The 55,439-nt window shown below is 68.2% G+C and carries 51 protein-coding genes and 7 pseudogenes (1 of these 58 only partly in view); 24 read left to right on the top strand and 34 right to left on the bottom strand.

The window, feature by feature from the left end:
* Positions 1-176 precede the first annotated feature (176 nt).
* The 3 genes and pseudogenes from PVT71_RS26975 to PVT71_RS26965 all read right to left on the bottom strand — a co-directional run.
* A complete protein-coding gene (locus PVT71_RS26975; protein WP_353476317.1) occupies positions 177-2,021 on the bottom strand; it encodes a hypothetical protein in 1,845 nt (614 codons plus the stop codon).
* A gap of 644 nt (positions 2,022-2,665) precedes the next feature.
* Positions 2,666-3,697, bottom strand: a pseudogene (locus PVT71_RS26970) (IS110 family transposase).
* Between the two features lie 159 nt (positions 3,698-3,856).
* A pseudogene (locus PVT71_RS26965) lies at positions 3,857-4,108 on the bottom strand (IS5/IS1182 family transposase); the annotation flags it as partial.
* A 5-nt stretch (positions 4,109-4,113) separates the two neighbouring features.
* Here PVT71_RS26965 and PVT71_RS26960 point away from each other — a divergent pair.
* Positions 4,114-4,410: pseudogene (locus PVT71_RS26960) on the top strand (transposase); the annotation flags it as partial.
* Between the two features lie 269 nt (positions 4,411-4,679).
* Here PVT71_RS26960 and PVT71_RS26955 read toward each other — a convergent pair.
* Both PVT71_RS26955 and PVT71_RS26950 read right to left on the bottom strand, forming a co-directional pair.
* Positions 4,680-4,952 carry a hypothetical protein gene (locus tag PVT71_RS26955; RefSeq protein ID WP_353476316.1) on the bottom strand — a complete coding sequence of 91 codons (273 nt, stop codon included), beginning with the start codon at positions 4,950-4,952 and terminating at the stop codon, positions 4,680-4,682.
* Between the two features lie 247 nt (positions 4,953-5,199).
* Entirely contained in the window at positions 5,200-6,231 is a 1,032-nt protein-coding gene (locus PVT71_RS26950) for a LacI family DNA-binding transcriptional regulator (protein ID WP_353476315.1), read from the bottom strand.
* A gap of 152 nt (positions 6,232-6,383) precedes the next feature.
* On the opposite strand from PVT71_RS26950, the gene PVT71_RS26945 reads away from it, so the two are divergent.
* The 10 genes from PVT71_RS26945 to PVT71_RS26900 all read left to right on the top strand — a co-directional run bounded on the left by PVT71_RS26945 (position 6,384) and on the right by PVT71_RS26900 (position 14,908).
* A complete protein-coding gene (locus tag PVT71_RS26945) occupies positions 6,384-7,397 on the top strand; it encodes a TRAP transporter substrate-binding protein (RefSeq protein WP_353476314.1) in 1,014 nt (337 codons plus the stop codon).
* The gene (locus PVT71_RS26940; protein WP_353476313.1) at positions 7,397-7,942 is read left to right on the top strand and encodes a TRAP transporter small permease; all 546 of its coding nucleotides are present in this window, start codon (positions 7,397-7,399) and stop codon (positions 7,940-7,942) included. The genes PVT71_RS26945 and PVT71_RS26940 overlap by 1 nt, the downstream gene beginning before the upstream one ends.
* The gene (locus tag PVT71_RS26935) at positions 7,939-9,216 is read left to right on the top strand and encodes a TRAP transporter large permease (protein ID WP_353476312.1); all 1,278 of its coding nucleotides are present in this window, start codon (positions 7,939-7,941) and stop codon (positions 9,214-9,216) included. The genes PVT71_RS26940 and PVT71_RS26935 overlap by 4 nt, the downstream gene beginning before the upstream one ends.
* A gap of 8 nt (positions 9,217-9,224) precedes the next feature.
* On the top strand, positions 9,225-9,764 hold the full coding sequence (locus tag PVT71_RS26930; protein WP_353476311.1) for a VOC family protein: 540 nt from the start codon (positions 9,225-9,227) through the stop codon (positions 9,762-9,764).
* An 8-nt stretch (positions 9,765-9,772) separates the two neighbouring features.
* On the top strand, positions 9,773-11,038 hold the full coding sequence (locus tag PVT71_RS26925; RefSeq protein WP_353476310.1) for a ribulose-bisphosphate carboxylase large subunit family protein: 1,266 nt from the start codon (positions 9,773-9,775) through the stop codon (positions 11,036-11,038).
* A 1-nt stretch (position 11,039) separates the two neighbouring features.
* The gene (locus PVT71_RS26920) at positions 11,040-12,254 is read left to right on the top strand and encodes a four-carbon acid sugar kinase family protein (protein ID WP_353476309.1); all 1,215 of its coding nucleotides are present in this window, start codon (positions 11,040-11,042) and stop codon (positions 12,252-12,254) included.
* A gap of 105 nt (positions 12,255-12,359) precedes the next feature.
* Positions 12,360-13,073, top strand: coding sequence for an ABC transporter ATP-binding protein (locus tag PVT71_RS26915; protein WP_353476308.1), 714 nt, complete (start codon positions 12,360-12,362; stop codon positions 13,071-13,073).
* On the top strand, positions 13,048-13,665 hold the full coding sequence (locus PVT71_RS26910) for a CbiQ family ECF transporter T component (RefSeq protein ID WP_353476307.1): 618 nt from the start codon (positions 13,048-13,050) through the stop codon (positions 13,663-13,665). The genes PVT71_RS26915 and PVT71_RS26910 overlap by 26 nt, the downstream gene beginning before the upstream one ends.
* A gap of 12 nt (positions 13,666-13,677) precedes the next feature.
* A complete protein-coding gene (locus PVT71_RS26905; protein WP_353476306.1) occupies positions 13,678-14,220 on the top strand; it encodes a biotin transporter BioY in 543 nt (180 codons plus the stop codon).
* Positions 14,221-14,227: 7 nt separating this feature from the next.
* Positions 14,228-14,908, top strand: a complete 681-nt coding sequence (locus tag PVT71_RS26900) for a nitroreductase (RefSeq protein WP_353476305.1) — start codon at positions 14,228-14,230, stop codon at positions 14,906-14,908.
* On the opposite strand, the gene PVT71_RS26895 is transcribed toward PVT71_RS26900, so the two are convergent.
* From PVT71_RS26895 to PVT71_RS26860, 8 genes are all read right to left on the bottom strand, one after another.
* Complete coding sequence (locus PVT71_RS26895; RefSeq protein ID WP_353476304.1) at positions 14,901-16,001, bottom strand: thiolase family protein; 1,101 nt, start codon at positions 15,999-16,001, stop codon at positions 14,901-14,903. The genes PVT71_RS26900 and PVT71_RS26895 overlap by 8 nt on opposite strands.
* Positions 15,998-17,149, bottom strand: a complete 1,152-nt coding sequence (locus PVT71_RS26890) for an AMP-binding protein (protein WP_353476303.1) — start codon at positions 17,147-17,149, stop codon at positions 15,998-16,000. Before PVT71_RS26890 ends, PVT71_RS26895 begins: the two co-directional genes overlap by 4 nt.
* Before the next feature lie 243 nt (positions 17,150-17,392).
* Positions 17,393-18,748: a cytochrome c gene (locus tag PVT71_RS26885; protein WP_353476302.1), complete on the bottom strand. Its 1,356-nt coding sequence runs from the start codon at positions 18,746-18,748 to the stop codon at positions 17,393-17,395.
* Positions 18,749-18,759: 11 nt separating this feature from the next.
* On the bottom strand, positions 18,760-20,529 hold the full coding sequence (locus PVT71_RS26880) for a GMC family oxidoreductase (RefSeq protein ID WP_353476301.1): 1,770 nt from the start codon (positions 20,527-20,529) through the stop codon (positions 18,760-18,762).
* Between the two features lie 2 nt (positions 20,530-20,531).
* On the bottom strand, positions 20,532-21,233 hold the full coding sequence (locus tag PVT71_RS26875; RefSeq protein WP_353476300.1) for a gluconate 2-dehydrogenase subunit 3 family protein: 702 nt from the start codon (positions 21,231-21,233) through the stop codon (positions 20,532-20,534).
* 331 nt (positions 21,234-21,564) lie between these two features.
* Positions 21,565-23,634 carry an ATP-dependent helicase gene (locus tag PVT71_RS26870; RefSeq protein WP_353476299.1) on the bottom strand — a complete coding sequence of 690 codons (2,070 nt, stop codon included), beginning with the start codon at positions 23,632-23,634 and terminating at the stop codon, positions 21,565-21,567.
* A 182-nt stretch (positions 23,635-23,816) separates the two neighbouring features.
* Positions 23,817-24,788: a TRAP transporter substrate-binding protein gene (locus PVT71_RS26865; RefSeq protein ID WP_353476298.1), complete on the bottom strand. Its 972-nt coding sequence runs from the start codon at positions 24,786-24,788 to the stop codon at positions 23,817-23,819.
* A 111-nt stretch (positions 24,789-24,899) separates the two neighbouring features.
* The gene (locus PVT71_RS26860) at positions 24,900-26,084 is read right to left on the bottom strand and encodes a LysR family transcriptional regulator (RefSeq protein WP_353476297.1); all 1,185 of its coding nucleotides are present in this window, start codon (positions 26,082-26,084) and stop codon (positions 24,900-24,902) included.
* 365 nt (positions 26,085-26,449) lie between these two features.
* Between PVT71_RS26860 and PVT71_RS26855 the strand changes: the two genes are divergently transcribed.
* From PVT71_RS26855 to PVT71_RS26830, 6 genes are all read left to right on the top strand, one after another.
* Complete coding sequence (locus PVT71_RS26855) at positions 26,450-27,181, top strand: PIG-L deacetylase family protein (protein WP_353476296.1); 732 nt, start codon at positions 26,450-26,452, stop codon at positions 27,179-27,181.
* Positions 27,182-27,200: 19 nt separating this feature from the next.
* Positions 27,201-28,166 (top strand): VOC family protein, encoded by a 966-nt coding sequence (locus PVT71_RS26850; protein WP_353476295.1) that lies wholly within the window; start codon positions 27,201-27,203, stop codon positions 28,164-28,166.
* Positions 28,167-28,244: 78 nt separating this feature from the next.
* Positions 28,245-28,916 carry a 4-carboxy-4-hydroxy-2-oxoadipate aldolase/oxaloacetate decarboxylase gene (locus PVT71_RS26845; protein ID WP_353476294.1) on the top strand — a complete coding sequence of 224 codons (672 nt, stop codon included), beginning with the start codon at positions 28,245-28,247 and terminating at the stop codon, positions 28,914-28,916.
* A 51-nt stretch (positions 28,917-28,967) separates the two neighbouring features.
* The gene (locus PVT71_RS26840) at positions 28,968-30,029 is read left to right on the top strand and encodes a 4-oxalomesaconate tautomerase (RefSeq protein WP_353476293.1); all 1,062 of its coding nucleotides are present in this window, start codon (positions 28,968-28,970) and stop codon (positions 30,027-30,029) included.
* An 84-nt stretch (positions 30,030-30,113) separates the two neighbouring features.
* Positions 30,114-30,512 (top strand): cupin domain-containing protein, encoded by a 399-nt coding sequence (locus tag PVT71_RS26835; protein WP_353476292.1) that lies wholly within the window; start codon positions 30,114-30,116, stop codon positions 30,510-30,512.
* 63 nt (positions 30,513-30,575) lie between these two features.
* Positions 30,576-31,118 carry a GNAT family N-acetyltransferase gene (locus tag PVT71_RS26830; protein ID WP_353476291.1) on the top strand — a complete coding sequence of 181 codons (543 nt, stop codon included), beginning with the start codon at positions 30,576-30,578 and terminating at the stop codon, positions 31,116-31,118.
* Between the two features lie 51 nt (positions 31,119-31,169).
* On the opposite strand, the gene PVT71_RS26825 is transcribed toward PVT71_RS26830, so the two are convergent.
* Genes PVT71_RS26825 through PVT71_RS26805 form a run of 5 tightly spaced genes read right to left on the bottom strand, consistent with a single transcriptional unit; the run spans position 31,170 to position 35,708 of the window.
* Positions 31,170-31,826 (bottom strand): dienelactone hydrolase family protein, encoded by a 657-nt coding sequence (locus tag PVT71_RS26825; protein ID WP_353476290.1) that lies wholly within the window; start codon positions 31,824-31,826, stop codon positions 31,170-31,172.
* Between the two features lie 57 nt (positions 31,827-31,883).
* Positions 31,884-32,852, bottom strand: coding sequence for a TAXI family TRAP transporter solute-binding subunit (locus tag PVT71_RS26820; protein WP_353476289.1), 969 nt, complete (start codon positions 32,850-32,852; stop codon positions 31,884-31,886).
* Between the two features lie 14 nt (positions 32,853-32,866).
* The gene (locus PVT71_RS26815; protein ID WP_353476288.1) at positions 32,867-33,421 is read right to left on the bottom strand and encodes a TRAP transporter large permease subunit; all 555 of its coding nucleotides are present in this window, start codon (positions 33,419-33,421) and stop codon (positions 32,867-32,869) included.
* Positions 33,304-34,788, bottom strand: a complete 1,485-nt coding sequence (locus PVT71_RS26810) for a TRAP transporter fused permease subunit (protein ID WP_353476287.1) — start codon at positions 34,786-34,788, stop codon at positions 33,304-33,306. The genes PVT71_RS26815 and PVT71_RS26810 overlap by 118 nt, the downstream gene beginning before the upstream one ends.
* A complete protein-coding gene (locus tag PVT71_RS26805; RefSeq protein ID WP_353476286.1) occupies positions 34,788-35,708 on the bottom strand; it encodes an amidohydrolase family protein in 921 nt (306 codons plus the stop codon). The genes PVT71_RS26810 and PVT71_RS26805 overlap by 1 nt, the downstream gene beginning before the upstream one ends.
* Between PVT71_RS26805 and PVT71_RS26800 the strand changes: the two are divergent.
* Positions 35,707-36,603 (top strand): annotated as a pseudogene (locus tag PVT71_RS26800) (LysR family transcriptional regulator); the annotation flags it as partial. The gene PVT71_RS26805 and the pseudogene PVT71_RS26800 sit on opposite strands and share 2 nt — an antisense overlap.
* Before the next feature lie 153 nt (positions 36,604-36,756).
* Here the strand turns inward: PVT71_RS26800 and PVT71_RS26795 are convergent.
* Positions 36,757-37,257, bottom strand: a complete 501-nt coding sequence (locus PVT71_RS26795) for a lactoylglutathione lyase family protein (RefSeq protein ID WP_353476285.1) — start codon at positions 37,255-37,257, stop codon at positions 36,757-36,759.
* A 93-nt stretch (positions 37,258-37,350) separates the two neighbouring features.
* Here PVT71_RS26795 and PVT71_RS26790 point away from each other — a divergent pair.
* Positions 37,351-37,461, top strand: a pseudogene (locus tag PVT71_RS26790) (LysR family transcriptional regulator); the annotation flags it as partial.
* A 209-nt stretch (positions 37,462-37,670) separates the two neighbouring features.
* Here PVT71_RS26790 and PVT71_RS26785 read toward each other — a convergent pair.
* Positions 37,671-37,808: a hypothetical protein gene (locus PVT71_RS26785; protein WP_353476524.1), complete on the bottom strand. Its 138-nt coding sequence runs from the start codon at positions 37,806-37,808 to the stop codon at positions 37,671-37,673.
* Here PVT71_RS26785 and PVT71_RS26780 point away from each other — a divergent pair.
* Positions 37,785-38,240, top strand: coding sequence for a LysR substrate-binding domain-containing protein (locus PVT71_RS26780; protein ID WP_353476521.1), 456 nt, complete (start codon positions 37,785-37,787; stop codon positions 38,238-38,240). The two genes, PVT71_RS26785 and PVT71_RS26780, sit on opposite strands and share 24 nt — an antisense overlap.
* Positions 38,241-38,385: 145 nt before the next feature.
* On the opposite strand, the pseudogene PVT71_RS26775 reads toward PVT71_RS26780, so the two are convergent.
* Positions 38,386-38,742: pseudogene (locus PVT71_RS26775) on the bottom strand (aldolase/citrate lyase family protein); the annotation flags it as partial.
* Here PVT71_RS26775 and PVT71_RS26770 point away from each other — a divergent pair.
* Positions 38,675-38,881 carry a hypothetical protein gene (locus PVT71_RS26770; protein WP_353476523.1) on the top strand — a complete coding sequence of 69 codons (207 nt, stop codon included), beginning with the start codon at positions 38,675-38,677 and terminating at the stop codon, positions 38,879-38,881. The pseudogene PVT71_RS26775 and the gene PVT71_RS26770 overlap by 68 nt on opposite strands.
* A 125-nt stretch (positions 38,882-39,006) precedes the next feature.
* On the opposite strand, the pseudogene PVT71_RS26765 reads toward PVT71_RS26770, so the two are convergent.
* From PVT71_RS26765 to PVT71_RS26725, 9 genes and pseudogenes are all read right to left on the bottom strand, one after another.
* Positions 39,007-39,646: pseudogene (locus PVT71_RS26765) on the bottom strand (fumarylacetoacetate hydrolase family protein).
* A gap of 55 nt (positions 39,647-39,701) precedes the next feature.
* Positions 39,702-40,376 (bottom strand): hypothetical protein, encoded by a 675-nt coding sequence (locus PVT71_RS26760; protein WP_353476515.1) that lies wholly within the window; start codon positions 40,374-40,376, stop codon positions 39,702-39,704.
* A gap of 477 nt (positions 40,377-40,853) precedes the next feature.
* Complete coding sequence (locus PVT71_RS26755) at positions 40,854-41,207, bottom strand: hypothetical protein (RefSeq protein ID WP_353476514.1); 354 nt, start codon at positions 41,205-41,207, stop codon at positions 40,854-40,856.
* Complete coding sequence (locus PVT71_RS26750) at positions 41,204-41,875, bottom strand: hypothetical protein (protein ID WP_353476513.1); 672 nt, start codon at positions 41,873-41,875, stop codon at positions 41,204-41,206. Before PVT71_RS26750 ends, PVT71_RS26755 begins: the two co-directional genes overlap by 4 nt.
* 84 nt (positions 41,876-41,959) lie before the next feature.
* Positions 41,960-44,185 (bottom strand): PAS-domain containing protein, encoded by a 2,226-nt coding sequence (locus tag PVT71_RS26745; protein WP_353476512.1) that lies wholly within the window; start codon positions 44,183-44,185, stop codon positions 41,960-41,962.
* Positions 44,182-45,321, bottom strand: a complete 1,140-nt coding sequence (locus PVT71_RS26740; protein ID WP_353476511.1) for an FIST N-terminal domain-containing protein — start codon at positions 45,319-45,321, stop codon at positions 44,182-44,184. The genes PVT71_RS26745 and PVT71_RS26740 overlap by 4 nt, the downstream gene beginning before the upstream one ends.
* A 23-nt stretch (positions 45,322-45,344) precedes the next feature.
* Positions 45,345-46,070, bottom strand: coding sequence for a response regulator transcription factor (locus PVT71_RS26735; RefSeq protein WP_353476510.1), 726 nt, complete (start codon positions 46,068-46,070; stop codon positions 45,345-45,347).
* 123 nt (positions 46,071-46,193) lie between these two features.
* On the bottom strand, positions 46,194-46,820 hold the full coding sequence (gfa, locus tag PVT71_RS26730) for an S-(hydroxymethyl)glutathione synthase (protein ID WP_353476509.1): 627 nt from the start codon (positions 46,818-46,820) through the stop codon (positions 46,194-46,196).
* Between the two features lie 142 nt (positions 46,821-46,962).
* Positions 46,963-47,604: a hypothetical protein gene (locus PVT71_RS26725; protein ID WP_353476508.1), complete on the bottom strand. Its 642-nt coding sequence runs from the start codon at positions 47,602-47,604 to the stop codon at positions 46,963-46,965.
* Between the two features lie 761 nt (positions 47,605-48,365).
* Between PVT71_RS26725 and repA the strand changes: the two genes are divergently transcribed.
* The 3 genes from repA to PVT71_RS26710 all read left to right on the top strand — a co-directional run bounded on the left by repA (position 48,366) and on the right by PVT71_RS26710 (position 51,895).
* Positions 48,366-49,568, top strand: coding sequence for a plasmid partitioning protein RepA (gene repA, locus PVT71_RS26720; protein WP_353476507.1), 1,203 nt, complete (start codon positions 48,366-48,368; stop codon positions 49,566-49,568).
* On the top strand, positions 49,558-50,520 hold the full coding sequence (gene repB, locus PVT71_RS26715) for a plasmid partitioning protein RepB (RefSeq protein WP_353476506.1): 963 nt from the start codon (positions 49,558-49,560) through the stop codon (positions 50,518-50,520). The genes repA and repB overlap by 11 nt, the downstream gene beginning before the upstream one ends.
* 253 nt (positions 50,521-50,773) lie before the next feature.
* On the top strand, positions 50,774-51,895 hold the full coding sequence (locus tag PVT71_RS26710; protein WP_353476505.1) for a helix-turn-helix domain-containing protein: 1,122 nt from the start codon (positions 50,774-50,776) through the stop codon (positions 51,893-51,895).
* A 534-nt stretch (positions 51,896-52,429) separates the two neighbouring features.
* On the opposite strand, the gene pqqE is transcribed toward PVT71_RS26710, so the two are convergent.
* The 4 genes in view from pqqE to pqqB are tightly spaced (at most 56 nt apart) and all read right to left on the bottom strand, a layout consistent with a single transcriptional unit that may run on beyond the window.
* Entirely contained in the window at positions 52,430-53,539 is a 1,110-nt protein-coding gene (gene pqqE, locus PVT71_RS26705) for a pyrroloquinoline quinone biosynthesis protein PqqE (RefSeq protein ID WP_353476504.1), read from the bottom strand.
* Between the two features lie 56 nt (positions 53,540-53,595).
* Positions 53,596-53,889 carry a pyrroloquinoline quinone biosynthesis peptide chaperone PqqD gene (pqqD, locus tag PVT71_RS26700; RefSeq protein WP_353476503.1) on the bottom strand — a complete coding sequence of 98 codons (294 nt, stop codon included), beginning with the start codon at positions 53,887-53,889 and terminating at the stop codon, positions 53,596-53,598.
* Entirely contained in the window at positions 53,886-54,656 is a 771-nt protein-coding gene (pqqC, locus tag PVT71_RS26695; protein WP_353476502.1) for a pyrroloquinoline-quinone synthase PqqC, read from the bottom strand. The genes pqqD and pqqC overlap by 4 nt, the downstream gene beginning before the upstream one ends.
* Positions 54,653-55,439, bottom strand: the 3' portion of a protein-coding gene (gene pqqB / locus PVT71_RS26690; protein ID WP_353476501.1) for a pyrroloquinoline quinone biosynthesis protein PqqB. The gene runs 113 nt beyond the window's last position; 787 of the gene's 900 nt are visible here — the last part of the coding sequence; its start codon lies off the right edge, out of view; its stop codon occupies positions 54,653-54,655. Before pqqB ends, pqqC begins: the two co-directional genes overlap by 4 nt.

Here is a 55,439-nt window from a genome sequence, read left to right as displayed (position 1 = left end):
CATTCGACCCGGACCGCTCGCGGGCATAGATCACGCTGGCGTAACTCGCCGATGCGGTACGACGGGCAAGAAGGCTCCGCGATCCTTGGCAAAGCTGGAGTGGCAAGATGGGTCTTCGTGCAGTCCATCTTTGGCCTTGACGCCAAACACCGCGAAGAAAAAAACCGCTATGTAACTCAGTTCAACCAATCATCGATGTTAACCGTCTGATCTGAAAACTGGAGAATTTCAATATTCGTGAATTGATCGTATCCGTCAGTTTTCGCCCCGCCAGAATGAATTATCTGATAACCATCACTCAGGTTACTAAGCTCATATTCCGATCGATTTCCGCTGAAGACCAGCGTGTCGATGCCGTTTCCACCATCTATGACGTCTGCTCCCGGGCCGCCGATGATGGTGTCCTGTCCGTCTCCACCGTCCAGATCGTCGTTTCCGTTCCCGCCATCCAGGCGATCATTACCATCCCGCCCTTCCATGTGGTCGTCACCCGCATAGCCGAACAGACGGTCATCTCCCGACCCATAGGCATAGATCCAGTCGTTCTGCATCGAACCCTTGAGAACGCTCTGCCCAGAATACGATGAGAACATGTAGACGCCCGCTTCGGTGACGCCGCGAGCGTCAAAGTTGCGGATGGTCTCTGCATTCCCGATGATCGGGATGATCGTACCTATACTATCGTTGTCTTCGACCGTGATCTCGCCACCAATCTGGGTGATATCGATCCGGGAGTAAGACGACGACCTTGCCGCGGCGCCGGAGATAAACAGGGTGTAGCCCGTTACCGACGCGGCCAAATTTGAAGGAATGGATGAGATTTCAACAGTTTGATCGAGGAACTGCAAGAACTCGATATTGGCAAACGTATCCTGCCCGTCTTTTCCTGTTCCGCCGATGTGGCTGATTTCGTAGCGCCCATCCACTGTTTGAATAGAGTACTCCGATCGATTTCCGCTGAAGACCAGCGTGTCGATGCCGTTTCCACCATCTATGACGTCTGCTCCCGGGCCGCCGATGATGGTGTCCTGTCCGTCTCCACCGTCCAGATCGTCGTTTCCGTTCCCGCCATCCAGGCGGTCATTTCCATCCCGCCCTTCCATGTGGTCGTCACCCGCATAGCCGAACAGACGGTCATCTCCCGACCCATAGGCATAGATCCAGTCGTTCTGCATCGAACCCTTGAGAACGCTCTGCCCAGAATACGATGAGAACATGTAGACGCCCGCTTCGGTGACGCCGCGAGCGTCAAAGTTGCGGATGGTCTCTGCATTCCCGATGATCGGGATGATCGTACCTATACTATCGTTGTCTTCGACCGTGATCTCGCCACCAATCTGGGTGATATCGATCCGGGAGTAAGACGACGACCTTGCCGCGGCGCCGGAGATAAACAGGGTGTAGCCCGTTACCGACGCGGCCAAATTTGAAGGAATGGATGAGATTTCAACAGTTTGATCGAGGAACTGCAAGAACTCGATATTGGCAAACGTATCCTGCCCGTCTTTTCCTGTTCCGCCGATGTGGCTGATTTCGTAGCGCCCATCCACTGTTTGAATAGAGTACTCCGATCGATTTCCGCTGAAGACCAGCGTGTCGATGCCGTTTCCACCATCTATGACGTCTGCTCCCGGGCCGCCGATGATGGTGTCCTGTCCGTCTCCACCGTCCAGATCGTCGTTTCCGTTCCCGCCATCCAGGCGGTCATTTCCATCCCGCCCTTCCATGTGGTCGTCACCCGCATAGCCGAACAGACGGTCATCTCCCGACCCATAGGCATAGATCCAGTCGTTCTGCATCGAACCCTTGAGAACGCTCTGACCAGAATACGATGAGAACATGTAGACGCCCGCTTCGGTGACGCCGCGAGCGTCAAAGTTGCGGATGGTCTCTGAATTCCCGATGATCGGGATGATCGTACCTATACTATCGTTGTCTTCGACCGAGATATCAGCACCAATCTGGGTGATATCGATCCGGGAGTAAGACGACGACCTTGCCGCGGCGCCGGAAACAAACAAGGTGTAGCTACTTACTCGTGCCGATAACATACTCACTCCACTCAACTTTATCGACGATACGTTCCTTGCTGTATCGCATTAATTGTGCAGGAGTTGAAGTGTGCAAGTTCAGAGACAATACAAAGACAACAAAAAATTTCTTGACTTTCTTTTCTGGACGACCCGCGTGTCACTGACTTCTAGTGCCACAAGATGACCCTCTAGGTTTGCGGACTTGTCTAACCAGACCTTTGACGTATCGCGAATCATTCTTCAGCCAGTTGGAGGAAAGCGTTTTCCAAGATTTCTATGATCAGATATTCCCGCGCTCCTAAGGCTCCAGACTTCGGTAACGGGGGCGTCCCAGTCAAGGGTTTTCGCGCACGTCGAATGCCCCGCCCAACCGCGGTTTTGTGCTTAGAGCCGTTGATCGGTTTCCCTGTTCGGCGGCCTTCTTTTGAGATCGACCCGGGTGCATGCTTCGGTCCGTGGTCGGAGCGGTGGCTGCCAACATGATGCTGGTTCAATGCAATTCCGGTGTGCCCATCTCGTTGGCGTGCTCGATATGGTCGGCGTCAGTCCTGAGCACGGCATCACTGGAACCGCGTCCCGTGGTGACCTCGAAGGCTCGCGATCAGGCGGGCAGCAGTCTGTAACCTGTGTCGTCAACCGGCATGAAGCACCGGCTTGTCAAAACGGAAGTCGGTGTCATCTCTCCACATCCGATGAAGGATCACGGCGATACGTCGGGCCAGCGCAACCATTGCGCGCTTGGCGCCGCGGCGGCGCGCGAGCTTCGCCGCCCAAGTTCGCAGCCATGTTGCCCGTCCGCGATGCATCATGACGGTGGCAGCCTGGCACAGCGCGTGGCGCAGGTTGACGTCGCCCGCCTTGGTGATACCGCCTGAGATGTCGCGCTCGCCAGACTGGTTGCGAGACGGCGTCAAACCGACCCACGGCCCAACTTTCTTCGAGGATGTGAAGCGACCGGGATCATCCACTGCAGATCGGTAGGTCAATGCCACGACCGCCCCAATCCCAGGCATCGACATGAGGCGCAGACAGACCGGGTCGTCATGGGCAAGTTGGCGGACATGGCGTTCATGGCTTGCCAGTTCTCGCCGCAGCGCTGCCCGCGCGTGAAGCATAGGTTCGGTTGCCGCCACCAACATTGGATTTCCTACCGCCAGTTCGCGGATCCGCTGTTCGAACCGGCCACGGGATACAGTGCCAACTTTAAGGCCAAAGTTGCGCAATAGCCCGCGAAGGACATTTCAAGCGTGATGAACCCCTTTTTGTACAGCCTTGCGAGCGGTGAGCACAGCGCGAACCTCCTGTGCGGAAACTGATTTACAGTGAACCGGTCGGAACCAGCCGAGGTGCAGAAGGCGGGCGATACCTTCGGCATCTAGGCGGTCCGTCTTGATCGGCATGGCCTTCAAGGCGCCTTTCACCTGCCGGGTTTCCATCAGCACCACAGGTTGTCCAGCCAAGGACAACCCGCGATGCAGCCATTGCGACAGCGGGCCAGCTTCGAGCCCGATGGCCACAACTTCCCCGTCCTGATCGCAGATCCAGCGTAACAGCGCCTCGGGCTCGCTGGCCATCTGCGCCTCCTCCAAGATCTTCCCGTGTTCGCTGATCAAGCAAATCGCGGTCTTCTCAAGCGACACATCCAGTCCAATAAACAGCTTCATCCCGTAGTCCTCCATGTGGATCCGATACGGGAATGGCGCCAGCTTGCCCTCGATCTTGCAACGGTAACGGGCAGGTCGCGACGCAGGCCCCTTTACGGCATCTCATTGGCAGTAGATGACAATAGCCGTGAGAGCTATGACGGACAGTGAGACATTCGGTCATTGGTCGTATCGAGTGGCAACGCGTCGCCAGTCCTTGCATCTGCCAAAAATGATCTCGATCCGGTTGCGCCGATTGTTCATACTTCGACGGCGTCTTGCGCTGTTTCCTCCCGGGGAAGCACTCCCATATCCCTTGTCTTTCAAAGTTTCCCCGGACCAGTCGGCGGCATAGCCGCGCTCCCCGGGCAGGCGATCGACATCCGACAGACTGTCGCAAAGTGCCGGTGCACCGACATAGCCCCTCAACCTCGGCTGCAGACCGCGGGTACGACAGCGCGGACTTCGTCGCCGAGTTGCGCCCGATGGTGGTCACGCCGCATGTCGCGCAGAAATCCCTGTTCACCGCCATCGAAGGCAGAACCACCCGGCGCCCCGGCGACGCCAAGTCACAGCGGCGTCGGAAGAAAATCGAAGCACCTTTCGGCTGGGTCAAGACCATCGGAGGCATGAGGCAGATCCGGTAGCGCGGCATCGAGCGCGTGCGCGCCCGCTTTACCCTCGCGACGGCGGCCTGCAATTTGGCGAGGCTGCCGAAACTGCTCGCCACCTGATGAAACAGCGGCCTTCCCCCGCATAGAGCCGGTCAAACTCGGCATCCAGTCAGTGCAGTGCAGGGCTCACAACGGCCCTTTTCTCCGAAATGGGCCTTGCGCCGGAATGCGGTCTGCTCATCAGCGAACCTGTTCTCCCGCACCTGGACACTTGGCAGCTGCAAGGTTCATGTCCGAAATTTCGCAATCGTTTGGGGTAGGTCTCAATATTGGAATCCCGACGCCCATCAGATTACGGAGTTGGCCAAGGGAAATGGTCCGCCCCGCGCTCAGCCCCGCTCGCTTCGCAGTGCGGACAGTGCCGCGTCGCGCAGGCCCACCGCATCCATGCCCGAGCGCAGCATGTCGACCCGTGCCTGCTGCGGCGCCGGCGTGCGGGTGCCGCCGGGCGTGGCGTGCAGCCCGGTCGAGAAATCCATACCGGAGCCCGGCAGGGTATCTATTTCCAGCCGCGCCTCGAGGAGGCGGATATATCGGATCAACTCCTCCTTGCTGCTTTTCTCCGAAATGACCGGAATATTGTTGATGGTCTGGTGTTGCATGACACGTCCCTACTCGTACACCGGCAGAGATCGACAAAATTTGTCCAAGGTCAATCGGATGGGTCTCAGGAGACGGGCATTCCGCCACGGAAGATATCCTTTTGGGGCGGCTCTTATCCAGAAATGCTCCCCCGTCTCGGTTCTCGAAATCCGCACAAAAATTCACAATTGATGGCAAGGTGCGCAGCAAACAAACAGCGTGCCGAATGCCTTGTAGATTTCGCCCAAACTCCCGGAAACCAATATCTCACGGCAGGTTCTCGCTGAAATAGATATCCAGCTTCAACGGCCGCTGCACCGGCACGGGGTCGGACAGGCAGGCAATGGCGCGCGAGATCAGCATGTCCGGGTCCTGGTCGAAGATCGCGTCCATGGTCCCCTCGAGCACCGCGCGGCGCGTGTCCGGCGTCAGACCGTGGCCGATGAAGATCACCTCCTGCCGGTCCTGCTCGCGCAACGCCCGGGTGATCCCGCCCGAGGAGCCGCCGACGTTGTAGATGCCGACGAGGTCCGGCACCTGCTCGAGCAGCGCCAGCGTGTGTCGGTAGTTCTCGGCGGCGTCGTCGTGGCCCTCGCGCATCCCGACGATGCGCAGCTGCGGGAAAAGCTCCTCCTGGATGCTGAGGAACCCGGCCTCGCGCTCAGAGTGGGCGCGGTAGTGGCGCGAGCCCGCGACCAGCGCCACCGCCCCTTCCCTGCCGCCCGAAAGCCGGCCGATCAGCAGCCCGGCGGTGCGCCCCACGGCGCGGTTGTCGAGCCCCACGTGCGGGATGCCCGGCACGCTGCCGAGGTCCGAGACGATCGACACCAGCCGCGTGCCACCTGCCACCACCTCGGCCGCCGCCTCGCGCACCACCGGGTGCTCGATGGCGAAGAAGGCGATGCCGTCAGCCCAGCCGGCGTTGCGCCGCAGCGCCTCGGCCAGCGCCTGCGCGCTGAAGCTCTCGATGAAGTAGCAGCGCAGCACCGGCCCCGCCTGCCCTGCGCTGTCGAGCCGCGCGCGCAGCCGGTCGCCGAGCAGCCGTAGGTAGGGGTTAGACCCCGCGGGCAGCAGCACGACGATGTTGAGCGGCCGCTCGACCCCCAGCAGCGCCTCCTCGCGCTCGCTGAGGAAGCCAAGCTCGCGCGCCGCCTCCAGCACGCGCTGGCGGGTGCGCTCCTTCACCCCCTTGCGCCGGTTCAGCACCCGGTCGACCGTGGCCAGCGACACCCCGGCCCGTGCCGCCACGTCGGCCTGCTGCGGCCTGTCCACCGCCGGACTTTCCACGTCCTTTCCCATCAGGACACCTCAAAACCCATCATCTTATTTGCTTTGACGAATGCTGATCCGAAACAGTAGCTTTCGTCAATACCCTCGTAAAAGCAGAGATGGCGCGGGAGGCACCGCGCAAGACACCTCAGAACGCATCAAATTTCTAGGGAGGAGACCCGATGCAACGACCCAATGGCCTCACGCGCCGCACCCTGCTGCTCACCGGCGCGGGCGCGCTCGCCGCGCCCTTCATTGCGCGCCCGGCCTTCGCCGCCACCACCCTGCGCTACGGCCACAACAACGAGGTCGCCTCGGTCGCCGGTGCGCAGGCCGACTGGTTCGCCGAGGCACTCGGCCAGACCTCCGGCGGCGAGATCGCCGTGCAGGTCTTCCCGAACAGCCAGCTGGGCAAGCTGCAGGAACTGGCCGAGGCGGTCTCGCTCGGCACCATCGCCTTCTCGCACAACACCGCCGGCGCGCTCGGCTCGCTCTACCAGCCCTTCGCCGCGCTCGACACGCCGTACCTCTACCGCGACGTCGACCACCTGATGAAGGTGACCGACGTGGAAGGCCCGGTGATGCAGGAGCTGAACGAGGGCCTGATCGCCGCCGCCAACGTGCGCGTCATCTACGCGCATTACTTCGGCCGCCGGAACCTGACCTGCAACAAGGCCATCATGTCCCCGGCAGACCTCGCCGGCGTGAAGATCCGCGCCGTGCCCTTCCCGATCTACACCACCGCCGTCGAGGGCATGGGCGCCGTCGCCGTGCCGGTCGACTGGTCCGAGGTGCCGACCGCGCTCGCCACCGGCGTCGTGCAGGGGCAGGAAAACCCGGTCAACGTGGTGCTCAACGTCAAGCTCTACGAGGTGCAGTCGCACCTCATGCTGACGGGGCACATGTCGAACGCCGAGGTCGTCGTGATGAACGAGGACACCTGGCAGGGCATGTCCGGCGCCGAGCAGGACGCGGTTCGCGAGGCCGCGCTGCAGACCCGCGAAAAGGCCACCAAGGCGATCCTCGACAACGAGGAAGCCGAGACCCAGAAGCTGCGCGATCTCGGCATGACCGTGATCGGCGAGGCCGACGGGCTCGACCTCGAGGCCTTCCGCGCCTCGGTCTCCAAGCTGGTCGAAGAACGCTTCGGCGGCGAATACGGCGATCTCTACGCCAAGATCGCGGCGGTCGCCTGATGCCGGGCACGTCCCCGAACGCAACCCCGGGCCGCGCGATCCTCGCGCGGCTCACCGATGCGGGCATCTGGCTCGGCATGGCGCTCTTGGCGCTGATGGCCGTTCTGGTGGTGCTGCAGGTGGCGGCGCGCAACTTCATGGACCTCGGCCTGCCCTGGGCCGACGAGCTGGCGCGCTTTGCCTGCATCGGCCTCGTCTTCGTCACCGTCCCGGCGCTGGCCGGGCGGCAGGTGATGGTCGCGGTGACCATGCTGCCCGACATGGCGCCGCCGAAGCTGCGCGCGCTGATGATCCTGCTCGCCGACCTCGCCACGCTCGCCTTCGCGGCGCTGATGCTCTGGAGCTTCGCCGAGTTCCTGCCGCGCGCCGGCAAGTTCCTGACCCCCGCGCTGCGCGTGCCGAACTGGGTCTACTACAGCCTCGCGCTCACCGGCAGCCTCTTCCTCTGCGCCGTCGCGCTGCACCGTGTCTACGGCGCCCTGCGCCGCCGCGACCCCTCCGCCGCCTTCCACGACTACCGCGACGAGACCGGACAACCCACATGAGCCTGATTCTCCTGAGCCTTTTCGCCGTGCTGCTTGCACTCGGCGCGCCGATCGCCGTGTGCCTTGGCCTCTCCGCCGCCGTGGTCATTGTGCTGGAGGGCCTGCCGGTCTCGGTGCTGGCGCAGCGCAGCCTCAACGCGCTCGACAGCTCTCCGCTGCTGGCCGTGCCGCTCTTCATCTTCGCCGCCGCGCTGCTGAATGCCACGGGCGTCACGACCCACCTCTTCGACCTCGTGCGGATGCTTTTCGGCCGCATCCGCGGCGCCGTGGCGCAGGTGAGCGTCTTTGTCTCGCTGATCTTCTCGGGCGTCTCTGGCGCGGCGCTGGCCGACATCGGCGCGCTCGGCGCGATCCAGATCAACCAGATGACCGCGCAGGGCTACCGCAAGGATTTCGCTGCCGGTCTCACCGTCGCAGCCGCCACCATCGGCCCGATCTTCCCGCCCTCAATCCCGATCATCATCTACGCCTCGGTCGCCAACGTCTCGGCGGTGAAGCTGCTGCTGGCGGGGATCATCCCGGCGCTGCTGCTGACCGCGTTGCTCATGGCGCAGGTGGCGGTCATCGCCCGGGTCAAGGGCCTGCCCCGCGACGAGGTCAGCGCGAAACCGCGCGAGATCGCGCAGAAGGCGGTCATCTCCTTCCCCGCGCTGATGGCCCCGGTGCTGCTGATCGGCGGGCTGATGAGCGGCTATTTCGGCCCCACCGAGGTCGCCGGGGTCACCGTCGCCTACGCGCTCTTCATCGGCTTCGCCATCTACCGCAGCCTCACCGGCCGCGCGGTGATCGGCGCCCTGCGCGAGACCGTCGAGGCCACCGCCAACATCCTCTTCGTCGTCGCCACCGCCGCGCTCTTTGCCTGGGTGCTGACGCTCGACCAGGTGCCGATGAAGGTCTCGGCGCTGCTGCTCGGCGTGTCGGACAACCCGCTGGTGCTGCTGCTGCTCGTGAACATCCTGCTGCTGATCGTCGGCATGGCGCTGGAAAGCATCGCGGCGATCCTGATCATCGCGCCGATCGTGGCGCCCGCGCTCACCGCCGCCGGGGTCGATCCGCTGCAGCTCGGCATCGTCTTCGTGCTGAACCTGATGATCGGCCTGCTGACCCCGCCCGTGGGCATGAGCCTCTACATGATCTCGATCATCGCGCGCATGCCGATCACCCAGGTGATCGTCGGGGTGATGCCCTTCTTCATCCCGCTGCTTCTTTCCCTGCTCGTGGTCTCCGCCGTGCCGGCGCTGTCCACGTGGCTTCCCGAATTCCTGATGAACTGAGGTTCCCCATGAGCACCCTTCTTGGCCCCATCCGCCAGCTCGGCTACGTCGTCGACGACATCGAGGCGGGCATGAAATACTGGTCCGAGACCATGGGCGTCGGCCCCTGGTTCTACAATCCGCAGGTGCCGATCGAGGATTACCAGTACGACGGCCAGAGCTACCAGCCGCACAACTCCGTCGCGCTGGCCAACTCCGGCGCCATGCAGGTCGAGCTGATCCAGACCCGCAACGACGTGCCCTCGATGTACCGCGACTACATGCAGAAGGGCCTGCGCGGGCTGCAGCACGTGGCCTTCTGGACCAAGGATTACGACGCCGATCTGCAGATGATGCTGGACAAGGGCTTCACGCTGAAGATGTCGGGCTGCGTCGGCAAGAACGGCCGCTTCGCCTATTTCGCCGAGGAGCACCACCCGGGCACCTGCATCGAGCTGTCCGAGGTTCTCGGGCCCAAGGGCACCATGTTCGACATGATCCGCGAGGCCTCCGAGGGCTGGGACGGGTCGGACCCCGTGCGCCCCTTCCCGGACCTCTCGAAGCTCTGAGACCGGCCATGGACAGGATCATCGCCGACTACCTGCTGGAGTCCCCCTACCCGCTCGCCGAGGTGGCGGCGATGATGGCGGGCGAGCAGAGCTCGGGCACCTTCGTGCGCGTCGCCGGGGAGACCGACGAGCTGCGCGCCCGCGCCGCCGCCGAGGTGCTCTCGATCGAGGAACTGGAGAGCGTGGAAGCCCCCACGCTCCACTCCGCCTATGTCGCCCGCAAGCTGCCCACGGGCCCCTATCGCCGGGCTCGGGTACGCATCGCCTACCCCGCCGCCAACATCGGGCGGAACCTGCCGACGCTGGCGGCGACGGTCTCGGGCAACCTCTACGACATCGGCGAGATCACCGGGCTGAAGCTGCTGTCGCTGGAGTTCCCGGCTGCGTACCGGGCGCGTTTCCACCTGCCCGCGCAGGGTATCGCGGGCACCCGCGACAGCCTCGGCGTCCACGGCACGCCGGTCTTCGGCACGATCATCAAGCCCAACGTCGGCATGCGCCCCGAGGAGATCGCGGCGCTGGTGGACCAGCTCTGCGCCGCCGGGGTGGACTTTATCAAGGATGACGAGGTCTGCGCCGACCCCGACATCGCCCCGCTCGCGCTGCGCGTGCCCGCCGTCATGGCGGTGATCCGCAAGTGGCAGGACAAGACCGGGCGCAAGGTGATGATGGCCTTCAACATCACCGACGAGACCGACGCCATGCGCCGCCATTCCGACCTCGTCGCCGAGGAAGGCGGCTCCTGCGTCATGGCCAGCCTCAACTGGTGCGGCCTCTCGGGCATGGAGAGCCTGCGCGCCCACACGCCGCTCGCCATCCACGCGCACCGCAACGGCTTCGGCGCGATGAGCCGTCACCCGCTGCTCGGCATGGGCTTCCAGGCCTATCACGCGCTCTACCGGCTTGCCGGGATCGACCACATGCATGTCCATGGCATCGGCGGCAAGTTCGTCGACACCGCCGAGGAGGTGACCGAGGCCGCGCGCGCCTGCCTCGCGCCGCTCTGCGACGGCGGCCCAGACGACCGGGTCATGCCTGCCTTCTCTTCCGGTCAATGGGCCGGGACGCTGCCGCAGACGCTCGAGGCGGCGCAGTCGCCCGACCTCATGTTCATGTGCGGCGGCGGCATCCTCGCCCATCCGCAGGGACCGGCAGCGGGCGTCGCCTCGCTGCGCGAGGCCTACGAGGTGCTGCAGGAGGGCCGTTCGCTTGCCGAGGGCGCGGCCACCCGTCCGGCTCTGGCCGCCGCGCTCGACTTCTTCGGAAAGCGCTGACATGGGGGCGCGGATCGTCTTCGTCGGCGACGATTTCACCGGCGCTTCGGACAGCCTCGCCACCTATGCCAGCGCCGGGCTGCGCGCGCGCATGGTGGTGGGAGGCGGCGCGGAGGGCGGCCTCGACGTGCTCGGCCTGCCCACCGACCTGCGTTCGCTGCCGCCCGGGCGGGCGCGGGCCGACATCGCCGCGCTCTGGCCGCGCATCGCCGCCGAGGCGCCGGAGGTGCTGCACCTCAAGGTCTGCTCGACCTTCGATTCCGCGCCCGATGTGGGCTCGATCGGCGCCGTGGCGCAGGAGCTGATCGCCCGCTTCGCCCCCGACGTGGTGGCGGTGATCGGTGGCCAGCCCAGCCTCGGGCGCCACTGCGTCTTCGGAACGCTCTTCGCCCGCGGCCCCGACGGCGCGACGCACCGCATCGACCGCCACCCGGTGATGAGCCGCCACCCGGTCACCCCGATGCACGAGGCCGACCTGCGCCTGCACCTTGCCGCGCAGGGGCTGACGGGTCTGGCGCTGGTCGGCTTCCCCGACCTCGCCGACCCGCAGGCGGTAGCAGAGACGCTGCGCGCCGGCCCCGCGCTGGTCGACGTCACCCGGCCCGAGGATTTGCCACTGATCGCCGAGGCGCTGCGCCTCGCGGGAGGACGGCAGCTGCTCATCGGCGCAAGCTCGGTGGCCGAGATCCTCGGGCAGGGCGCCGCGCAGGGAGAGCCCGAGCCCGCCTGCCCCGCCCCGGCGTCGGACAACCTGCTGCTCTTTGCCGGCAGCCGCTCCTCCACCACCGCCGCGCAGGTCGCGGCGGCAAATCGCTACACCTCTCTCGCCCTCACCCCCGACGCACTGCGGACGGGAAGCCTGATCGAGCCCGCCGCCGAGCTGCTGCGCTCCGGCACGCCGACGCTGGTGCACCTGCTGCCCGACGCCGACTACGCGCTGGCCCCCGACGCGCTGGCCGACCGCTGCGCGGATTACGTCGCCGCCGTGCTCGACCGGGCCGAGGTCGGCCACCTCGGGCTTGCGGGGGGTGACACGTCGAGCCGGATCTGCGTCCGGCTCGGCTTCGACACGTTGGCCTTCGAGCGCAGGCTCGGCCCCGGCATCTGCATCTGCACCGCCCGCCACCCCGATCCGCGCCGCGACCGGATGCGGGTGATGCTGAAGGGCGGGCAGATGGGCGCGCCGGATCTCTTCGACCGCTTCGCCGAGGTCTAGGACAGAGCACTCGCCCATTGCCCACCGCTGCACGGAAGGGATTGCAACCGGCCCGCGTCGCGTCGTACCCCGGGCCGACGTCGGATCGCAGAGGGAAACGCGCGGGTGCTGCAGCTCAGGAATGTCTCGGTGAAGCTTGGCGGCGCGCTCGCGCTGCGCCGGATCTCGCTGAGCGCAAGCGAGCGGCGCATCGGCGTCGTCGGGCGCAACGGCTCGGGCAAGACGACGCTCGCCCGGGTCATCGCCGGGCTGCAGGTCCCCGACGAGGGCAGCGCCGAGCTTGGCGGCCGCGACATGGCGCGCGACCGCAAGGCGGCGCTGCGCTCGGTCGGCATCCTCTTCCAGAACCCCGACCACCAGATCATCTTCCCCACCGTCGAGGAAGAGATCGCCTTCGGCCTCGTGCAGCTTGGCCGGAGCCGCGCCGAGGCGGCGGCGGAGGTGCAGGACATCCTCGCGCGCTTCGGCAAGACCCATTGGGCCGGGGCCGCGACCCACGGGCTGTCGCAGGGGCAGAAGCAGTTGGTCTGCCTGATGGCAGTGCTGGCGATGCGCCCGGCGCTGGTGGTGCTCGACGAGCCCTATTCAGGGCTCGACATCCCCACCCGCATGCAGCTCATGCGTTACGTCGACGAGGTCGAGGCGCGGATCCTGCACATCACCCACGACCCCGAGAGCGTGCGCCACTACGACCGGGTGATCTGGATCGACGAGGGGAGCCTGCGCGCCGATGGTCCGGCGGGCGAGGTGCTGCACCAGTTCGAGGCGCAGATGCGCCTCTGGGGAGGGCGCGATGATCTCTCTGACCTCGCCGGTTGAGACCTGGGCCCACCGGGTACCGGCGGGCGTCAAGCTCGCGGCGCTGTCGCTGGCCACCGTCGGGCTCTTCACCCTGCAGCAGCCCTGGAGCCTCGCGCTCGCGCTCGCCGCGGTGATCGCGCTGGTGCTGAGCGGCGGGCTGCGCTTCGCGACCGAGGCCGCGCGCAGCCTGCGCATCCTCGTGCCGTTCCTTGCGCTGATCGCGGTCTGGCACGCGGCGACGGGACAGGTGGCCGAGGGCATCGCCGTGGCGCTGCGGCTGATGGCGGCGCTGGGTCTGGCGAATTTCGTCACCATGACCACGCGCCTGACCGACATGGTCGCCGTCGCGAGCTTCCTGTTGGCGCCGCTGCGCCGCTTCGGCCTCTCGACCCGCGCGCTGGAACTCTCGGTCGCGCTGGTGGTGCGCTTCACCCCCTCGATCGCCCGCAAGGGAGGCCTGCTGACCGAGGCCTGGCGCGCCCGCTCTGCCCGCCGCGCCGGCTGGCAGGTCGTGATGCCCCTTGCGGCGCTGGCCATCGATGATGCAGAACATGTCGCCGAGGCGCTGCGCGCCCGGGGCGGTCTCGAGCCGCCCGAAGCTACCCGATAGGAGGACCCGCCAATGGAACGCACTCTCACCCTCGTCGCGCTCTTTGCCGCGCTCATCGCCGGGCTCGGGCTGATCCCGAAGTTCACCCTGGCCTTCGGCGTGCCGATCACCGCGCAGACGCTCGGCGTGATGCTCGCCGGCACGGTCCTCGGCGCCAAGCGCGGCGCGCTGGCCTGCCTGCTCTTCGTCGCGCTGGTCGCGCTCGGCCTGCCGCTGCTGGCCGGGGGCCGCGGCGGTCTCGGCGTCTTTGCCTCGCCCACCGTCGGCTTCCTCGTCGGCTGGCCCTTCGCCGCCTTCGTCACCGGCTTCATCGTCGAGCGCTGGAGGGGCAACCTCGCGCTGGTCGGCTCTGTGGCCTCGGTGATCGGCGGCATCCTCGTGCTCTACGTCTTCGGCGTCATCGGCATGTCGCTCACCCTCGGCAAGTCGATCCCCGAGGCGACGCTGCTGGTCACCGCCTTCATCCCCGGCGACGTGATCAAGGCGGTTCTGGCCGGGCTCATCACCTCGGCCCTCGCCCGCACCCGCCCCGCGAGCGTGCTCTCGCGCGGGTGATCCCGGTATGAGCCTGACGCCGGCGGAAGAGCTGCTGCACGCCCGCCGCTCCGCCCGCGCCTTCCTGCCCGACCCCGTGCCGCGCGCCGATCTCGAGCGGATCCTGCGGGCGGCACGCTCGGCGCCGAGCGGCGCCAACCTGCAGCCCGGCCGCTTCCACGCCCTTGCCGGCGCGCCGCTGGCCGGGCTGAGCGCCGCGCTGGTCGCGGCGGTCGAGGAAGGCCGCCCGCAGGTCGACGAGTATTCCTACTTCCCGAGCCCCATGCCGCCCGAGCTGAAGGCCAAGCAGCGCGCCGCCGGTTACGCGCTTTACGCCGCGCTGGGGATCGAGCGGCGCGACCTCGACGGCAGGCGCGCGCAGTTCACCCGCAACTACGGGTTCTTTGCAGCCCCGGTCGGCATCGTCGTCACCATCCGCCCGGACATGGGCAAGGGCTGCTTCATGGATCTCGGCATGGCGCTGATGGCGCTGATGGTCGCGGCGCAGGGCATGGGCTACGCGACCTGCGGCATCGGCGCTTTGGCGAACCATGCCGACGTCGCCCACGCCCATCTCGGCCTCGGCGCGGACGAGATGGTGGTCTGCGGCATGGCGCTTGGCCGCGCCGATCCCTCGGCGCCCGAGAACGCGGTGGAGACCGCCCGCGACGCCCTCGAGGACTTCGCCACGCTACGCGGCTTCAGCTAGAGAGCAGCACCGCCGTCCCGAGCCCGCCCGCCGCGGCGATGGCGGCGATCCCGACCCCGCCCCGCGCCCGCAGTTCATGCACCAGCCGGACCGCGTTGATCGCGCCCGAGGCTCCGACCGGATGGCCGCGCGCCAGCCCGCCGCCGCCGGGGTTGACGATGGCCGGATCGAGCCCCGCGCCGCGCAGGCAGGCGATGGCCTGCACGGCATAGGCCTCCATGATCTCGGCGACACTCAGATCCGCCGCCGTCAGCCCCTGACGCTCCAGCAGCGTCCGGATCGCCGCGACCGGGGCGAGCCCCGGCATGTCGGGCCGCCCGCCCAGCGTGAGCCCGCCCCGGTAGCGCAGCCCCTCCCGCCCGAGCCGCGCCGCGACCCGCTCCGAGACGAGGATGCAGATCGCCGCCCCGTCCGCGGCGACGGCAGCATTGGCCGCGGTGATCGCCCCCGAGAGCACCGGCGCGCGGGCCGCGAGCGGCGGCGAGAGCACCCGGGTGAAGACGTCGCGCCCGAGCCCCGCCAGCGGCACGATCTCACCCGAGAGATCGGCGGCCAGCGCCTTGGCGTGGCTGTCGATGGCCCAGGCATCCTGCTCGACGCGCGGGATGCCGCCTTCCGCGCCGAGCGCATCGGCGGCCGCGTCCATCTCGGGGTCGAGTTCGGGCCAGGGGGTGAAGGGCGGACGGTCATAGGCGGCGGGCGGCCCGCCCTCCGGGTCGGTGCGCAGGCGCAAGGGGCGGCGCGAGTAGGATTCCACCCCGCCCGCCGCCACGATCTCGGCCTGCCCCGAGGCGATCATCGCCGCGGCGACCACCAGCGCGTCGAGCCCGCCGCAGCACTGCCGGTCGAGGGTGAGCCCGCCCACCCGCTCGGGCAGTCCCGCCGCCAGCGCCACCAGCCGTGCCGGGTTGCCCCCCGCGCCGAGCGCATTGCCGAGCACCAGCTCGTCCACCGCCTCGGGCGCCAGTCCCGCCGCCGCGACGGCGGCGCGCAGCACCGGGGCGCCGAGCGCGGGGAGTTCCAGCCGCGACAACGCGCCGCCGCGCGGTGCGACGGGCGAGCGCAGCGCCGCGAGGAGGCGCACGCCGCTCATTCCCCCGCCTCCAGCCGAGCCGCGATCTGGCGCAGGTCGGGCTTGCCTGAGGCGGTCAGCGGGAAGTCCGCGAGGCCGATCACCCGCCGCGGCGCCGCGAGCGGCCCGAAGGCACCGCGGCAGAGCGCCAACAGGCGCTCGGCAGTGTCGCCATCGCAGGGCCCCGCGATCACCGCCACGAGGTGCACCCCGCGCCGCGGATCCGCGCGCGGCATCACGGCGCAATGGCGCACGCCGGGCTCGGCCAGCAGCAGCGCCTCGATATCCTCGGGAAAGACGTTCCGGTCGGCGATGGTCACCATCCGGCTGCGCCGCCCGGCGACGGCCAGGCAGCCCTCACCATCGAGCCGCCCCATCTCGCCCACGGTGACGAACCCGTCCCGCCAGCGCGTGTCGGCGCTGCTGCCCTCGGCATAACCCTCGAAGAGATAGGGGCTGCGCACCCAGATCTCGCCGACCTCGCCCGCGGGCGCGTCGATGCGGATCTCGACCCCGGGATAGGCGCGGCCCACCGCCCCCTCGGGCGTTCCGGCATCGCCCCAGGCGATGAAGCTGGTCTCGGCGGCGCCGTAGAACTCCCGCAAAGCGGCGTTGGGGCAGAGCTGCGCGATCCGTGCGCGAAGACCCTCGGGCATCCGCCCGCCGCCGCAAAGGATGTGCCGCAGGTCCGGCAGCGCCTGTCCCGCCTCGCAGAGCAGACGCAGCTGGGTCGGCGTGGCGTAGAGCAGCGTGGCCCCCGCGTCGCGCAGCGCCTCGGCCTGCCGCGCCGGGCGCTGCGCGTGGAGGCAAAGGAGATCCGCGCCAAGCCAGGCCGCCTCGGCGATGGCGTAGAGCGCCAGCGAATGTACCGGCGCGCCGAGAACCCCGTAGACATCCGCCGGGGTGACGCCCAGCACCTCGGCATTCACCCGGAAGCTGGCGATCCACGAGCCATGCGTGCGCCGGATCGCCTTTGCCCCGCCGGTGGTGCCGGACGAGCGGCTCTGCAGGATACCCTGCTCCTCCGGCAGCCGCGCGAGCCCCGTCTCCCCGATGGTGAAGCCCGCGCCGTCGCGCAGTGCGGCGCAGAGCGCGTCGAGCACGTCATCCGGGGTTTGCGGTTCCAGCAGGCGGCACGCGGGGTGCCAGTGAAAGAGGCTGTCGCTCACGCCGTGGGTCCTTCGGATTGCGCAGGTCCCCGGCCTTTTCGCCGATGCGGGCGCCGGACGCAAAGCCTGACTGCGCCGCCGCGCAGATGGGCGGCGCCGCGCGGGCCCGGAGGGCGGGACCGCCTCCGGCGGGCGTATTTGGAAAGAGAAGAAGACGGGGGCGCGGCGGCGCGGCTGAGCCCGGTCGGAAATGAAGAAGGGGCCGGAAAGACCGGCCCCTCTTCGTTGCGGTCCTGCCGCGCGTCAGTGGTTGGCGGAGGCGTTGCGCACCGCGGCGACCTCGGCGGCGCTCACCGGGCCGCCATCGTTGCCCCAGGCCTGGCGCAGCCAGGTCGCGAGCTCGGCGACTTCCTCGTCCGACAGGCGGTCCCTGTAGCCCTGCATGCGCAGAGTCATCGGGCGCTTGGCGGTGCTCGGCACCTCGGCGCCGTCCAGGATCACCGAGATCAGCGGGCCCGTTTCCGAGCCGGTCACCAGGTGGTTGCCCTGCAGCTCGGGGAAGATCTCGGGCGCGCCCTTGCCGGTGGCGAAGTGGCAGCCGATGCAGCTGTCGCTGTAGAGCCGCGCGCCAAGCGGCATGTCCGGGCTGGCCTCGGTCAGCAGCGTCGCGGTCGCCTCGCCGGCAGCATCCGCACCCGGCACCTCGATCGCGCCGGTGCCATTGGCAGCGAAGCTCTCGGGCACCTCGACCGTTGCCCCGTCCATGCCCTTGAGGAAGGCGGCCATGGCGAGGTTGTCCTCGTCGGTCAGGTACTGCAGCGAGTGCTCGACCACGAGACCCATCTCGCCATTGGCGGCGGAGTGGATGTTGCGGCCGGTGGCGAGGTAGGCGGCGAGTTCGCCGACCGACCACTGCTGCGGGGCCGAGCCCTCGCCGCGCAGGGCGGGCGCGTTCCAGCCGTCGATGACGCCGCCGGTGAGGAAGGCGTCATCCGCCGCGGTCACCCCGTCCTGCGCCATGAAGGGCGTGCGCGGGCTGTGGCAGGCGGCGCAGTGGCCGGGCCCCTCGACGAGGTACTGGCCGCGGTCCTGCAGCCCGGAGGTGCCGACCGGGTTGAAGCCGGCGTCATGGGTCAGCGCCAGCCAGTTCCACGCCCGGATGCCGAAGCGCAGGTTGAAGGGGAAGCTCAGGCGGGTGTCCTGCACCTCGTTCTTCACCGGCGCCACCTCGGCCATGAGGTAGTCGTAGAGGGCACGGATGTCCTCTTCCTTCATCAGGCGGTAGTTCTCGTAGGGCATGGCCGGGTAGAGATGCGTGCCGCCCTTGGCGATGCCGTCGACCATGGCGGCGCGGAACTCGTCATAACTCCAGTCGCCGATGCCGGTCTCGGGATCGGGAGTGATGTTGGTGGACCAGATGGTACCCATGGGCGAGGCGATGGCACGGCCGCCGGCCAGCGGCTCGCCGCCTTCGGCGGTGTGGCAGGCCACGCAGTCCGAGGCGTGCATGACGTATTCGCCCTGCCCCGGTTCCGGCTGCCAGTCGGCGGCCAGCTGCTGCGCCGGCTTGCTGAGCTGCACCGGCACGAAGATGAAGGCCAGGAGGGCGATCACGCCCAGCACGGCCAGGCCGCCGAGGATGCGGAGGAAAGTTCTCATTTACCTGCTCCTCAGACCAGCGGACGGGGGTTCGAGAGGTACTGCGTGCGGATCGCGTGCACCGTGTGATAGGCCAGACCGCCGACAAGCCCGGTCGGGTTGTACTGGGTGTTCTGCACGAAGTTGCCCGCGCCCATGGCGAAGACGTTGTGCGCCTTGAAGGTCTGCGAGTAGCGGTTGACCGCGCCCTCGCGGGCGTTCTCGGCCATGATGTGCCCGCCGGTGTTGTGCGTCGTCTGGTAGGGTCGCACGTCGTACATCGCGCCCACGTCCTTGAAGCCCGGCTGCATGAGGTCGGGGTTCATCGAGGCGGCGACCGGCTCCATCTTGCGCTTCATGAACTGGTTCATCTTCAGGTCGTTTTCCTGCCAGTTGAACGTCATGCGCATGAGCGGCCGGCCGTGGCGGTCGGTGTAGGTCGGGTCAAGGTCGAGGTGGTTGTTCGCATAGGACATGTGCGAGCCATGCGAGCCGATCGACATGGCATGGCCGTACCATTCGCCGATGCCCTGCTTCCAGCCCGCGCCCCAGCTCGGCGTGCCCTTCGGCAGCGGCATGCTGCGGATCGGCTGGCCGTTGAAGGTGCCCGCGCGCCAATAGGCGCCGCCGATGAAGCCCTCGGCGCCGAAGTCGTTCTGCGCGACCGAGAAATCGTCGATGCAGATGCCGTTGGCGCCGTGGCCGACGAACGGGTTGAAGTTGTCCTCCTTGAAGAACATCGTGATGCCGCCGTTCATCTGGTAGGCGTAGTTCTTGCCCAGCGTGCCCTCGCCCGTCAGCGGGTTGTAGGCCTCGCCGAGACCCGAGAGCAGCATCAGGTGCACGTTGTTGAGCTGGTAGCTCGACAGGATCACGATGTCGGCGGGCTGGAACACCTCCTCGCCGGCTTCCTCGTCCCAGTAGGTGACGCCGGTCGCGGTCTTGCCGTCGGCGGCCAGTTCCACCCGCAGCACCTCCGAGCGGGTGCGGTACTCGAAGTTCGGCATCCGCTTCAGCGCGCCGAGGATCGCCGTCTGCGGCGAGGCCTTGGAATACTGGTAGCAGCCGAAGCGCTCGCAGAAGCCGCAGAAGTTGCACGGGCCCATCTGCATGCCGTAGGGGTTCACGTAGGCGGTCGAGGCGATGCCCGCGGGGGCCTCGAACGGGTGGTAGCCCATGGCGGTGCAGGCGTCGCGGAACTTCGACGCGTCATAGGTCGTCGGCAGCGGCGGCATCGGGTAGTCTTCCGAACGCGGCCCCTCGAACGGGTTGCCGCCTTCGCGGATCTCGCCGTTGAGGTTGCCGGCGTAGCCCGAGATCCCCGCGACCTTCTCGAAACGGGTGAAGAAGGGCTCGAGCTCGTCGTAGCTGACCGGGTAGTCGCGCAGGTTCATCCCCTCGGGAATGATCTCCTCGCCCCAGTTGTCGCGCACGTGGCTGCGCAGCTTCAGCTCGGCCGGCTGCGGCCGCCAGTTGAGGCCGTTCCAGTGCGTGCCGGCGCCGCCGACGCCGTTGCCGGGCAGGAAGGAGCCGAGCGAGCGGTAGGGCAGCGCGGTCTCGCCGTCGTTGCGGCGCACGGTGAGCGTCTGCTGCGACGGCTTCTGCATCATCTTCAGACGCACGCCGTATTTCAGCTCGTCGATCTGCTGCGGGTATTCGAAATTCGGGACGGTGTCCTGGTCATGGCCGCGCTCGAGCGCGACGATGTCGAGGCCTTCCTGCGCCAGTTCGATCCCTGCGATCGAGCCGGTCCAGCCGAGGCCGACGATGACCACGTCCTTCTTCTTTTCCTGACGTGCCATGGTTATGCCCTTTCGCCGCTGATCGAGACCGGACCCAGCGGGTATTTCACGTTGTGGCGCTCGGGCCATTCCCGGTAGGCCGCGCGGGCGCCGGGGAAGCCGATGTAGACCCAGGACTGCATGCCGTGGTTGCCGCCGTATTGTGGGTCGGCGAAGTAGCCTTCCTTGGTGTTGCCGAGCAGGATGCCCCAGAACTCGGAAAGCTCGGGAGCCAGCGCGACGTCACCCTTCTGCAGCGAGGTGAGGGCGGCGTCCTGCTGCTCGGCCGAGAGCTCGGCGAAGACCGCGCCATGGGTCTCTTCGCACCAGGCGTTGAAGGCGGGAATGCCCTGCCGGTAGATCTCGGCCGGGTTCAGCGGCGTCTGCCAGCCGCGCGCGGGCTCGGCGGCGGGGTCGTGCGGACCTTCCATGTACCAGTCGTCGGCGGTGCCGTAGTCGCTGGCGAGCTGGCGGTCGATGAACACGGGCACGCGCGCCTCGATGGCGCCGGGGCCCTCGCCTTCGGAGGGGATCAGCCGCGCGGTCGCGGCCATGATGAACGCCCATTCGTCGGCATTCAGGTATTCGCGCTGGTACTCGTCGAGCGGAACGGGCTGCGGCTTCTGCTGCGCGGAGGCAGGCAGTGCGAGCCCGGAAAGAGCGGCCCCGGCGGCGGTGGCTTTCAGGAAGCTCCGGCGGCTCGGGTATCCGGGAAGATCGGTCATGTCAGGGGTGTCCTGCCGGTATGGGTGGAACGTTTGTGCGCTAACGAAAAGCGACACTTTGCCGCCCTACGCCGCGTCATTTTGGCGCGCAAGCGGGGAAGGCACCCTTGCAGGGCAGCTATGATCACAGATCATAGGTCCATTGAATTCGTTTACAAAAATGTGATGAGAGGGCGGGCTGACGGGTTTTCCCGTCAAAATGACCGGATCTCCCGGGCGCGGATGCCGGGCAAACCCGGCGTTGCGTCATCCGCCTTGGCACCCCCGCGCACATCATATGTGCACGAACGATCAGAACCGCCCCGCCGGACCTTGCGCACGGGCCTCGGGATCAGCCCCACATCTCGCGCATCTTGGCTGAGATATCGATCCTGCCGGGCGCCGGCGCGGTGGCACCGCCCTGCGGAGCGGGCGACCAGTGGGTGTTCTCGAAATGCTCGAGCATCTCGCGCGAGATGAAGCGCGTGCGGGTGGCATAGACGTGCCGGTCGCCGCCGCGCGTCTGCTGGGTGACGTAGAAGCGCAGCGGCAGGCCCAGCGTCAGCCGGTCCTTGGCGCGGGTCATCGCGACGTAGAGCAGCCGCCGCTCCTCCTCGAGCTCGGGCGTCGAGCCGGTGCCGAGGTCCGAGGGGATGCAGCCGTCGACGGCGTTGAGCAGGTAGACCGATTTCCACTCCTGCCCCTTGGCCGAGTGGATGGTCGAGAGGATCAGGTAATCCTCGTCCTTCAGCGGCACGCCGGACCGGTCCGAGGTGGCATCGGGCGGATCGAGGGTCAGCTCGGTCAGGAAAGCCTCGGCCGAGGGGTAGCCAAGCGCGATCTGTTCGAGCTGCAGCAGGTCGTCGCGGCGGGTGTCGGCATCCTCGTGGATGCGCGTGAGGTGCGGCTCGTACCAGGCCCGCGCAAGGCCGATGGCGGCGGGCCATGGGGCGCGGGTGGTCATCGCGGCGACGAAGCCGGGCCAGTCGGCCTCGGCCTTGGCCGGGGGTGCCACGTCGGCCAGCGCGGCGGCGGGATCGGGCGAGAGGTCGAGCGCATCGAGGATGTTGGCCGCCGACTTCGGCCCGATGCCGGGAATGAGCTGCAGCACCCGGAAGCCCGCCACCCGGTCGCGCGGGTTGCGCGCGAGGCGCAGCACCGACAGCAGGTCCTTCACATGGGCGCTGTCGAGGAACTTCAGCCCGCCGAATTTCACGTAGGGCACGTTGCGGCGGGTCAGCTCGGCCTCGATCTGCGCCGAGTGGCTCGAAGTGCGGAAAAGCACCGCCTGCTGCTTGAGCGAGGTGCCGATCTCGCGGTCCTCGAGGATGCGGTCCACCATGTAGCGCGCCTGGTCGGCCTCGGTGCTGACGGTCACGAGGCGCGGCTTCTCGGCCGAGGCGCGGGTGGTCCAGAGGTTCTTGGTGAAGCGCTCGCGCGCCTGGCCGATCACCGCGTTGGCGGCCTCGAGGATGGGCGCGGTCGAGCGGTAGTTGCGGTCGAGCGTGATGACATCGGCGGGCGGCGCGAAGGCGGCGGGGAAGTCGAGGATGTTGCGCACCGTGGCGGCGCGGAAGGCGTAGATCGACTGCGCGTCGTCGCCGACCACCGTCAGCCCCCGCCCGTCGGGCTTCAACGCCATGAGGATGCGTGCCTGCAGCCGGTTGGTGTCCTGGTACTCGTCGATCAGCACGTGATCCCAGCCGCTGCCGATATGGGCAGCGAACTCGGCATCCGACATGACCTGCGCCCAGGCCAGCAGCAGGTCGTCGTAGTCGAGCACGTTCTGCTCCTGCTTGGCGCGGACATAGGCGCCGAAGAGCTTCTTCAGCTCCGCCTCCCACATGGCGCACCAGGGGAAATGGTCGCGCAGCACCTCGTCGAGCGGCTCGCCCGCGTTCACCGCGCGGGAATAGATCGCAAGGCAGGTGCCCTTGGCGGGAAAGCGCTTCTCGGTCTGCGAGAGGCCCAGCCCGTTGCGGCAGAGGTTCATCAGGTCAGCGCTGTCCTCGCGGTCGTGGATCGAGAACTCGGGGTTCAGCCCGATCGCCAGCGCGTGCTCGCGCAGGAGCCGCGCGCCGATGGCGTGGAAGGTGCCCGCCCAGCTCAGCGCCTCGGCGACGACGCCGGTGCCCATGGCGCGGGTGGTGATCGCCTCGACCCGGCGGGTGAGCTCGGTCGCGGCGCGGCGCGAGAAGGTCATCAGCAGGATCCGCTGCGGATCGGCGCCGTTCATCAGCAGGTGCGCGACACGGTGGGCGAGCGTGCTGGTCTTGCCCGAGCCCGCCCCCGCGATGACCAGCAGCGGCGGCGGCGGCGTGGTGTCGCCGGGGCTGATGCCGAAGGTCGCGGCGGCGCGCTGGTTCTCGTTCAGCGCCGCGAGGGGGTCGGCCTGCGGTGCCTGTGTCTGTGCCTGTGTCATCTGCTGCCCGATCCTGCGCTGCCCTGCGGCTTGGTCTGATCACGGCGAGCATAGCGGATCGGGAACATAATGGGAACTTCGATCTCGCGGCAACTCCCCGCGAGCAACGCTCCGTCCCGCAAGAAGCAAACCGCCCGGGCGAAACCGATCGCCCGGGCGGTGCCACTGCTCGGAAGCTGCCGTCAGTCGGCGAGCGCGTCGACGATGGCCTGCGCCTCGCCGCCGGTTTCCGCGACGACCTCGTCGGTGACCTTCAGCGCCGCCTCGTTGAACGGCGCCGCCTGCTCGGGGGTCAGTTCGATCACCTGCTTGCCGTCCATGGCGCGGAAGGCCTCGATGCCGTCGGCGGCCACGGTCAGCTGCACCTTGTTGCCCAGCACCGACGCCTCGCGGCCCGCGTCCTTGACGGCGGCCTGCTCGTCCTCGGAAAGGCCCTGCCATGCGTCGCGGTTCATCACGATGAAGAACGGCGAGTTGGTGGTTTCCATGCCCAGCGTCAGGTAATTGGCCACCTCGCCCAGCTTGAAGGCGCGGGTGGCGGTCGCGTCAATCATCGCGCCGTCGATCACGCCGGTCTGCATGGCGTTGTAGATCTCGTTCACCGGCATCGACACCGGGGTCGCGCCCCAGGCCTCGACCAGCTTGCCGGTGTTGCGCGAGGGCACGCGGATCTTCTTGCCGGCGAGGTCATCGGGCGAGTCCACGGGCGTGTCGCGCATGTAGAGCACGTTCTCGGCGCTCGACCACAGCGAGACCAGCTGCACGCGGCGGTACTCGGATTGGAAGAGGTCGATGTGCTCCCACAGCTTCTCGGTGCCGGTGTCTTCCTCGATCACGTCGGGCAGCTCGGCGATCAACGTCAGCGGGAAGTTCGAGGCGGTGTAGCCCGGCAGCGAGATGGCGAACTCTGCGACGCCATCGACGACACGGCTGTACTGCTCGACCGGGCCCGGCCCAAGTTCGCCGCCGTTGTAGAGCGTGACGGTCAGCTCGCCCTTCGATTTCTCGGCCACCATGTCGGCGAAGGGCTGGAACGCGCCCGCGACATAGGGGTGGGTCGGCGGCATGAAATTGGCGAACTTCATGTCGGCGGCGAGTGCGGAACCGGCGACGACGGCAAGGGCCGCGGCGGTGGCGAAAGTGGTGAAACGCATGGTTATCCTCCCCATGGAAAGGCCGGAAGACGGGCCGGCCCATTGCCACACACATGCCGCTTTTGCATGACGAGAGCCAATTCGAAGAGCGTGACGGCGGATAAGTTCCGGCTATAGGATATGGTACTCTCGCGCGGCCGAGCGGAGCCGTTCCAGCAGCAGTTTCTGCGCCCCCGTGGGCATCCAGTCAGAGCGTAGCGTCAAGCCGATGGGGCGGCTCGGCCAGTCCACGTCGACATCAATCCTTTGCAGCAGGCCGTTGGCGACTTCGGCTACAGACTGCGCCTCGGAGATGCAGCCGAGGAAATCGCCGCGCCCGAGCAGCTCGCGCATGAAGAGGATCGACCCCGCCTCGATGACGCTTTTCGGCCCGCCACCGGGACGGCCGGCGAAGAAGGCGTCGAAATGCGTCCGCGACGGCGTGCCCTCGCGCGGCACGACCCAGGCGTGACCGGCGAGGTCCTCGGCCGTCAGGCCACGCGCCTCGGTCAGCGGGTGGCCGCGCCGCGCCAGCACCGCGAGCCGGTCGTCGAACAGCCGCTCCTGCACCACGTCGCCGATCGGCGCGGGATCGCGCAGCGCCCCGAGGATCAGGTCGATGTCGCCGCGCCGCAGCCCGGCGAGAAGATCGTCGTAGAGCCCGTCGACGATGCGGATCGGCTGGTAGGGGCGGCGGGCGCGGAACTCGGCCACCGCCTGCGGCAGCAGCACCGAGCGCGCCAGCGGCAGCGCGCCGATGACCAGCTGGCCGACCTCGCGCCCGTCGATCTCGGCAAGATCCGCCTCGGCCTGCTCGAGTTCGGCAAAGGCAAGCCGCGCGGCCTGCGCAAGCGTCGCGGCGGCCCGGCTCGGCACCAGCCCGTTGCGCCGCCGCTCGAACAGCTTCTGCCCCGCTTCGGTCTCGAGCTGGGTGATCGCGCGGTGCACCGTCGGCTGGGCATGGCCGAGGTTGCGCGCGGCGAGGGTGAAGTTCTCGGTGTCCACCACCGCGATCAGCGCCGAGAGCTGCGCGCTCGAGGCGGTGAGGCAGAGCCGCGGCGACAGCGCCGCCAGCGCCGGGTCGAGCCGCGAGAAGGCCCGGGTGACCCGCGCGCCGAGCATCTCGCCGCGCTCGGTGGCGAAGACCCCCTGCCCCGTGCGCTCGAAGAGCCGACCGCCGGCCTGATCCTCCAGCTTGCCGAGCGCCTGCGTGACCGCAGGCTGCGAGACATGCGAACGCGCCGAGGCGAGCGTCAGCGACCGCAGGTCGAGCACCGCGAGGAACACCCGCAGGTGGCGAAGATTGCGCGAGATCATGGCCGGACGCCCGGCCCGGCGCGGCATGGCCCGGGCGCCGGGCGAGGCCCCCGGATCGGCCGGGCCGACAAGCCCCGTCCCGGCGTCACGTCATAGGCTGGCGCAAGCGCGCTTCCGGTGCCCGCCAATCCCGACGAGAATAGCCGCAAAGCGTGGCGACAGCCGACGAAAGCCAGCCCTGCAAGATATTCTCCGTGCCTCGTCATCTTCACACTCCTCCGGTCGCGATCCGCCAACCTGTGCCACATAGCCTCGCGTACCGCTACGCAGTATAGTCAAATCTTATCGCGCTTCACGGCTTTCGAAATTGCCCGCGGCCCCCTCGCCATGACATCCCCTAGGCAAGTCATCCGGAGGAGACATCAATGTCCGAGAAGAAAACCGCGCTCATCATTTCCGCCCATGCCGCCGACTTCGTCTGGCGCTGCGGCGGCGCCATCGCGCTGCACACCGAGCTGGGCTACAACGTCACCGTCGCCTGCCTGTCCTTCGGCGAGCGTGGCGAGAGCGCGCGCCTCTGGAAGGAAGGCAAGTCGCTGCAGGAGGTCAAGGACATCCGCCGCGGCGAGGCCGAGGCGGCGGCCGAGGCGCTCGGCGTGCACGAGCTCGTCTGCTTCGACAAGGGCGACTACCCGCTGCACCTCGAGCAGGAAGACAAGTACGAGCTCGTGAACCTCATCCGCAAGGTCCAGCCGAAGTTCATGATGAGCCACTCGCAGTACGACCCGTACAACACCGACCACATGTACATGTCGCAGATCTCGCTCGAGTGCCGGATGATCGCCCAGGCCTGGGGCCACAACCCCGGCGAGAAGGTGCTCGGCGCGCCGCAGCTCTACCTCTTCGAGCCGCACCAGACCGAGCAGATGGGCTGGAAGCCCGACACCTTCCTCGACATCACCCCGGTCTGGGAGAAGAAGAAGAAGGCGATGGAGTGCAACGAGGGCCAGATTCACCTCTGGGACTACTACACCCGCGTCGCGCAGCAGCGCGCCAACCACTTCAAGCGCAACTCCGGCGGCATGTCGGGCGGACGCGACTGCAAATACGCCGAAGGCTTCCAGTCGATCTTCCCGCGGACCGTCGACGAGCTCTGAGAGAGGGGGGCGATCAGCCATGACCCAGCCGACCAACCCCAGCTTCGACATCGCCCACCTCGGCCATGTCGAGATGCTCACCGACAAGTTCGACGAGAGCCTCGATTTCTTCACCCGCGTCTACGGGCTGAAGCTTTCCGGCATGGACGAGACCAGCGCCTACCTGCGCGCCTGGGACGATTACGAGTTCTGCACGCTGAAGCTGACCCGCTCGGACACCACCGGCGTCGCGCACATCGGCTACCGCGCCGCCTCGCCCGAGGCGCTGGAGCGCCGCGTGGCGGTGATCGAGGCCTCGGGCTACAAGGTGCACGGCTGGACCGAGGGCGACCTCAGCCACGGCCGCGCCTTCCGCTTCGAGGACCCCTTCGGCCACGTTTTCGAGATCTACTACGATACCGTCTGGTACGCGCCGCAGGACGAGGCCGACCGCGCCGCGCTGAAGAACACCGCCAGCGCCTTCGAGGGCGCCGCGCCGCGCCGGCTCGACCACCTCAATCTGCTCAGCTCGGACGTGACCGAGTTCAGGCGCTTCATGGAGACCTGCCTCGGCTCCCGCGTGACCGAGTACATCCAGCTCGACAACGGCCGGCTCGGCGGCTGCTGGTTCACCGTCAACAACAAGACCTACGACCTTGCCTGCACCGAGGAGCATGGCGGCGGCAATGCCCGGCTGCACCACGTGACCTATGCCACCGACCAGCGCGAGGACATCCTGCGCGCCGCGGACATCTTCCTGCAGAACGGCGTGCACATCGAGACCGGCCCGCACAAGCACGCGGTACAGGGCACGTTCTTCCTGTATGTCTGGGAGCCCGCGGGCAACCGCGTCGAGCTGGCCAACGCCGGCGCGCGGCTGATCCTCGCCCCCGACTGGCAGCCGGTGTGCTGGACGCAGACCGACCGCATGAAGGGCCAGGCCTGGGGGCTGAAGACGATCGAGAGCTTCCACACCCACGGCACGCCGCCGGTGAAGACGGGCTGAGGCCCCTGCCCGGCGGCACCGGGCGTGGCGCCGCCGGGATTTGCGTATTTGAAAAGAGAAGAAGCAGGAGGAGCCAACATGGCAGTTGTCGTTCAGAACGTGGCGCGCGCCGAGAAGGACGCCATCGACGCGCTGGGGCGCGCGGGCGTCGCAACCGTGCACGAGGCGCAGGGCCGCAAGGGGTGCCTGCAGAGCTACATGCGGCCGATCTATCCCGGCGCGCAGATCGCCGGCTCGGCGGTGACCATCTCGGCGCCCCCGGGCGACAACTGGATGGTGCATGTCGCCATCGAGCAGCTGCAGGAGGGCGACATCCTGGTGCTTGCCCCGACCTCGCCCTGCGACAACGGCTATTTCGGCGACCTGCTGGCGACCTCGGCGCAGACGCGCGGCTGCCGCGGGCTGATCATCGACGCCGGCTGCCGCGACGTGCGCGACCTCAAGCAGATGAACTTCCCGGTCTGGTCCAAGGCGATCAGCGCGCAGGGCACGGTCAAGGAGACGCTGGGCTCGGTCAACGTGCCGGTGGTCTGCGCCGGGCAGGCGATCGAGGCGGGCGACGTGATCGTCGCCGATGACGACGGCGTTGTGGTCGTGAAGCGCGCCGAGGCCGAGGCGGTGCTGGCCAAGGCCGAGGCGCGGCTGGCGGCCGAGGAGGCCAAGCGCCAGCGCCTCGCGGCGGGCGAGCTCGGGCTCGACATCTACGACATGCGCGGGCGGCTGGCCGAGAAGGGCCTGAAATACGTCTGAGTCGGCGGGCAGCGGGAGTCGAGTATTTCGGGAAAGATGAAAGGACGTGGGATGGATGAAGCGGATGGCATTCCTTGCCTCTGGATGCGCGGCGGCACCTCGAAGGGGGCCTATTTCCTTGCCTCGGACCTGCCCGGGGACGTGGCGGCGCGCGATGATCTGCTGCTGCGGATCATGGGCTCGCCGGATCCGTCGCAGATCGACGGCATCGGCGGCGCGGATCCGCTGACCTCGAAGGTGGCGCTGCTCGCGCCGCCCTCGCGAGCGGGGGCTGACGTCGACTATCTCTTCCTGCAGGTCTTCGTTGAGCAGGCGCTGGTCTCGGACGCGCAGGGCTGCGGCAACATCCTCGCCGGGGTCGGCCCCGCCGCCATCGAGCGCGGCCTCGTCGCACCCGCGGGGGACGAGACGCCGGTGCGCATCCACATGCGCAACACCGGCGAGATCGCCCTCGCCCGCGTGCAGACGCCGGGCGGCCGGGTCAGCTACCGCGGCGCGGCGCGCATCGACGGCGTGCCCGGCCAGCACGCGCCGGTGCCGCTGATGTTCGAGGGGCTGGCGGGCTCGATGTGCGGCGCGCTGCTGCCTACGGGCAATGCGGTGGATGTGATCGACGGGGTGGAATGCACGCTCATCGACAACGGCATGCCCTGCGTGATCCTGCGCGCCTCGGACATGGGGATCGAGGGCACCGAGAGCCGCGAGGTGCTCGACGGGAACGCGGCGCTGAAGGCGCGGCTGGAAGCGATCCGCCTCAAGGCCGGGCCGCTGATGAACCTCGGCGACGTGGCCGAGAAGTCGGTGCCGAAGATGACGCTGGTCTCGGCGCCGCAGGGCGGGGGCGTGGTGAGCACCCGCAGCTTCATCCCGCACCGCTGCCACGCCACCATCGGCGTCTTCGCCGCGGTCAGCGTCGGCACCGCCTGCACCCTGCCCGGCAGCCCCGCCGCCTCGGTCGCCGTGCTGCCCTCGGACGAGACCTTTGCCATCGAGCATCCCACCGGCGGCGCCGAGGTGCTGCTGGAGCGGGACGGCGCGGGGAACGTGGTCCGGGCCGGCACCCTGCGCACCGCGCGCAAGCTCTTTGACGGGCGGGTCTTCCCGCGCGGCTGAAGCGCCCGCGGCGGAAATGTTTGTCCGGCCGGCCTGCAGGGCGTAGCCTCCTTGCCGAGGAGAGATCGGCAAGGGGAGATCCCGATGGCGGATTGCGTGAAACTGCGCCCGGGCGGCACCTACGCGGGCAAGCAGGGCTTCGACTATTTCGAGGGCATCGCGACGGAGACGGTCGGCAGCCAGGGCGTCTGCATGCACCTGCTGACCATCCCGCCGGGCGGGCGGGCGAAGGCGCACAAGCACCTGTCGCACGAGACCGCGATCTACGTGATCTCGGGCAGCGCGCGAATGTACTGGGGCGAGCGGCTCGAGAACCTCATGGAGGTCCGCGCCGGCGACATGATCTACATCCCCGCCGACACGCCGCATCTGCCGCTCAACGACGGGCCCGAGCCCGCCGTCGCGGTCATCGCCCGCACCGATCCCAACGAGCAGGAAAGCGTCCACCTGCTGCCCGAGCTCGAGGCACTGGTGCCCGGCTGATCTCTGCGCTAGGCCGGGCCCGACCCCAAGGGCCCGGCAGGCGCAGCGAGAAGGAAGCCACGGATGAGAGACGATACGCGTGTGCCCGAGCTCGAGACCGCGCGGCTCATCCTGCGCGGCCACCGGCGCGAGGATTTCGCGGCCTGCGCCGCCATGTGGGCCGATCCGGCGGTGGTGGCGCATATCTCGGGCGTGCCCTCGACCGAGGAGCAGTCCTGGTCGCGCTTTCTGCGCTACGCCGGGCACTGGCAGCACCTCGGCTTCGGCTACTGGGCGGTGATCTCGAAGGAAGACGGGGTCTTCCTCGGCGAGGTCGGCTTTGCCGACTACCACCGCGACACCACGCCCTCGCTGGCGGGCAGCCCCGAGGCGGGCTGGGTCTTCGCCAGCCACGCCCATGGCAAGGGCTACGCCACCGAGGCGGTGACGGCGATGCACGGCTGGGCGGATGCCAACCTTCCGAACGCGCAGACCGCGGCGATCTTCGATCCGGCGCATTCGGCCTCGATCCACGTGGCGCGCAAGGTCGGCTACGGCGGCGACAGGCTCGGGCTCTACGGCGAGCGCGAGACGCTGTTCCTGCAACGCCCGCGCCGCGCGGGCTAGCAGCGGGCGGAAAGGACCTCCCCCGCCCGGCGGCAGGGAAGGTCCGCGCCCTCAGGCGAGGTGCTTTTCGAAGAAGGCCTCGGTGCGCGCATGGGCCAGATCGGACGCCTCGGCCACGTAGCTCGGGCGCGCGTCGTTGGCGAAGGCGTGGCCGGCGTCGTAGAGGTGCACCTCCATCTGCGGCAGGTAGGCCTGCGCCTCGGCCAGCATCTCGGGCGGCACGTGATCGTCGCTGCGGCCGAAATGGCCCAGCATCGGCGCGCGCAACGGGCTGTCGAGATATTGCGGCAGGCGCGTGCCGTAGAAGGCGACGGCGGCATCCGCGTCGGTCTTCTGCGCGGCGCGCAGCGCGAGGCCGCCACCCCAGCAGAAGCCGATCACCCCGACCTTGCCGCCCTTGGCGCGCAGCGCGTCGATGGTGGTGGCGACATCGGCCATGGTCTCGTCCAGCTTGGCGGCCAGCATCAGGTCACGGCCGATCGGCCCCTTGTCGAAGGGCACCACCACGCCGCGCTCCTGCCGGTCGAACAGCGCCGGGATCGCCACGTTGTAGCCAAGCGCCGCGTAGCGCTCGGCCACGCCCTTCAGCTGGTCGGTGATCCCGAAGATCTCCTGCAGGATCACGATGCCGCCGCGGGTCTCGCCCTGCGCCTCGGCCATCCAGCAGTCGAAGCCGTGCCCGTCCGCCGCCGTGAGAGTTGTCATCATGTGTTGTCTTCTCCTCGAAAAGCTCCGGGGCCGCGACTGGCGGCCCCGGCTGAAAGATCATTCGCCGACCTTGATCCCGGCTTCCTCGTAGTAGCGCAGCGCGCCGGGGTGGTAGGGCGTGGTGCTGGCCGGGGCCATCTTCGAGAAATCCGCCGCCTTGAAGGCGCCGAAGGCCTCTCCGAGCGCCTCCTTGTTCTCGGCGATCGCCTTGACCATGTTGTAGATCAGGTCATCCGAGACATCGGCATTGGTCAGCAGCACCCAGGGGATGCGGATCAGGTTGGCGCCGGATTTCTCGAGCCCGGTGGTGTTCTCGTTCTGCGGCAGGCTCGCGATGGTGCCGGCCGAGAGGTATTCCTTGTAGGCCTTGGTGGCCTCCTCGGAATTGTCGAGCGAGATGTAGCACAGCCCGCCGCGGTCCTTGAGCTTCACCGAGGCCTCCTGGCCGGCGCCGGCGTTGAGGCTGACCAGCGCGATGTCCACCAGCCCGTCGCCGAGCGCGGTGATGCCGTCGACGAAGCTCGACACCGGCACGTTGACGAAATCGTCGTAGCTCAGCCCGCCGGTCGCCAGCGCGCCCTTGATGTAATAGGGGATGATCGTCGACGAGGTGTATTCCGAGGCGATGCGCAGGTCGGAATGGCCCTTGAGGTCGGCGACCGTCGCCAGCCCGAGGTCGCAGGGCGCCATGATGCCGGTGGTGAGGTTGAACAGCGTGCCCACGAGCCGCACGTTCGGATGCGCGCGGTCGAAGTTGCCGGTGCCGGAATAGGCGAATTCCGCCTCGACACCGTTCGAGAAGCCGAAGTCGATCTCGCCGGTCTGCAGCAGCGGCATGTAGCCCACCAGCGGCTGGGTGCGCACGGTGATGCCGTGCTCGTTGGCGACCCGCGCCAGCGCCTGGCCCGAGTTGTAGGCGACCGAGCCCTGCGCGCCGGTGGCCATCGAGACGACCTGCGCCTCGGCGATGGTGCCCAGCGTCAGGCTCATCAGCCCGGCGATCGCGACGTGTTTCAAGTTAGTCATTGGTTCCTCCCTGTTTAAACTTCACGTTCCGCGGCCTGCCCGTTGCCGGCCTTCGCCGGCTTGCTGAAGGACAGTCCGGCCGCGAGAATGACCACCCCCGCCGCGGCGAGCGTATGGACCAGCATCGGCACGCCGATGAAGCCCAGCGGGATGGCCACCGCACCGAGGATCACGAAGACGATCCGCAGCACGATGTTCAGATGACGCGCCCAGTAGCCGGTGATGCCGATGGTCACCGCGCCGACCCCGACCGTGGTGAGCACCGCGGCCAGTACCGTCTCCTGCAGGCTGCCCTCGAGCAGCAGCGCCGGGGTGGCGACGAAGGCGAAGGGCAGGATGAAGGCCGCCCAACCGACGCGCATGGCGGCGACGCCGGTGGCGACGGCCCCCGCGCCCGAGATCGCCGAGGCGGCGAACGCGGCCAGCGCGACCGGCGGCGTGATCATCGACATCATCCCGAAGTAGAGGATGAAGAGATGCGCCGCGATCGGGGTGACGCCCGCCTCGACCAGCGAGGGCGCCACCAGCGCCGCGAGCAGCACGTAGACCCCCGAGGTCGGCATGCCCATGCCGAGCACAGTGCAGACCGCGCCGAGATCAGCAGCAGCAGCACGAGGCTCGAGCCCACCGAGTCCACCAGCATCAGCGTCAGCGCAAAGCCGAGCCCGGTGATGTTCAGCACGCCGATGACGAAACCCGCCGCCGCCACCACGAGGATGAGATCCACCATCGAGGTGCCGGTCTGCACGAAGACGTCGAAGAGCGTCTTGCCGGTCAGCCGCGTGCCGCGGTAGCCGCGCAGGAAGCCGACGGCGACGATGGCGATCGAGGCCAGCAGCGCCGAGTCCTCGGGGTCGAGGTTCATCCAGAAGAGGCCGTAGAGCAGGATCGCGAAGGGCAGCAGGAAGTGCCAGCCGTCCTTCAGCACCTGGCGCACGGTCAGCGAGCCCTCTTCCGGGGCCTTGATCCCGTCGCGCGCAGCGATCAGGTCGACCTGCAGGAACACCGCGATGTAGTAGATCACCGCCGGCACCAGCGCCGCGCCCGCGACCATGGAATAGGGGATGTCGAGGAACTCGGCCATCAGGAAGGCCGCGGCCCCCATGATCGGAGGCGTGAGCTGGCCGCCGGTCGAGGCCACGGCCTCGATCGCGCCCGCGTCCTCCTTGGAATAGCCGCCGCGCTCCATCAGCGGGATGGTGATCACCCCGGTGGTCGCCACGTTCGACACCGCGCTGCCCGAGATCGAGCCGAAGAGCGCCGAGCCCACCACCGCGATCTTGGCGCTGCCCCCGCGCGAGCGGCCGGTGGCCGCCATGGCGAGGTCGGTGAAGAAGCCGCCGCCGCCCGCCGCGAACAGCAGCTGGCCGAAGAAGACGAAGAGCAGCACGGTGATCGTGCCCACCGCCAGCGGCGCCGAGAACACCGCCGAGCTGTCGAAGCCGACGTACTCCACCAGCCGCTGCGGCGAGAGCTCGCGCCCGACCAGCTGGCCCGGCACCTTGTCGGCCACCAGCGCGTAGAGCAGGAAGGCCCCGACGATGCCGAAGAGCATGATCCCGGCGCGCCGCCGGATGCCCTCCATCACGCCGATGACCACCACCGCGCCGATCAGGGTGATCTGCCACGGGCGGTAGAACTGCTCCTTCAGCAGCCAGACGAAGTCGTAGGCGGCATAGATCAGCGTGCCGAGGCACAGCACCGCGATGCCGAGGTCGACGAGGTTGGGCCGCTCGACCCGGTCGCCCTTGGGCCCGTAGCGCAGGAAGGCGATGCAGAGCGCGATGCCGAGCTGCAGCGCCATGTACTGCTGCTTGAGCAGGGCAAAGCCGAGGCGGGTATGCGCCTCGAGGTTCCACAGGATGCAGGCCACGCACATCAGCGTGGCGAGCCCCGCGATGGTCCAGCGCACCCAGGGCTGTTGTTGCGCCGTCATCAGAGCTCCTCCTCCGGCCAGTAGAGCCGCATCGGGTTCTCGACGAGCAGCTTGTGCTGCAGCTCCGCCGTCGGCGCGATGCGCGGGATCATGTCGACCAGCTTGCCGTCATCGGGCATGTGCGAGCGCATGTTCGGATGCGGCCAGTCGGTGCCCCAAAGTACGCGATCGGGATGGGCTTCGACCAGCGCCCGGGCAAAGGGCACCACGTCGTCGTACATCGGACCGGTGGCGGTCAGGCGCTCGGGGCAGGAAACCTTGATCCAGAAGCGCGGATCCTCCATCAGCGCGCGCACCCGCGCAAAGCCCTCGCCGTCCAGCCCCGCCGTCACGTCCGGGCGGCCCATGTGGTCGATCACGATGGTGCCGGGCAGCGCCCGGATGAAGGGGCTCAACTCCTCCAGCTCCTCGGATTCGAAGTAGATGACGATGTGCCAGCCAAGCCGCGCGATGCGCTCGGCCACCTTGACGTAACGGTCCTTCGGCGCGTCGCCGACCAGCCGCTTGAGGAAGTTGAAGCGCACGCCCCGGATGCCCGCCGCGTGCAGCCGCTCGAGCTCGGCGTCGGTCACGGTCTCGTCGAGCACGGCGACGCCGCGCGCGCGGTCGCCGGATTTCGCGATCGCATCGAGCATCGCGGCGTTGTCGGTGCCGTGGCAGGTCGCCTGCACGATCACGTTGCGCGCAAATCCGAGGTGGTCACGCAGATCGAACAGCGTCTCGGCGGGCGCGTCCACGGGGGTGTATTTCCGCTCGGGCGCGAAGGGGAACCGCGCCGAGGGGCCGAAGACGTGGCAGTGCGCGTCGACCGCGCCGGCAGGCGGCACGAAGCCGGGCTTCGACGGCGCCGCGTGAAAAGGCATGTAGTCCTGGCTCGGCCCGCCTGCGCGCGCCGAGTCCGACCCTGTGGTGTCTACCATGGGGATCTCCTCCGTATCTCAGTCAGGAGTGCCCGAAGCTTTCTCATTTGTTAAATTGATTTTCATGTTAAACTTCATTCACCCAGATGATGAAGGCATGACAATGCTGAACAATTTCGACATGAACCTGCTGACGGTCTTCCACGTCCTGATGGAAGAGCGCAGTGTCACGCGGGCGGGGGACCGTCTGGGCCGCACCCAGTCGGCCGTGTCGAACGCGCTCAAGCGGCTGCGCGACCGGTTCGAGGACCCGCTTTTCGTCCGCACGCCCGAGGGGCTGAGCCCCACGCCGCGCGCCGCCGATCTTGCTCCGGTTGTCGCGCGCATCCTGCGCGACGCCGAGGAGGTGGTCTCGCACCCCGGTGATTTCGACCCTTCCGTCGCCGAGGCGCATTTCGTCATCGGCGCGCCCGACAGGTTCAGCCTGCCGATCTTCGTTCCGCTGTTCGAGAGGCTGGGCAAGGCCGCGCCGAAGATCGGCATCCACCTGCGCACCACCGACCGGCACTACGCGATCCGGCTGATCGAGGCCGGGGACATCCAGATCGCCATGGGCTGGTTCGACAGCACGCCGCCGCATATCCGGCGGCTCTTCGCCTTCGAGGACCGCTTCGTCTGCCTGTGCCGGGCCGACCATCCGCTGCTTGCCCATGGCCGGCGGCCGGAGCTCGACGAGATCCTCGCCTATTCGCACCTCGTGGTCAGCTCGACCGGCGACTCGCGCGCGGCCTTCGACTCGGTGCTCGAGCGGCATGGTCGCCAGCGCAGCATCGCCATGACGGTGACGAGCTTCACCATCGTGCCCGAGCTGCTGATGCGCTCCGAGCTGATCGGCGTCTTCACCAACCGGACCGCGGAATACCTCACCCGGCGCTATCCGCTGGCGATCGCCGAGGTGCCGCTCGAGATGGCGCCGGTCGCCAACCACCTGATCTGGCACAGCCGGATGGCCGCCGCCAAGGCGCACCTGGTGGCGGCGGGAACTGCACCGCGCCTGGGGCCGGCCGGCGGAGCGCGGGGCCCTGCCGCGCCCTGCGGGTCGCCGGGATCAGCTGTAGGCGCCGGCCGAGTAGGTCAGCTCGTAGCTGTGCGAGTAGAGTTCGAAGACGACGCCGAACGGATCCTCGACATAGACCATGCGGTAGGGCTTCTCGCCCGGGAAATATTCCCGCACCGGCATCCGTTGCCTTCCGCCCGCCGCGACGATCCGCGCCAGCAGCCCCTCGAGGTCCGGGTCCTGGATGGCGAAGTGGAAAAGCCCGACCTGCCGGTGCGGCAGGTTGTCGTCGGGGCGGTAGGTGTCGGGGAACTCGAAGAGCTCGAAGCCGATGCGGTCGGCGGTGGACATGTGGGCGATGCGGAACCTGCCCCAGCCGGGGCCGAAGACGTCGTTGCACATGACGCCGATGTCGCTGTCGTCCTCGGCGATCTCGGTCGGCTCCATGATCACGTAAAAGCCCATCACGTCGCGGTAGAAGGCGACTGCGCGGTCGAGATCGGGCACCGAGAGCCCGATGTGGGAGAAGGTGCGGGGGGTGGTCTGGGTCATGCTGGCCTCGCTGGGTTGCGTATGCCCCCGATATGGGCTTGGCAGGCCGTCATGTGAAATTATCATATGAACGCGAAATCATAACATGGTGGAATGATCATGCTGAACTCGGTGTGGCTGCACAGTTTCATCACCCTCTGCGAGACCGGGCATTTCACCCGCGCCGCGGCGCGGCTCAACATGACCCAGCCGGGGATCTCGCAGCACCTGAAGAAGCTCGAGGAACAGGTCGGCGAGCCGCTCATCTCGCGCGACGGCAACAGCTCCCCCCCCCCCCGGGCGGGCGAGGCGTTGCTGGCGATCGGGCTGCGCCGGCGCGACGAGGAGCGGGCGTTGCAGGACACTCTGCGGCGCGACGATCCCCATGCCGGCGAGGTGTCGCTGGCCTGCTCGGGCTCGCTCGCGCTGCTGCTCTACCCGCGGCTCATCGCGCTGATGCGCGGCGCGCCGCGGCTGGTGGTCCGGCTCGAGGCCGCGCCGCAGGGGCGCGTCGCCGAGGGCGTGGCCGAGGGGTCTTCGATCTTGGCATCCTCGACCGGCCGCCGGCCCACGCAAGGCTCGAGGCGACCGAGATCGGCGACGACGCGCTCTGCCTCGTGCTGCCGCCCGGCTCCGCCACGCGGCCGAGCTTCGCAGACCTGCAGCAGATCGGATTCATCGGCCATCCCGACGGCTTTGCCTACGCGGAGGAACTGCTCGGCGCGAACTATCCCGGCGACTATCGCGGCACGGATCAGCTGCGCCTGCGCAGCTTCGTCAACCAGATCGGGCAGATCCCCGAGCCGGTGGCGCAGGGCATCGGCTACACGGTGCTGCCGCGCAGCGGGATCGACGCCTTCCCCGGCCGGGCGCGGCTGACGCTGGCCCGGCTGAAGACCGAGCTGCGCCACCCGCAATGGCTGGTGCAGCGCCGCGGTCGGGTGCTGCCCGCCCGGGCCGAGGCCGTGCGCGCGCTGGTCCGCGACGCGCTGCCGGGGCGGTGACGGGAAAGCGCCGTTTCCGAACCGGCAGGCGCGGGCCTCCGGCAGTGACGGACCACCGGGCATAGGCGGCAGTCAGGCATATCCCCCACCGGTGTACCCCGGCGCGCGGCCGGTGAAGTCGGTCGCAAGCGCGGGCCGCGCCGCTCAGCAGGCCGAAGTCGGCGGCAAGGTCGGCGGACCCGGCGAAGACCCCGTCCACCCCCTCGACCGCCGCAATCGCGTCGAGCGCCTCGAGCCCGGCGCGGCTTTCGATCTGCACCAGCAGGCAGACCTGCCCATTGGCGCTGGCAAGGTGGTAGGGAATGGCGGTGTAGCCCGAGGCGCGCACCAGCGCACGCGCCTGATCGGCGCTTTCCACCATGGGCACGAGCATCGTCTGCGCGCCGATGTCGAGCAGCATCCAGTCATAGCCTGCGCCGCCGCAGATCTCGGCGGTGACCGGGCTTGCCAGCGTCAGCCAGGCCACGCCGTCGCGCGACACGATCGCCCCCATCCAGCGCATATCCACGTCCGCGGGGCGCAGCACGCGGCCGCCGGTGACGATCCCCAATGCGTATTGCACCGCCTTCGACGTGAGCCCGATCGTCCAGCCGATCTGCTGCCGCCCCGCCGCCAGCCTCTTCGCCACCCAGGCGCCCTGAACCGCGTAGGCGTCGTCGAGCGTCATGCCGGATGCTGCAGCGACAGCAGCCCAGCCTGCGTGAGGTTGCACTCGGTCGCGTCCAGTGCATCAGAGGCGGCGGTGGTCTCTGCGCGGCTCAGCATCTCAGACCACGTCCGCCACGGAGTTGCGCAGAATGCCTGCCCTCGGCTTCGACCTCGATCACGTCGCCGGGCCTCAGCCACCTCGACGGATCGAAGCGCGCACCCGCACCGGTGGGGGTGCCGCCGCCGAGGATGTCGCCGGGCTCGAGCGTGGTGAAGGTCGAGACGCAATGGATGATCTTCGCGAAAGGGAAGAGCATCCGGCCGGTGCGGTCCCGCTGGCGCCGCTCGCCATTGACCCGGGTCGAAAGTTTGATGTCCTCGATCCGCGCGGGGTCGGTGAAGGAGGACGGATAGCGCCCGAAGAGCGAGGGGTTAGGCGGCGCCTCCTGCCCGTCCCGGTGATCCTCATTGTGCGCCGGGAAGTTCACCCTGACGCAGACGATCCTGCCCGGCGCGGCGATCGGGCGCTCGGAGGTCACGGCATCCGGCGCATGGTCGGGCGTGCGCTCCACGGCGGCCTCGGCCAGCGCATTGAGATCGCCCGAGGCCACGGCGTGATCGAGCGAGGGCCAGCACGGATCGCGGACCATGTCCACGATGCCATCCTCGGTGACGAGGCCGAACAGCCTCTCGGAGTTGCCCGAGCAGATCTTGGCCTTCGCCACGTCCGAGTTGTCTCGCCCCTCGATGGTCGGCATGCCGTCGAAGAACCAGTCCTTCTGGATCGGGTAGAACGCGCCGTGGAGGATATTGTCATCGCCCAGCTCCTCGACCGCGCATTCCAGCTGCTTCCTCCCCATTGCGGCGGGCCGGAGATGTCGAAGAAGAGGTTCTGCATCTGCTCGCGCAGGTTGCACTGGCCGACGTTGACCAGCTTCGCGCCATCGGGCGGGCTGCCCGCCAGCAGGCGCAGCACGCCCATCGAGCGGCGGATGCGCTGTGTGTCGCTCGTCCTGCTGTCCTCGCGCGGCGGCTTGCCGCGGCTCCCCATAAGTGCTCGCATTGCTCCTCCTCCCTCGGGCCGTGCCGACCGTCTACGCGCGCACCGCCCACGTGCCCGGCGTTGATGTCGCGGGCGACGCGGTCGTGCGGCAGGATCATCCGGCGGTAGCGCTCGGCCTGCATGTAGAGCTGTTCGCGCGGGTGCATCCACCAGGCGCGGTCGCCGCAGGACACCAGCTCGTCATGGTCCCGCGCGTGCAGCCGCGACCAGTCCTTGCGGTCGTGCAGGCCCTCGGCCTCGTCCGGGCTGGTGCGCGAGAGCTGGTGCCAAGTGCTCAAGAGCTGCCCCTGCCATTCCAGCCTGCGCCGCTCGATCGAGCGGCGCAGGCAGCGGGTCTCGATCTCGATGCCCACCTCGGTGAGGTCGACAAGATCAGCGCGCGACACCGGGGCGACGACGAAGCCGCGCTGCGGCAGCTTGATCACCAACCGGTCCGAGGTGAGCCGAGACGTCGTCTTGCGGCCGTGCCCGCGCCGAGTGGGACCGCAAGCTGGCGGAGCCGTTCAGGGGAAACACCGCGGACAGGACGGTCGAGGCCGGGCTCTTCGCGCTGGCTGACGAGGGCTTCGATCCCGCGCCCGCCCATGCCATCGGCGCCAACGCCTGACGGGGCTGGTACAAGCCAGAGATTCCGTTCAGCAACGCGGGCATCCGGCTCGATGACACCTCCGAGGCGGCACGGGACGCCTTCATCTTCGGCCCCCGCAGGGCGCGCCTCGCACTGATCGAGAGCCGCCTCGATGAGACCTGGTGGACCTGGATCGGCGGCCACGGCGACAACGATCCCTTGCGCATCGACACGATCACCCGCATCCCCACCGGCAACGACCACGGGCGCGCGCTGCTGGCGCTGCGGCGGGTGAAACAGGCCGGGCCCGCCTGGCGGCGGGACCGTACGGGGATCAGAAGAAGCAGACCACCTCGGCCTCGGCCTGCGCCCGGCGCAGGTCGGCGACGATGCCGTCGGTCATCGCCGAGCTGTTGAAGATCGCCAGCCGCTCGCCGCCGGTGAGCCGCAGCGACAGGATCGTCTCGGCCTCGACGTACTTGTCGTAGGGCAGGATCGAGGCGATCTCGTCGATCGAGCAGGAGCACTTGCGCAGGCTCTCGCGGCTCTGCCCGTTCGAGGCCATGCAGCCGAAGACGTAATCGGCCCGCGTCTCGGTCGGGTAGTCGTTGAGCCGCTCGGCCACGCTCTGCGCCGAGAGCATCGCCGGGGCGCAGAGCCCGAGCGCCAGCACCGCCCAGCGGGTCATTGCGCCGCCACCTCGTCGAAGCGCAGCTCCGACAGGTATCCGCCCTCCGCGCCCTCGGCCGCCGGCGCCTCGGCGACGAGGCTCAGGTACCAGCCGGGCACCGCGTCGGACATGGTCACGCGCAGCTCGAGATCGCCGAAGCCCATCATCCGCTCGCGGTTCGGATCCTCGGCGAAGGGGCGCAGGGTGACGGTGCGCGTCGGCACGGTCCGGCCATCCAGCTCGGCCTCGCCGGTCTCGATCTCGGCGGGACGGACCAGCGCCTCCTTCACCCGGTTGCGGATGTAGAAGGGCGAGCCGCCGGCGGTCTCGGCCATGTCGCGGATCACCGTCTCGTAGAAATACATGATCATCGGGTTGCCGACGCTCGCCGGAAAGCTGCCGATATTGCGGTGCTTCTCGCCCTGCAGGAACTGCAGGTTGGCAAGGACCGCCTCGGCCTGTGCGTCGAACGAGAGCGCGATCTCGCCGCTGTCGCGCTCGGCCGCCTCGGGCTTGGCGCCGTTGCTGACCGCGCGGGTGTAGTGCAGCACCGAGCCGTGGTTCACCGCGTCGAGCGTGCCTTCCTTGAAGAGCAGCTTGTAGGTCTGTTCCGCCTCGGTGGTGGCCGCCGCCACGGGCAGCGCCAGCGCCGCCAGCACGGCGGCAAGAGCCAGTCTCTTGCGCATGGGTCGACTCCTCCCTCGAATTCTCCCTCGGGCCAGCCTATCCCGCCTGCCCCGCCTGTCATTGCCGACTTTTGTCGGTGCCGCCTACGCCTCCGGCGACTGCCAGCGCACCTTCCACTCGATGAGCGAGCGCAGCCGCGCCAGCTGCACCGGCTTGGTCAGCACCGAGAAGCCCTGCGACGCGCCCTTCTTCATCAGCCCGTTGCCGCGATGGGCGGTGATCATGATCGCCGGAACCTGCGCGCCGCAGGCGCGGCGGACCTCGGCGATCGCCACGTCGCCGGTCTCGTCGCCGTCGAGCTGGTAGTCGGCAAGGATGATGTCGGGCGGCATGCCCATGTCGCGCACGTGCCCCAGCGCCTCGCCGATCGAGCGCGCCGCCAGCACGCTGGCCCCCCATTGCTCGAGCTTCTGGGAAAAGGCGTAGAGCACGTCGCTGTCGTTCTCGACCAGCAGCACGATGTGGTCCATCTCGTAGGAGACGGCGGGGGCGCGCTCGCAGCCTTCCACCGGCTCGGCGCGGCGACCGGCGACGGCCTCCATCTCGATGCTGAAGACCGAGCCGACACCGGGCTTCGAGCGCACGCGCACCTGGTGGCCGAGCTGGCGGCAGGTGCGGTCGACGATCGACAGGCCGAGCCCCACGCCCGAGCCGAGCGGCACGTTGTCGGCCCGCGCGAATTCCTCGAAGATGCGCTTCTGGTCCTTGCGGCTGATGCCGATCCCGGTGTCCCAGACCTGCAGCTCGACCCGCCCGCCGCGGCGACGGCAGCCGACCAGCACCCGCCCGCCCTGCGGCGTGTACTGCAGCGCGTTCACCACGAGGTTCTGGATCGAGCGCAGCAGGTAGACCGGGTCGGAGCGCACGTAGACCATGCTCGGCACGACGTCGAGCTGCACCCCCTTGCGCTGCGCCAGCGGCATCTGGTCCTCCCAGACGCTGCGCATCAGCGTGCCGAGGCAGAGCTCGGACGGGGTGAGCGCGCTGTCGGCGCTTTCGAGCCGCGAGATGTCGAGCAGCGAGTGCAGCAGCTGTTCGATCGAGGTGAACGAGCCCTCGAGCCGCTCCACCGTCGGCGCGAAGCGCGTGTCCGCCGCCGCCTCGAGCAGCGTGGCGATGAGCAGCTTGGCGGCGTTGATCGGCTGCAGCAGGTCATGGCTCGCGGCGGCAAGGAAGCGGGTCTTGGACGAGACCGCCGCCTCGGCACGTTCCTTGGCAATGCGCAGCTCTTCCTCGACGCGGGCCTTTTCCTCGAACTGCAGCCGCAGCTGCGCGTTGGCGCGGGTCAGTTCGGCGGTGCGCTCGATCACCCGGTTCTCCAGCATCACCGTGGCGCGGGTTTCCAGCGTCACGTCCTTCAGCTCGAGCAGCACCCCGCCGTCGGGCAGCCGGTGCGCATGCAGGTCCAGCATCCGCCCCGAGGCGTGGCGCAGCCGCCGCCGCAGCCGCCCCTGCCGCTCGAGCCGGTCAAGCCAGTGGCCGATGTCATGCTCGGCCGCCTCGGCGATGAGACCGTGCTGCGCGACGAAATCCAGCATCCGCGCCAGCTCGACCCCCTTCTGCAGGATCGTGTAGGGCAGCCCCAACAACTGGCGGAACTGCTGGTTGTACATCATCACCTCGCCCGCCGGCGAGAAGGTGCAGACCCCCGAGGTCATGTTCTCGAACACCGCCTGCAGATAGTCGGCCTGCCGGTCGATCAGGCTTTCCTTCTCGGACCGGTTGCGCCGCACGATGGCGGTCATCTCGGTGAGCAGCAGCACGAGGTTCTCGTCGCTCGTGCGCTGGAGGTTGATCTGGTACCACCGGTCGCCGGTCAGCTCGATCACCAGCGACACGACCGAGGCCCCCGCCATGCCCCGCCGCGCCTGCGCCAGCGCCGCGTCGAAGCTGCCCTCGACCGTCACGAGGTGATCGCTTTCCGCCATGGCGCCGAGGCAGGCGCCGATCTCGAGCCCCGGGCGCAGCCGGTCCGAGATGTCGGGCAGCAGGCGCTGGAAGATGTCGTTGCAGACCTCGAGCCGCCCGCCGGTGAACAGCGCCACCCCACCGTCGAGCGCCGCCAGCGCGTCGGCGAGGTTCTTGCGCATCCGTTCGCTGTCGTCGCGGGCGTGGCGCAGCGCGTCGGTGGTGCGTTCGAGGTCGCGGGTCTTGGCCCAGACCTGCGCCTGCAGCGCGATGGCTGACTGGAAGGCGCCGTAGGCGGTGCCGCCGACCTCGTGCTGCCGGTTCGCCCGGCGCACCAGCGCGTCGATGATCTTGGCCTGCCGGGCGACCTGAACCTCCAGCGGCTCGTCGGGGTCGATCATGCGAAGTCGCGCCTCCCGGGCTCGAAGAAGGCGACGCCGACGAAGGTCTGGTTGACGTGCACGCCGCAATGCTGCTCGCCGTAGGTGTTGAACCCGACCACCCTGCGGCGGCGGAAGATCTCGCTCACCTCGGGGGCGAGCTGCTTCTGCTCGATCTCCAGCTTGCGCAGCACGCAGTCGAAGCCGAGCACGAAATCCGGCGCCGTGTCGCGCGAGCCGGTCACGTCGAGCTCGTGCTCGAGCGTCTCGAGGATCTCCTTGCCCCGGCCCAGCGTCAGGATCAGCCCGTCGTCGATCGCCCCGAGGAAGGACAGCGCGTGGGTGCTGGGCGCGCCGTGCACCGCCCGCACGTGGTAGTTCATGTTCTGCCGCACCAGCATCGGGTTCTCGGCAAAGACCTCCGGCGAGAGCCGCTCGACCGGGCAGCCGACGATGCGCGCGTATTCGAGCGCCGCCGGGGCGCCGTTGATCTCGAAGACCAGCCGCTCCTCGGGCAGCGCGTGGGTCACCACCATCTGCTGGTCGGTGGGCAGGAAGTGGTCGAAGCCGAGGCCGCGGAACTCGAGGTCGGTCTCGACCAGCAGCAGCAGCGCGGCGTTGGTGTGGAAGCGCCCGTCGTGAAGGACGAAGGTCTCCTCGAAGGCGAGGTTGTCGCCCGCAGAGCCGCCGAAGACCGGCACCTCGCCAAGCGCCGCCTCGAGCGTGGCGACCAGCATCTCCTCCTGCTTCGACAGCCCGTCGGCGAGGATCAGCGCCAGCCGGTTCCAGCCCGCGGTGCGCCGGAAGCGCGCGGCGTGGTTGCGCACGTCCGAGGCGATGGATTTCATCAGGAGCGGCTTCAGCGGCGAGATCAGCATCGAGGCGCAGCGGAAATGCTCGCGCGGGAAGGCCAGCAGCAGCAGCGCCCCGGTCTCGTAGCCCTGGGTGGTGATCGTCCCCGCCGTGGTGCAGCCGAAGACCGGCACCCCCTCCGCCCCCGCCTCCAAAGCCTCGGCCACCGCGTCGAGCACGAGGCCCTCGGGCATGAAGGCAAGGATGAAGCAGGCATCGGAAAGATCGAGCGCCGCCAGCGCCTCGGTCACGGCGGTGGCGGCCGCGGTCTCGTGCGAGACCGAGATCCGGACAAAACGGGGCATCTGGCCGTCTGGCGCCATTCGGGTCAGCGGCTCAGGAAGGCCTGCGCATCGGCATCCGCTGCCCCGATCGTCGTCGCGGGCTGCGAGCTTTCCACCAGCACCGCCGCCTGCGTCCGGTTCTGCACACCGAGCCGCCGCAGGAGCGCGGTGATATGCGCCTTCACGGTGGCCTCGGCCAGGTCCAGTTCGTAGGCGATCTGCTTGTTGGGCTTGCCGGCGCAGATCAGCTTCATGATGCGCTTCTGCTGCGGCGTCAGCTCGGCCAGCTTCGGATGCATCGCCTCGAAGGGCGGCTCCTCGGCCTCTCTCACCGACTCGCCAAGATAGGCGGCATGGACGTAACGGCGGCCTGCGGCGATCTCGGCCAGCGCCTCGCGCAGCAGCGGTGCCGGGGCGTCCTTTGGCAGGAACCCGGCGGCCCCCTCCTGCATCAGCGCCTGCACCACCTGCACCGAGGTCAGCGACGAGATCACCAGCACCGGCACCTCGGGCAGCGCCTCGCGCAGGCGCTGGAATCCGGAGATGCCACAGACATCCGGCAGCTTCAGGTCGAACATCACGAGGTCGGGCCGGAACCCGCCCTCGAGCAGGTCGAGCGCGGCGCGGAGCGTCTGCGCCTTGGCCGGCTCGCATGACGGAAAGGCCAGACGCAGCGCGGCGTCCAGCGCATCGCTGTAGAGCGGATGGTCATCGACGATCAGGACAGGCCCGATCGTGCCCGATGCCGCCGCATCTTGCATGTCTTTCATTGAACTCTCCTCCCACGGAGAGGTTAGCGCATGAAATTTCACTCGCGCAACGGTGTTGTTCCCCAAGGTCAGGAAAGGCGCGCCCCTTTGCCGGCAGGAGCCGGGGCGCGCCCTGCCCTCCTGTTACTTGAGGACACCCTTCTGCTTGGCGACATGGGTGGCGATGGCGTCCATCAGCGGCGGCGACAGGCAGTCATAGGGTTCGAGCCCGAGCTCGCGCAGGCGCCCGCGGATGCCCTCCATGCGGGACGGATCGACACCCGACTCGATGATCGACGAGACGAAGGCGGCGAATTCCGCCGGCGACCAGCCGGTCTCGGACGACAGTTCGGTATGGACGAAATCGAGCCCGTGGAACGGATGGCCCGTGTTCTCGATCCGGCCATACATGTGCACGCCGCAGCCCTTGCAGGCGTGGCGCTGGATCGCCGCCGAGGCGTCGACCACCTCGAGCTTGTCCGCATTCTCGGTCACCTGGACCTGATCGCGCGCGACCACGGCGATCTGGCTGAACACCGCGCCGTCGGGTTTCCAGCACTTGGTGCAGCCGCAGACGTGGTTGTGCGCGGTCTGTGCCCCGATCTTCACCACCACGGGATTGGTGGCGCATTTGCACTTGAGCGTGCCGCCGGCGAACCCGGGACGCGCCGGGGTGATTCCGTTGTCGACCTGCGGATGAATTTTCACATGGCTGTATTGCGCCGCGGACGGGCCTTCATCCCCGCCGAACAGCTTGTCGAGAATTCCCATTGCCTCTTGCTCCTCCCATGCAGCACCGCCTCCCTGCGGCACCCTCGCGCAAGGGTGCGGCCTCTCCGGGGCTCTGGCAATGCAACCATTCGTATCGGCTCGGCATCTCCTTGCCGGTGATCCCGCCCCTGTCCGCGAGGCGTCAGCGCAGCGCGCGGCCGAGATAGGCCGCGGCCTGCTCGGGCGGAAGGTTGGCATCGAGCGCGACGAGCCCGGTGCCGGGCGCGACGTCCAGCGTCTCGCCGTCGGTCACGTGCAGCAGCCGCAGGTGATGCGCGCCGGCCAGCGCCTCGACCCGCGCCGCAAGCCCGATCCCGGGCATCTCGAATCCCGAGGCGATCACCAGCGCCGAGCCCGGCGGCGCCAGATCCTCGATCGCCTGCAGGCCCGGCACCAGCGGCGGGTCGTCGAAACGCCCGGCAAGCGCCATGGCCTCGGCCATCTCGTGCGCCCGGACGAGGCCGGCGATGACATCCTGCATCCCCGCCTCGCCCGCGCCCCGCGACACGACCACCGGCGCGCTGGCGCCGAGCGCCAGCAGCGCCACCCAGCCACCGTCGAGCGCCACGCGCCAGCCGATCAGCGCAAGCGCCTCGGCGGCGGCCACCGACCGGAAAGCCCGCAGCTGGCCGCGCAGCATGGAGGGGCGGAAGTCGGCCACAAGCACGGCGCCGGGCCAGTCCCGCGCGCGCCAGGACCCGGCATGGGCCTGCGCGGTCTCGCGCAGGGCCACCAGGTCGGCAGCGCTGAGGCTTGCGCCGGGCACGTGCAGCGAAGACGTCATCGGGAATTCCTTGGGCATGGGAGGTCGGGCAAATCTCTGGGGTCTCGCGGTTGGAGCACGGGCGAAGACCAGTCTACCCAAGCGGGAAAAGAGCCGGAACACAGCGTTAGGTCGCAGCTTTGCCGCCGCGGCGGCGAGGCCCCGGCGTTCCGCTTTCGCACGCGCCCGAAATGATGCGGTTCTTCCCGTTACCGGCTGGGCGGTCCCCTGGCCGGCCCGGGTTCAAGCTGCGGCTGCAGGGAAAACCGCCCTGCTGCGGGCGCGCGGGCACATGTCGGCAAGGTCAGCGCCCCCCTGCCCTATCCCGTTCGGAAACGGGAATCGTTCCCTTCACCCCCGGCCCGACGCGTCAATCGCGACACGACTCGGAGTCTTCCGCCGAGCCGGTAGACCGACGGAGCGCAGCGGATTGCGGAAAATCGCGTTACCACCGAGACTTCCCGGAATTGGCCCTTTTCCGGAAGTGGGTTTGCCCTTGGGTCAATTAGGCGGTATGCCTGTGGATATCTTTTTCATTGAAAAACAATGTATTGCGGAAATCACGTTGCCGTGGGGTCGCTTGCCGACACCGCATGAGACACCGTTGCACGCAATCCCGAGATTCCAACTAAGTCCTTTTTCTTCTTGAGATCTCATTGGCTCATGGTCATACCTTGTAACGACAAAACGTCGTCAAGGTGCCGCACACCGTTTCCGAGCCGGGATCACCTCCCGAACCTCGCTGTAACGGAAGAGAGCAACCAAGAGAGCGAGCAGTGAACATGAATGCAATCTTGCATGACAAACTCCGCGTTGACGCGGAGCGTCTGAGCGAAGCCCTCGATCAGATGTCGAAGCTTTTCCTCGCTCCCAGGGAGACCAAGGAGCTGAGGACCTTCTCCACTGCCGAGGTCGCGCAGCTGCTCCGGGTGAGCGACGGCTACCTCCGCAAATCGCATTTTGACGGCAAGATCCCGGACGTTCAACAGGGCGTCGGCGGCAAGCGGTTCTACACCGCCGAGGACATCCTCGAGATCCGCCACATCCTTGCGCAGAACGCCAAGGACCCCAACCACTTCCTTCCCGGCCGGAAGGAAGGCGACAAGCTGCAGATCTGGAGCACGGTGAACTTCAAGGGCGGCTCGTCGAAGACCACCTCGACGGTCACCATCGCCCACCGCCTCGCCCTGCGCGGCTACCGCGTGCTGGTGATCGACGCCGATCCGCAGGCCTCGCTCACCACCTTCTTTGGCTACCAGCCGGAAATCGACTTCCGGCACGGTGGCACGCTCTACGACGCGATCCGCTACAACGACGGCGACACCTACCGGGTGCCGATCACCGAGGTCCTGAAGAAGACCTATTTCCCCAACCTCGACCTCGTCCCCGGCGGCATCATGCTGTCGGAATTCGAGACCGAGACGCCGACAGCGCTGAGCCGCGGCGAACAGCCCGTCTTCTTCAACCGCATCCGCGATGCCCTGCGCCAGGTAGAGGACGATTACGACATCGTCATGATCGACTGCCCGCCGCAGCTTGGCTACCTGACCATGTCCGCGGTCTGCGCCTCCACCTCGCTGCTGATGACCATCATCCCCGAGCGGGTCGACCTCGCCTCGGCGAGCCAGTTCCTGACCATGGCCTCGGGTGTCCTCGAAGTGCTGCACTCGAACGGCGGCATCGGCGCCTATGACAACTTCGCCTACCTGCTGACCCGCTTCGACACGCAGGTCAGCACCCAGACCGACCTTGCGGACTGGATGCGGCAGCTGCTCGGGGACAGCGTGATCCCGACGGCCTTCGTCAAGTCCTCGGCGGTCAGCGAGGCGGGCCTCGCGCAGAAGACCGTCTACGAGGTCGATCTCGCGTCGATCAAGAACCGCCGGACCTACGAGCGGGCGATCGAGGCGATCAACGGCGTTTCGGACGACATCGAGAAGCTGATCCAGTCGGCATGGGGACGAGGAGGCAACGATGAAGCGTGATCTGCTGGCCCAGAGTCTGGCGAACATGAACAAGAAGGCCGAGGCTCCTCCCCCGGCGGCGCCCGCGGGCAACACCGCGACGGACGGGGCCCCGAAATCGCTGCGGAACATGTCCGAGGTCCTGTCGCAGGTCGCATCGCAGGCCGCGCAGGACGTCGACGTGGCCGAGATCGCCGACTCCGATCTGTCCGACCGCTTCGACGTCACCGTCGGCCTCGAGCCGCTGGTCGACTCCATCCGCAATTCCGGCCAGCAGCTTCCAGTGCTCCTGCGCTACCGGCGCGGCGCGGGTCCGCGCTACGAGGTGGTCTACGGCCGCCGCCGCATCGCCGCCTGCCGCGTCCTCGGCATCAAGGTCCGCGCGTTCATCAAGGAGATGGACCTGCGCGAATCCCTGCTGTCGCAGGCGCTCGAGAACTCGGCCCGGCTTGAACGCAGCTTCATCGAGCAGGCGGTCTTCGCGACCGAGCTCGAGACCGCGGAGTTCTCGCGCCAGGAGATCTGCGAGGCGCTCGCGGTCGACAAGGGCACGCTCAGCCGGCTCTTGTCGGTGGTGCGCGACATCCCTGCCCCGGTGATCCGCCGGATCGGCGCCGCGCATGACGTGGGCCGCCGGCCCTGGTCCGAGCTGCGCCGGCTGGTGAAACTCGAGATCGCGCCCTCCGAGGACGGCATCCTCGATCTCATCCCAGAGGGGGCCGAGGACGCGCAGGCGCGGGTCTACGCGCTGATCGAGGCGCTGCAGAAGCTCGAGCGCAAGTCGGTCGCGGATGCCAGGGCCAAACCCGCCTCCGTCCCGCCCCGGCAGGTGCCGAACGCCCCGGTCAGCTTCAGCGCCAAGGGCGGCAAGATGGTGATCGAGGTCCGCGGCAAGCGCGACGAGGAATTCATCCAGTTCATCGGCGACCGGCTCGAGGCGCTTTACGGGGACTGGATCAAGGAACGCGACTGAGCTCTGACCGGCGAACGCGCCGGGAGACAGTCTAAGTCATTGAATTCATTGCGTTGGCCACGGCCAACGCCTTGGACAAGAAAAGAAACCGCGAGCAGTAAAGGAGGCAGACGAGAACGCAAAAAGAAACCCCCCGACAGCGGTGAGCTAATCAGAGGGTCCCTGTAACTTAAGCACTTACTTGGTACCCCCAAAATCGAACCACTGCAACACCGATTTCGGTGACCGGTACCTTTTTGCCGTCTGAAATGGCATGAACACCATCACGACCGCGGCACCTGATGCCGGGGCATGGCCGAGCCATGTCCGAACCGATCACGCAGGCTTCCGGCCGATCCTGCGACGGGATCTCCTGCGCCTTCTGAGAAGATGCAGGACGGCGCTCGGCCTCTCCACCGGCGACGTGCTCGTGCTCGACACGCTGCTGTCCTTCCTGCCCTGCCAGGACCGCAGGACGCGCACGGAACGCCCGATCGACCCGGGCACCCTGCTGATCGTCTACGCGTCGAACAGGACCGTCTGCGACCGGGCGAACGGCATGGACGAGCGCGTCCTGCGACGGCACATCGCCCGCCTCGTCGCGGCCGGTCTCCTCGCCCGGCGGGACAGCGCGACGCGCAAACGCTTCCCGCTCAAGGCGCGCGGTCAGGTCACCGCGGCCTACGGACTCGACCTGACGCCGCTGCTGTTGGCCTCGGCCAAGCTGCAGGAGATGGCCGAGGCGATCGAGCTCGAGGAGGAGCAGGTCCGCTGCCTCCGGGCCGAGGCGCTCACCCTCCGGGGCGAATTGCTCGACCATGCCGAGGCGCTCTCGGGCGAGGCGCTTGCCTTCACCCAGACGGCCAAGACGCTCCTGCGCCGCACCACGCTGGGCCTGAGCGGCGTCCGCGCCGTGCTCGCGCGTCTGCGGGCGATCTGCGGCGAGCTCCCCTGCCCCGCGCCCCAGATCCCGGACACCTCCGCGACGACCGAGATGCAGCCCATCGCAGGTGGCGAAAACCGCGTGGATACGGAAAGTGAGTCCGGCGGAAACGGACGAAATGTCCGCCAAGTAGAGTCCCCAAGAAAAGAAACATATCAGGCGCGGAGAAAAACCGGCGACGATATCGGAACGCTCTGGAACGAGTGCAGAGAAGTCGCGGCGCTCTTTCCCGAGGTGCCGAGCAGCGCAAACCGGCTGCGCGAGGTGATCTATCTCATGGGCTCCTACGTAGGCATCGGAGAACGCTGCCTCGCCGACGGTCTGGCTGCGCTGAGCTGGCATGGTCTGCTCCGGGCACTCAACCACATCGCCACAAACTCGCTGCGGATCGCGAAGCCCGAGGCCTATCTCGCCAGGATGAGCCGGGAGTTCGCCGCGGCCAATCCCGCGTAGGTGCTGTGTCTCGGGAGATCGTTTGCGCCTGAACCCTCTCGGCCGTTCCTTTCCGGCGGAGGCGGCCGAGAGAGGCAGGTTTGAGGCCAACCCTCAAATGAGCTGCGCCGCGCGCATTGTCGACCGCTGTTAAGACCGGTGACCTCCCGGCGCAGTCCTTTCACAGACTGCCGGCTTCGCTCGATGCATCAGGATCCACGCAGCCGACGACCTGGGGAACATGACTGAGAACGGCCCGGAAAGCCCGGCGACCCGCTGATGCGCGGGAGGACACAGAAGTCTTTCGACCTCGACGCGCGCGGCCGAGTTCTGAAAAGTTGGCCATGGCCAACTTCAATGCGGATGGGTCTGAAGGAACGGCTGATGCGGTCAGCATAGGCAAGGCCGGCAATTCCCGCTCACCAGCGAAATCGGGCTGATCAATGTCGGGCCGGGCTAGCTGAACGGGGCTCCGGGAAGAAAGTTGGCCATGGCCAACTTTTCACACGCGGACCAACCTCGACCAACTCCGACCGGCGAACAACCCTCCGCGCCTCACTCCGCGGGTTCGGCAGCGCGCTTGCCGGGGGCGTTGCGGTAGGTCAGGGCGCCATCCGAGGCGGCATGGGCGGCGGCGCGGGACTGCAGGTTGATGTGGTGGGGAGACTTCACGCAGACCGGGTCGGTGGCGGCGGGATCGCCCGCGAGCGCCATCGCCTGGCAACGGCAGCCGCCGAAGTCGATCTCGCGCCGGTCGCAGCTCCGGCAGGGCTCCTGCATCCAGTCCGTGCCGCGATAGGCCTCGAAGGCGCTGCCCTCGTACCAGATTTCGGAGAGCGGCCGCTCACGGACGTTGTCGAAGGTCAGGTGCGGGATGGTCTGGGCGGCATGGCAGGGCAGGACGGTGCCGTCGGGCGCGATGTTGAGCCCGGTCGAGCCCCAGCCGCCCATGCAGCGCTTTGGCAGGTCCGAGTGGTAGTCGGCGGGCACGTAGTCGATCACCAGCCGGCCCTTCAGCGCCACCCGCGCTTCTGCAACGATGCGCGAGGCCTCATCGGCCTGCGCCTTCGTCGGCATGAGCGCGTCGCGGTTCGCCAGCGCCCAGCCGTGAAACTGTACCGTGGCAACCTCGATGCGCCGCGCGCCCATCTCCAGCGCCATCTCGAGCGCACGCGGCAGCTGGTGCAGGTTGCGCCGGTGCAGCACGGCGTTGAGCGTCAGCGGCAGTCCGATCTGCCTGATCCATCCGGCGACCTGCAGCTTGCGGGCAAAGCCGCCGCGATAGCCGCCGATCTCGTCGGCCATCTCGGGGGTGGTGCCCTGCAGGCTCAGCTGCACGTGGTCGAGCCCGGCCGAGTCGAGCGTCTGCAGCCGCCGCTCGGTGAGGCCGATGCCAGAGGTGATGAGGTTGGTGTAGAGCCCGGCGTCACGGGCGGCGGAGACCAGCTCCTCGAGATCGCGGCGCGACGCGGGCTCGCCGCCGGAGAGGTGCAGCTGCAGCACGCCAAGCTCGGCGGCCTCGCGGAAGACCCGGGTCCAGTCGGCGGTGGAGAGCTCGGCCTCCTGCCGGGTGAGCTCGAGCGGGTTCGAGCAATAGGGGCAGGAGAGCGGGCAGCGGTGCGTCAGCTCGGCGAGCAGGGCGATGGGCGGCTTGGCTGTGGTCATGGCGGGCCTCCGGTCCGGCGGCGGCGCCGGTGGCGGGCGCCGCGCCATGCGTATTTTCAAAGAGAAGAAGGGGCAGGGGACAGATCGAGGATGCGGCGCGCCTGCAGCGCCTGCAGGAAGCCCGCGCAGTCGCGGGCGATCTGCTCGGGCGAGGCGTCGTAGCGTTCGGCGAGGCAGGCGGTGATCTCGGCGAGGCTGCGGCGGCCATCGACCTCGGAGAGGATGGCGTGGGCGACCGCGTCGAGCGTGACCGCGCGCTCGGGGGCGAGCAGCACCCACTGCTCGCGCACCGTGTCGCGGTGCAGCCGTACGCCGCGGGGCAGGGAGGGGATGGCGGCGGGGTCCATCATGCCGCCTCGCTGCCCTTCGCCAGGCCCTCGCCGGGGCGCCAGGCGCCGGGCGGGATGCGGGCGGGCGCGACATAGGCCCCCCAGAGCGCGTCGAGCTGCGACCAGAGCACATCGGTCTTGAAGATCAGCGCCTTGGCCGCGGCGTCCTGCTTCTCGGCGGTGTCGGCGTGGCTCAATACCCAATCGAGGCCGAAGGCCACGTCCTTCGGCGCCTCCCTGAGGCGGGTGCGGAAGTAGCTGAGCGCGGCGTCGTCGGCGAAGGTGTAGTTCTTCAGCAGCCCCTCGATGCGGCTGGCGTGGATCTTCGGCGCGAAGAGCTCGGTCAGCGAGGCGGCGACCGCCTCGAGCAGGGTCTTGTCGCGCACGAAGCGGACGTAGGCATCGACGGCGAAGCGGGTGGCGGGCAGCACGCCCTCGCAGGAGGCGACGTAGTCGCGGTCGAGCCCCACCGCCTCGGCAAGGCGCAGCCAGCGGCGGATGCCGCCCTCGTTGGTCTCGGTGCCGTCGTGGTCCTCGATGCGCGAGCGCCAGGCACGGCGCAGGTCCGGGTCCTCGACGCGCGACATGAAGGCGGCGTCCTTCATCGGGATCGAGTGCTGGTAATAGTAGCGGTTGATCACCCAGGCGCGCACCTCGTCGGGGGTGCAGCCGCCGCCGTGCAGCCGGTGATGGAACGGGTGCAGGTCGTGGTAGCGCTCGGCCCCGATCTGCCGCAGCCGGGCCTCGAACTCTGCGCGGGATTGTGCCCCCGATTGTGCCTCTGTCATGCGGATAGCTCCATTCCGTCCTGGCCGATGGTCCAGCCGGCGCGCTCGGCGGTGCCGCGTTCGGGCGCGTCGGGGCGCAGCACCGGGTTGGTATTGTTCATGTGGACGAAGACCTTGCGGCCCACGTCGAGCCCTTCGAAGGCGGCGATCGAGCCCTCGGGGCCGCTCATCGACATGTGCCCCATGCGGCGGCCGGTCTTGCCGCCGAGCCCGGCGGCGATCATCTCGTCGTCGCGCCAGAGCGTGCCGTCGAAGAAGACCAGCGCGGCACCGGAGAGCCGGGCGCGCAGCGCGGCGTCGAGCCGGGCGCAGCCGGGGATGTAGAAGGCGCGGGAGGAACCGGCGCGCAGCTCGACGCCGACGGTCTGCTCGCTGATGAGATCGGTCTCGACCTCGGCGCCCTCCATGTAAAGCGGCACCTTGCCCGGCACCGCGAAGAGCGTGGCGAGAAGGCCCGGCGCGATCTCGGCGGGCGTGTCCAGCGCCAGCGGGCTCCGCGTCACCACCGAGGGGGCAAGCGCGGCGAAGACCGGGTTGCCGGCGATCACCTCGTGGATGCCGGGCGTGGCGTAGAGCGTGAAGGGCTGCATCTCGCGAAGGGTCAGCAGCCCTGCCACGTGGTCGATGTCGCCATTGGTCACGAGGACCGAGCGGAGCGGCATGTCGCGCAGCCCGGTGGGGTGCAGCTCGGGGGTGGCGGCGAGCTGCGCGCGGATGTCCGGCGAGGCGTTGAGGATCGCCCAGTCCCTTCCGTTCGCAGAGACGGCCAGCGAGCTTTGGGTC

Source organism: Salipiger sp. H15, from assembly GCF_040409955.1.
In the GTDB taxonomy this organism is placed as follows: Bacteria; Pseudomonadota; Alphaproteobacteria; order Rhodobacterales; family Rhodobacteraceae; genus Salipiger.
This window is presented reverse-complemented; position numbering and strand designations above follow the sequence as displayed.

Coding starts and splice junctions, on each gene's coding strand:
- PVT71_RS26735 (WP_353476510.1), bottom strand. CDS start 46,070: ATGAAAGACATGCAAGATGCGGCGGCATCGGGCACGATCGGGCCTGTC.
- PVT71_RS26840 (WP_353476293.1), top strand. CDS start 28,968: ATGGATGAAGCGGATGGCATTCCTTGCCTCTGGATGCGCGGCGGCACC.
- PVT71_RS26935 (WP_353476312.1), top strand. CDS start 7,939: ATGAGCCTGATTCTCCTGAGCCTTTTCGCCGTGCTGCTTGCACTCGGC.
- PVT71_RS26795 (WP_353476285.1), bottom strand. CDS start 37,257: ATGACCCAGACCACCCCCCGCACCTTCTCCCACATCGGGCTCTCGGTG.
- PVT71_RS26955 (WP_353476316.1), bottom strand. CDS start 4,952: ATGCAACACCAGACCATCAACAATATTCCGGTCATTTCGGAGAAAAGC.
- PVT71_RS26805 (WP_353476286.1), bottom strand. CDS start 35,708: ATGGTAGACACCACAGGGTCGGACTCGGCGCGCGCAGGCGGGCCGAGC.
- PVT71_RS26815 (WP_353476288.1), bottom strand. CDS start 33,421: ATGGGCATGCCGACCTCGGGGGTCTACGTGCTGCTCGCGGCGCTGGTG.
- PVT71_RS26850 (WP_353476295.1), top strand. CDS start 27,201: ATGACCCAGCCGACCAACCCCAGCTTCGACATCGCCCACCTCGGCCAT.
- repA (WP_353476507.1), top strand. CDS start 48,366: ATGAATGCAATCTTGCATGACAAACTCCGCGTTGACGCGGAGCGTCTG.
- PVT71_RS26875 (WP_353476300.1), bottom strand. CDS start 21,233: ATGACCGATCTTCCCGGATACCCGAGCCGCCGGAGCTTCCTGAAAGCC.
- PVT71_RS26905 (WP_353476306.1), top strand. CDS start 13,678: ATGGAACGCACTCTCACCCTCGTCGCGCTCTTTGCCGCGCTCATCGCC.
- PVT71_RS26880 (WP_353476301.1), bottom strand. CDS start 20,529: ATGGCACGTCAGGAAAAGAAGAAGGACGTGGTCATCGTCGGCCTCGGC.
- PVT71_RS26860 (WP_353476297.1), bottom strand. CDS start 26,084: ATGATCTCGCGCAATCTTCGCCACCTGCGGGTGTTCCTCGCGGTGCTC.
- repB (WP_353476506.1), top strand. CDS start 49,558: ATGAAGCGTGATCTGCTGGCCCAGAGTCTGGCGAACATGAACAAGAAG.
- PVT71_RS26845 (WP_353476294.1), top strand. CDS start 28,245: ATGGCAGTTGTCGTTCAGAACGTGGCGCGCGCCGAGAAGGACGCCATC.
- PVT71_RS26745 (WP_353476512.1), bottom strand. CDS start 44,185: ATGATCGACCCCGACGAGCCGCTGGAGGTTCAGGTCGCCCGGCAGGCC.
- PVT71_RS26930 (WP_353476311.1), top strand. CDS start 9,225: ATGAGCACCCTTCTTGGCCCCATCCGCCAGCTCGGCTACGTCGTCGAC.
- PVT71_RS26830 (WP_353476291.1), top strand. CDS start 30,576: ATGAGAGACGATACGCGTGTGCCCGAGCTCGAGACCGCGCGGCTCATC.
- PVT71_RS26820 (WP_353476289.1), bottom strand. CDS start 32,852: ATGACTAACTTGAAACACGTCGCGATCGCCGGGCTGATGAGCCTGACG.
- PVT71_RS26950 (WP_353476315.1), bottom strand. CDS start 6,231: ATGGGAAAGGACGTGGAAAGTCCGGCGGTGGACAGGCCGCAGCAGGCC.
- pqqC (WP_353476502.1), bottom strand. CDS start 54,656: ATGACAGAGGCACAATCGGGGGCACAATCCCGCGCAGAGTTCGAGGCC.
- PVT71_RS26740 (WP_353476511.1), bottom strand. CDS start 45,321: ATGCCCCGTTTTGTCCGGATCTCGGTCTCGCACGAGACCGCGGCCGCC.
- PVT71_RS26945 (WP_353476314.1), top strand. CDS start 6,384: ATGCAACGACCCAATGGCCTCACGCGCCGCACCCTGCTGCTCACCGGC.
- PVT71_RS26755 (WP_353476514.1), bottom strand. CDS start 41,207: ATGACCCGCTGGGCGGTGCTGGCGCTCGGGCTCTGCGCCCCGGCGATG.
- PVT71_RS26870 (WP_353476299.1), bottom strand. CDS start 23,634: ATGACACAGGCACAGACACAGGCACCGCAGGCCGACCCCCTCGCGGCG.
- PVT71_RS26920 (WP_353476309.1), top strand. CDS start 11,040: ATGGGGGCGCGGATCGTCTTCGTCGGCGACGATTTCACCGGCGCTTCG.
- PVT71_RS26855 (WP_353476296.1), top strand. CDS start 26,450: ATGTCCGAGAAGAAAACCGCGCTCATCATTTCCGCCCATGCCGCCGAC.
- PVT71_RS26835 (WP_353476292.1), top strand. CDS start 30,114: ATGGCGGATTGCGTGAAACTGCGCCCGGGCGGCACCTACGCGGGCAAG.
- PVT71_RS26895 (WP_353476304.1), bottom strand. CDS start 16,001: ATGAGCGGCGTGCGCCTCCTCGCGGCGCTGCGCTCGCCCGTCGCACCG.
- pqqE (WP_353476504.1), bottom strand. CDS start 53,539: ATGACCACAGCCAAGCCGCCCATCGCCCTGCTCGCCGAGCTGACGCAC.
- PVT71_RS26910 (WP_353476307.1), top strand. CDS start 13,048: ATGATCTCTCTGACCTCGCCGGTTGAGACCTGGGCCCACCGGGTACCG.
- gfa (WP_353476509.1), bottom strand. CDS start 46,820: ATGGGAATTCTCGACAAGCTGTTCGGCGGGGATGAAGGCCCGTCCGCG.
- PVT71_RS26750 (WP_353476513.1), bottom strand. CDS start 41,875: ATGCGCAAGAGACTGGCTCTTGCCGCCGTGCTGGCGGCGCTGGCGCTG.
- PVT71_RS26710 (WP_353476505.1), top strand. CDS start 50,774: ATGAACACCATCACGACCGCGGCACCTGATGCCGGGGCATGGCCGAGC.
- PVT71_RS26825 (WP_353476290.1), bottom strand. CDS start 31,826: ATGATGACAACTCTCACGGCGGCGGACGGGCACGGCTTCGACTGCTGG.
- PVT71_RS26900 (WP_353476305.1), top strand. CDS start 14,228: ATGAGCCTGACGCCGGCGGAAGAGCTGCTGCACGCCCGCCGCTCCGCC.
- pqqD (WP_353476503.1), bottom strand. CDS start 53,889: ATGATGGACCCCGCCGCCATCCCCTCCCTGCCCCGCGGCGTACGGCTG.
- PVT71_RS26925 (WP_353476310.1), top strand. CDS start 9,773: ATGGACAGGATCATCGCCGACTACCTGCTGGAGTCCCCCTACCCGCTC.
- PVT71_RS26810 (WP_353476287.1), bottom strand. CDS start 34,788: ATGACGGCGCAACAACAGCCCTGGGTGCGCTGGACCATCGCGGGGCTC.
- PVT71_RS26725 (WP_353476508.1), bottom strand. CDS start 47,604: ATGACGTCTTCGCTGCACGTGCCCGGCGCAAGCCTCAGCGCTGCCGAC.
- PVT71_RS26940 (WP_353476313.1), top strand. CDS start 7,397: ATGCCGGGCACGTCCCCGAACGCAACCCCGGGCCGCGCGATCCTCGCG.
- PVT71_RS26885 (WP_353476302.1), bottom strand. CDS start 18,748: ATGAGAACTTTCCTCCGCATCCTCGGCGGCCTGGCCGTGCTGGGCGTG.
- PVT71_RS26865 (WP_353476298.1), bottom strand. CDS start 24,788: ATGCGTTTCACCACTTTCGCCACCGCCGCGGCCCTTGCCGTCGTCGCC.